Annotated in this window: 58 protein-coding genes, 1 tRNA gene and 1 pseudogene (1 of these 60 cut by a window edge); 35 read left to right on the top strand and 25 right to left on the bottom strand. The window is 59.8% G+C overall.

Annotated features, from left to right (window positions below; all coding sequences use genetic code 11):
* Positions 1-51: 51 nt before the first annotated feature.
* On the top strand, positions 52-492 hold the full coding sequence (locus tag AC5I5B_RS08990; protein ID WP_003507992.1) for a VOC family protein: 441 nt from the start codon (positions 52-54) through the stop codon (positions 490-492).
* A gap of 156 nt (positions 493-648) precedes the next feature.
* On the top strand, positions 649-1,911 hold the full coding sequence (locus AC5I5B_RS08985) for a YcbK family protein (protein WP_003507994.1): 1,263 nt from the start codon (positions 649-651) through the stop codon (positions 1,909-1,911).
* A gap of 308 nt (positions 1,912-2,219) precedes the next feature.
* Here the strand turns inward: AC5I5B_RS08985 and AC5I5B_RS08980 are convergent.
* Positions 2,220-2,295, bottom strand: a tRNA-Lys gene (locus AC5I5B_RS08980).
* Positions 2,296-2,577: 282 nt separating this feature from the next.
* Between AC5I5B_RS08980 and AC5I5B_RS08975 the strand changes: the two genes are divergently transcribed.
* Both AC5I5B_RS08975 and AC5I5B_RS08970 read left to right on the top strand, forming a co-directional pair.
* The gene (locus AC5I5B_RS08975) at positions 2,578-3,324 is read left to right on the top strand and encodes a cytochrome c biogenesis CcdA family protein (RefSeq protein WP_003507996.1); all 747 of its coding nucleotides are present in this window, start codon (positions 2,578-2,580) and stop codon (positions 3,322-3,324) included.
* A gap of 34 nt (positions 3,325-3,358) precedes the next feature.
* The gene (locus tag AC5I5B_RS08970; protein ID WP_111792495.1) at positions 3,359-4,297 is read left to right on the top strand and encodes an AEC family transporter; all 939 of its coding nucleotides are present in this window, start codon (positions 3,359-3,361) and stop codon (positions 4,295-4,297) included.
* Here the strand turns inward: AC5I5B_RS08970 and AC5I5B_RS08965 are convergent.
* Positions 4,281-5,489, bottom strand: a complete 1,209-nt coding sequence (locus AC5I5B_RS08965; protein WP_020809230.1) for a UbiH/UbiF family hydroxylase — start codon at positions 5,487-5,489, stop codon at positions 4,281-4,283. The genes AC5I5B_RS08970 and AC5I5B_RS08965 overlap by 17 nt on opposite strands.
* 209 nt (positions 5,490-5,698) lie before the next feature.
* On the opposite strand from AC5I5B_RS08965, the gene pcsA reads away from it, so the two are divergent.
* The 12 genes and pseudogenes from pcsA (at position 5,699) to AC5I5B_RS08905 (ending at position 17,600) form a co-directional block, all read left to right on the top strand.
* On the top strand, positions 5,699-6,424 hold the full coding sequence (gene pcsA / locus AC5I5B_RS08960) for a phosphatidylcholine synthase (RefSeq protein WP_003508003.1): 726 nt from the start codon (positions 5,699-5,701) through the stop codon (positions 6,422-6,424).
* Positions 6,425-6,636: 212 nt separating this feature from the next.
* Positions 6,637-8,196 carry an ABC transporter ATP-binding protein gene (locus AC5I5B_RS08955; RefSeq protein ID WP_003508005.1) on the top strand — a complete coding sequence of 520 codons (1,560 nt, stop codon included), beginning with the start codon at positions 6,637-6,639 and terminating at the stop codon, positions 8,194-8,196.
* Positions 8,186-9,277: an ABC transporter permease gene (locus AC5I5B_RS08950; protein WP_111834474.1), complete on the top strand. Its 1,092-nt coding sequence runs from the start codon at positions 8,186-8,188 to the stop codon at positions 9,275-9,277. The genes AC5I5B_RS08955 and AC5I5B_RS08950 overlap by 11 nt, the downstream gene beginning before the upstream one ends.
* Positions 9,277-10,197, top strand: coding sequence for an ABC transporter permease (locus AC5I5B_RS08945; protein WP_162695532.1), 921 nt, complete (start codon positions 9,277-9,279; stop codon positions 10,195-10,197). Before AC5I5B_RS08950 ends, AC5I5B_RS08945 begins: the two co-directional genes overlap by 1 nt.
* Positions 10,198-10,232: 35 nt before the next feature.
* Positions 10,233-11,306: a BMP family ABC transporter substrate-binding protein gene (locus tag AC5I5B_RS08940; RefSeq protein WP_003508013.1), complete on the top strand. Its 1,074-nt coding sequence runs from the start codon at positions 10,233-10,235 to the stop codon at positions 11,304-11,306.
* A 212-nt stretch (positions 11,307-11,518) separates the two neighbouring features.
* On the top strand, positions 11,519-12,256 hold the full coding sequence (locus AC5I5B_RS08935) for a FadR/GntR family transcriptional regulator (RefSeq protein WP_111834472.1): 738 nt from the start codon (positions 11,519-11,521) through the stop codon (positions 12,254-12,256).
* A gap of 222 nt (positions 12,257-12,478) precedes the next feature.
* Positions 12,479-13,840 (top strand): bifunctional UDP-N-acetylglucosamine diphosphorylase/glucosamine-1-phosphate N-acetyltransferase GlmU, encoded by a 1,362-nt coding sequence (gene glmU / locus AC5I5B_RS08930; protein WP_020809234.1) that lies wholly within the window; start codon positions 12,479-12,481, stop codon positions 13,838-13,840.
* A gap of 102 nt (positions 13,841-13,942) precedes the next feature.
* Positions 13,943-15,769, top strand: coding sequence for a glutamine--fructose-6-phosphate transaminase (isomerizing) (glmS, locus tag AC5I5B_RS08925; RefSeq protein ID WP_111834471.1), 1,827 nt, complete (start codon positions 13,943-13,945; stop codon positions 15,767-15,769).
* The gene (locus AC5I5B_RS08920) at positions 15,766-16,269 is read left to right on the top strand and encodes a GNAT family N-acetyltransferase (RefSeq protein WP_111834470.1); all 504 of its coding nucleotides are present in this window, start codon (positions 15,766-15,768) and stop codon (positions 16,267-16,269) included. Before glmS ends, AC5I5B_RS08920 begins: the two co-directional genes overlap by 4 nt.
* Positions 16,270-16,282: 13 nt before the next feature.
* A complete protein-coding gene (locus AC5I5B_RS08915) occupies positions 16,283-16,951 on the top strand; it encodes a DUF502 domain-containing protein (protein WP_003508022.1) in 669 nt (222 codons plus the stop codon).
* A gap of 115 nt (positions 16,952-17,066) precedes the next feature.
* On the top strand, positions 17,067-17,315 hold the full coding sequence (locus AC5I5B_RS08910; protein ID WP_162695542.1) for a CopG family ribbon-helix-helix protein: 249 nt from the start codon (positions 17,067-17,069) through the stop codon (positions 17,313-17,315).
* Positions 17,312-17,600: pseudogene (locus AC5I5B_RS08905) on the top strand (type II toxin-antitoxin system RelE/ParE family toxin). Before AC5I5B_RS08910 ends, AC5I5B_RS08905 begins: the two are co-directional and overlap by 4 nt.
* 25 nt (positions 17,601-17,625) lie before the next feature.
* Here AC5I5B_RS08905 and AC5I5B_RS08900 read toward each other — a convergent pair.
* Both AC5I5B_RS08900 and recG read right to left on the bottom strand, forming a co-directional pair.
* Complete coding sequence (locus AC5I5B_RS08900; protein WP_003508029.1) at positions 17,626-17,898, bottom strand: hypothetical protein; 273 nt, start codon at positions 17,896-17,898, stop codon at positions 17,626-17,628.
* A gap of 12 nt (positions 17,899-17,910) precedes the next feature.
* Positions 17,911-20,016: an ATP-dependent DNA helicase RecG gene (gene recG, locus AC5I5B_RS08895; protein WP_111834541.1), complete on the bottom strand. Its 2,106-nt coding sequence runs from the start codon at positions 20,014-20,016 to the stop codon at positions 17,911-17,913.
* Between the two features lie 188 nt (positions 20,017-20,204).
* Between recG and AC5I5B_RS08890 the strand changes: the two genes are divergently transcribed.
* From AC5I5B_RS08890 to AC5I5B_RS08880, 3 genes are all read left to right on the top strand, one after another.
* On the top strand, positions 20,205-20,516 hold the full coding sequence (locus tag AC5I5B_RS08890; protein WP_003508031.1) for an FAD assembly factor SdhE: 312 nt from the start codon (positions 20,205-20,207) through the stop codon (positions 20,514-20,516).
* 3 nt (positions 20,517-20,519) lie between these two features.
* A complete protein-coding gene (gene mfd / locus AC5I5B_RS08885) occupies positions 20,520-24,017 on the top strand; it encodes a transcription-repair coupling factor (protein ID WP_080866226.1) in 3,498 nt (1,165 codons plus the stop codon).
* A gap of 149 nt (positions 24,018-24,166) precedes the next feature.
* Positions 24,167-24,508 (top strand): hypothetical protein, encoded by a 342-nt coding sequence (locus AC5I5B_RS08880; protein WP_020809531.1) that lies wholly within the window; start codon positions 24,167-24,169, stop codon positions 24,506-24,508.
* A gap of 56 nt (positions 24,509-24,564) precedes the next feature.
* On the opposite strand, the gene AC5I5B_RS08875 is transcribed toward AC5I5B_RS08880, so the two are convergent.
* Genes AC5I5B_RS08875 through AC5I5B_RS08865 form a run of 3 tightly spaced genes read right to left on the bottom strand, consistent with a single transcriptional unit; the run spans position 24,565 to position 28,104 of the window.
* Positions 24,565-25,497 carry a DMT family transporter gene (locus tag AC5I5B_RS08875; protein WP_111792499.1) on the bottom strand — a complete coding sequence of 311 codons (933 nt, stop codon included), beginning with the start codon at positions 25,495-25,497 and terminating at the stop codon, positions 24,565-24,567.
* A gap of 51 nt (positions 25,498-25,548) precedes the next feature.
* The gene (locus tag AC5I5B_RS08870; protein ID WP_060724307.1) at positions 25,549-26,217 is read right to left on the bottom strand and encodes a DsbA family oxidoreductase; all 669 of its coding nucleotides are present in this window, start codon (positions 26,215-26,217) and stop codon (positions 25,549-25,551) included.
* Between the two features lie 39 nt (positions 26,218-26,256).
* The gene (locus tag AC5I5B_RS08865) at positions 26,257-28,104 is read right to left on the bottom strand and encodes an extracellular solute-binding protein (RefSeq protein ID WP_020809529.1); all 1,848 of its coding nucleotides are present in this window, start codon (positions 28,102-28,104) and stop codon (positions 26,257-26,259) included.
* Between the two features lie 306 nt (positions 28,105-28,410).
* On the opposite strand from AC5I5B_RS08865, the gene AC5I5B_RS08860 reads away from it, so the two are divergent.
* Complete coding sequence (locus AC5I5B_RS08860) at positions 28,411-29,067, top strand: invasion associated locus B family protein (RefSeq protein WP_003508037.1); 657 nt, start codon at positions 28,411-28,413, stop codon at positions 29,065-29,067.
* Positions 29,068-29,158: 91 nt separating this feature from the next.
* Here the strand turns inward: AC5I5B_RS08860 and hspQ are convergent, their stop codons facing one another.
* From hspQ to AC5I5B_RS08840, 4 genes are all read right to left on the bottom strand, one after another.
* The gene (hspQ, locus tag AC5I5B_RS08855) at positions 29,159-29,488 is read right to left on the bottom strand and encodes a heat shock protein HspQ (RefSeq protein ID WP_003508038.1); all 330 of its coding nucleotides are present in this window, start codon (positions 29,486-29,488) and stop codon (positions 29,159-29,161) included.
* A 91-nt stretch (positions 29,489-29,579) separates the two neighbouring features.
* Entirely contained in the window at positions 29,580-30,500 is a 921-nt protein-coding gene (locus tag AC5I5B_RS08850; RefSeq protein WP_080866223.1) for a DMT family transporter, read from the bottom strand.
* Between the two features lie 99 nt (positions 30,501-30,599).
* The gene (gene glnA, locus AC5I5B_RS08845) at positions 30,600-32,009 is read right to left on the bottom strand and encodes a type I glutamate--ammonia ligase (RefSeq protein ID WP_003508040.1); all 1,410 of its coding nucleotides are present in this window, start codon (positions 32,007-32,009) and stop codon (positions 30,600-30,602) included.
* A gap of 71 nt (positions 32,010-32,080) precedes the next feature.
* Positions 32,081-32,419 (bottom strand): P-II family nitrogen regulator, encoded by a 339-nt coding sequence (locus AC5I5B_RS08840; RefSeq protein WP_003508042.1) that lies wholly within the window; start codon positions 32,417-32,419, stop codon positions 32,081-32,083.
* Positions 32,420-32,508: 89 nt separating this feature from the next.
* Between AC5I5B_RS08840 and AC5I5B_RS08835 the strand changes: the two genes are divergently transcribed.
* Together AC5I5B_RS08835 and AC5I5B_RS08830 are read left to right on the top strand one after the other, a co-directional pair.
* On the top strand, positions 32,509-32,781 hold the full coding sequence (locus AC5I5B_RS08835) for a hypothetical protein (protein ID WP_077998371.1): 273 nt from the start codon (positions 32,509-32,511) through the stop codon (positions 32,779-32,781).
* The gene (locus tag AC5I5B_RS08830) at positions 32,778-34,253 is read left to right on the top strand and encodes an NAD(P)H-hydrate dehydratase (RefSeq protein ID WP_111834469.1); all 1,476 of its coding nucleotides are present in this window, start codon (positions 32,778-32,780) and stop codon (positions 34,251-34,253) included. The genes AC5I5B_RS08835 and AC5I5B_RS08830 overlap by 4 nt, the downstream gene beginning before the upstream one ends.
* A gap of 248 nt (positions 34,254-34,501) precedes the next feature.
* Here the strand turns inward: AC5I5B_RS08830 and AC5I5B_RS08825 are convergent, their stop codons facing one another.
* A complete protein-coding gene (locus AC5I5B_RS08825; RefSeq protein ID WP_060724311.1) occupies positions 34,502-35,539 on the bottom strand; it encodes a GlxA family transcriptional regulator in 1,038 nt (345 codons plus the stop codon).
* 271 nt (positions 35,540-35,810) lie between these two features.
* Positions 35,811-36,029: a DUF1127 domain-containing protein gene (locus AC5I5B_RS08820; RefSeq protein ID WP_003508045.1), complete on the bottom strand. Its 219-nt coding sequence runs from the start codon at positions 36,027-36,029 to the stop codon at positions 35,811-35,813.
* Positions 36,030-36,268: 239 nt separating this feature from the next.
* Here AC5I5B_RS08820 and AC5I5B_RS08815 point away from each other — a divergent pair, with 239 nt between their 5' ends.
* The gene (locus AC5I5B_RS08815) at positions 36,269-37,207 is read left to right on the top strand and encodes a LysR family transcriptional regulator (RefSeq protein ID WP_003508046.1); all 939 of its coding nucleotides are present in this window, start codon (positions 36,269-36,271) and stop codon (positions 37,205-37,207) included.
* A 53-nt stretch (positions 37,208-37,260) separates the two neighbouring features.
* Here the strand turns inward: AC5I5B_RS08815 and AC5I5B_RS08810 are convergent, their stop codons facing one another.
* Together AC5I5B_RS08810 and AC5I5B_RS08805 are read right to left on the bottom strand one after the other, a co-directional pair.
* Complete coding sequence (locus AC5I5B_RS08810; protein ID WP_111834468.1) at positions 37,261-38,181, bottom strand: methylenetetrahydrofolate reductase; 921 nt, start codon at positions 38,179-38,181, stop codon at positions 37,261-37,263.
* A 91-nt stretch (positions 38,182-38,272) separates the two neighbouring features.
* A complete protein-coding gene (locus AC5I5B_RS08805; RefSeq protein ID WP_035213178.1) occupies positions 38,273-39,049 on the bottom strand; it encodes a formyl transferase in 777 nt (258 codons plus the stop codon).
* 192 nt (positions 39,050-39,241) lie between these two features.
* On the opposite strand from AC5I5B_RS08805, the gene AC5I5B_RS08800 reads away from it, so the two are divergent.
* Both AC5I5B_RS08800 and AC5I5B_RS08795 read left to right on the top strand, forming a co-directional pair.
* Positions 39,242-39,403: an entericidin domain-containing protein gene (locus tag AC5I5B_RS08800; RefSeq protein ID WP_003495552.1), complete on the top strand. Its 162-nt coding sequence runs from the start codon at positions 39,242-39,244 to the stop codon at positions 39,401-39,403.
* Positions 39,404-39,510: 107 nt separating this feature from the next.
* Positions 39,511-40,275 carry a phosphodiester glycosidase family protein gene (locus AC5I5B_RS08795; RefSeq protein WP_087744145.1) on the top strand — a complete coding sequence of 255 codons (765 nt, stop codon included), beginning with the start codon at positions 39,511-39,513 and terminating at the stop codon, positions 40,273-40,275.
* Positions 40,276-40,284: 9 nt separating this feature from the next.
* Here AC5I5B_RS08795 and AC5I5B_RS08790 read toward each other — a convergent pair whose 3' ends face one another.
* Positions 40,285-40,635, bottom strand: a complete 351-nt coding sequence (locus tag AC5I5B_RS08790; RefSeq protein WP_026364145.1) for a hypothetical protein — start codon at positions 40,633-40,635, stop codon at positions 40,285-40,287.
* A gap of 3 nt (positions 40,636-40,638) precedes the next feature.
* On the opposite strand from AC5I5B_RS08790, the gene AC5I5B_RS08785 reads away from it, so the two are divergent.
* The gene (locus AC5I5B_RS08785) at positions 40,639-40,779 is read left to right on the top strand and encodes a hypothetical protein (protein WP_003508051.1); all 141 of its coding nucleotides are present in this window, start codon (positions 40,639-40,641) and stop codon (positions 40,777-40,779) included.
* A gap of 126 nt (positions 40,780-40,905) precedes the next feature.
* Here the strand turns inward: AC5I5B_RS08785 and AC5I5B_RS08780 are convergent, their stop codons facing one another.
* Entirely contained in the window at positions 40,906-41,295 is a 390-nt protein-coding gene (locus AC5I5B_RS08780) for a hypothetical protein (RefSeq protein WP_161974088.1), read from the bottom strand.
* Between AC5I5B_RS08780 and AC5I5B_RS08775 the strand changes: the two genes are divergently transcribed.
* Both AC5I5B_RS08775 and AC5I5B_RS08770 read left to right on the top strand, forming a co-directional pair.
* Positions 41,294-42,697 carry an L-serine ammonia-lyase gene (locus tag AC5I5B_RS08775; protein WP_003508052.1) on the top strand — a complete coding sequence of 468 codons (1,404 nt, stop codon included), beginning with the start codon at positions 41,294-41,296 and terminating at the stop codon, positions 42,695-42,697. The two genes, AC5I5B_RS08780 and AC5I5B_RS08775, sit on opposite strands and share 2 nt — an antisense overlap.
* A gap of 65 nt (positions 42,698-42,762) precedes the next feature.
* Complete coding sequence (locus AC5I5B_RS08770; RefSeq protein ID WP_020012781.1) at positions 42,763-43,197, top strand: DUF1489 family protein; 435 nt, start codon at positions 42,763-42,765, stop codon at positions 43,195-43,197.
* Between the two features lie 84 nt (positions 43,198-43,281).
* Here AC5I5B_RS08770 and AC5I5B_RS08765 read toward each other — a convergent pair whose 3' ends face one another.
* Complete coding sequence (locus tag AC5I5B_RS08765; RefSeq protein WP_003523403.1) at positions 43,282-43,890, bottom strand: transglutaminase-like cysteine peptidase; 609 nt, start codon at positions 43,888-43,890, stop codon at positions 43,282-43,284.
* Positions 43,891-44,182: 292 nt separating this feature from the next.
* Here AC5I5B_RS08765 and AC5I5B_RS08760 point away from each other — a divergent pair, with 292 nt between their 5' ends.
* Entirely contained in the window at positions 44,183-44,407 is a 225-nt protein-coding gene (locus tag AC5I5B_RS08760; RefSeq protein ID WP_495752611.1) for a hypothetical protein, read from the top strand.
* A gap of 248 nt (positions 44,408-44,655) precedes the next feature.
* Here AC5I5B_RS08760 and AC5I5B_RS08755 read toward each other — a convergent pair whose 3' ends face one another.
* Positions 44,656-45,273 (bottom strand): PilZ domain-containing protein, encoded by a 618-nt coding sequence (locus AC5I5B_RS08755; RefSeq protein WP_003508056.1) that lies wholly within the window; start codon positions 45,271-45,273, stop codon positions 44,656-44,658.
* 184 nt (positions 45,274-45,457) lie between these two features.
* Complete coding sequence (locus AC5I5B_RS08750) at positions 45,458-46,000, bottom strand: PAS domain-containing protein (RefSeq protein ID WP_003508057.1); 543 nt, start codon at positions 45,998-46,000, stop codon at positions 45,458-45,460.
* Between the two features lie 354 nt (positions 46,001-46,354).
* On the opposite strand from AC5I5B_RS08750, the gene AC5I5B_RS08745 reads away from it, so the two are divergent.
* Complete coding sequence (locus AC5I5B_RS08745; RefSeq protein ID WP_003508058.1) at positions 46,355-47,092, top strand: rhomboid family intramembrane serine protease; 738 nt, start codon at positions 46,355-46,357, stop codon at positions 47,090-47,092.
* Between the two features lie 154 nt (positions 47,093-47,246).
* On the top strand, positions 47,247-47,681 hold the full coding sequence (locus tag AC5I5B_RS08740) for a CBS domain-containing protein (RefSeq protein ID WP_003508059.1): 435 nt from the start codon (positions 47,247-47,249) through the stop codon (positions 47,679-47,681).
* A 52-nt stretch (positions 47,682-47,733) separates the two neighbouring features.
* On the opposite strand, the gene AC5I5B_RS08735 is transcribed toward AC5I5B_RS08740, so the two are convergent.
* The 4 genes from AC5I5B_RS08735 to folE all read right to left on the bottom strand — a co-directional run bounded on the left by AC5I5B_RS08735 (position 47,734) and on the right by folE (position 50,369).
* Positions 47,734-48,063, bottom strand: coding sequence for a hypothetical protein (locus tag AC5I5B_RS08735; RefSeq protein WP_003508060.1), 330 nt, complete (start codon positions 48,061-48,063; stop codon positions 47,734-47,736).
* Between the two features lie 68 nt (positions 48,064-48,131).
* Entirely contained in the window at positions 48,132-49,070 is a 939-nt protein-coding gene (locus AC5I5B_RS08730; RefSeq protein WP_003508061.1) for a patatin-like phospholipase family protein, read from the bottom strand.
* A 95-nt stretch (positions 49,071-49,165) separates the two neighbouring features.
* On the bottom strand, positions 49,166-49,618 hold the full coding sequence (gene hisI, locus AC5I5B_RS08725; protein ID WP_020811294.1) for a phosphoribosyl-AMP cyclohydrolase: 453 nt from the start codon (positions 49,616-49,618) through the stop codon (positions 49,166-49,168).
* Between the two features lie 124 nt (positions 49,619-49,742).
* On the bottom strand, positions 49,743-50,369 hold the full coding sequence (gene folE / locus AC5I5B_RS08720; protein ID WP_003508063.1) for a GTP cyclohydrolase I FolE: 627 nt from the start codon (positions 50,367-50,369) through the stop codon (positions 49,743-49,745).
* Between the two features lie 283 nt (positions 50,370-50,652).
* Between folE and AC5I5B_RS08715 the strand changes: the two genes are divergently transcribed.
* From AC5I5B_RS08715 to thrS, 4 genes are all read left to right on the top strand, one after another.
* The gene (locus tag AC5I5B_RS08715; protein WP_111834540.1) at positions 50,653-51,099 is read left to right on the top strand and encodes an iron-sulfur cluster assembly scaffold protein; all 447 of its coding nucleotides are present in this window, start codon (positions 50,653-50,655) and stop codon (positions 51,097-51,099) included.
* Between the two features lie 3 nt (positions 51,100-51,102).
* Positions 51,103-51,462 carry a membrane protein insertion efficiency factor YidD gene (yidD, locus tag AC5I5B_RS08710; RefSeq protein ID WP_003508065.1) on the top strand — a complete coding sequence of 120 codons (360 nt, stop codon included), beginning with the start codon at positions 51,103-51,105 and terminating at the stop codon, positions 51,460-51,462.
* Positions 51,459-51,983 (top strand): DUF1697 domain-containing protein, encoded by a 525-nt coding sequence (locus AC5I5B_RS08705; RefSeq protein WP_111834466.1) that lies wholly within the window; start codon positions 51,459-51,461, stop codon positions 51,981-51,983. Before yidD ends, AC5I5B_RS08705 begins: the two co-directional genes overlap by 4 nt.
* Before the next feature lie 126 nt (positions 51,984-52,109).
* Positions 52,110-54,113 carry a threonine--tRNA ligase gene (thrS, locus tag AC5I5B_RS08700; protein ID WP_111834465.1) on the top strand — a complete coding sequence of 668 codons (2,004 nt, stop codon included), beginning with the start codon at positions 52,110-52,112 and terminating at the stop codon, positions 54,111-54,113.
* Between the two features lie 259 nt (positions 54,114-54,372).
* Here thrS and AC5I5B_RS08695 read toward each other — a convergent pair whose 3' ends face one another.
* On the bottom strand, positions 54,373-54,897 hold the 3' portion of the coding sequence (locus AC5I5B_RS08695) for an RgsD C-terminal domain-containing protein (RefSeq protein ID WP_003508068.1). Its footprint extends 456 nt past the window's final position; the window shows 525 of its 981 coding nt (coding positions 457-981); its start codon lies beyond the right edge, outside the window; it ends in the stop codon at positions 54,373-54,375.

Genomic DNA, 54,897 nt, shown 5'->3' with positions numbered 1-54,897 from the left:
TTGCCATCACGCGTTTAACGGCTTCGGACCCGTGTAATGGAGAGGAATAAAATGCGGTATCTGCACACGATGGTTCGCGTCAAAGACCTTGGCGAATCACTTAAATTCTATGTCGACCTGCTCGGTCTTACGGAAATACGCCGAATCGAGAACGAAAAAGGCCGCTTCACTCTGGTGTTTCTTGCGGCGCGCGACGACATTGCTGCGGCGAAGGAAAACAAGGCGCCGTGCCTGGAGCTCACCTATAACTGGGACACCGAGGATTATACCGGCGGCCGCAATTTCGGCCATCTGGCATACGAGGTCGACAATATCTACGATTTCTGCGCCCGGCTGCAGCAGAACGGCATCGTCATCAACCGGCCGCCGCGCGACGGACATATGGCCTTCGTGCGTTCGCCTGACGGTATTTCCTTCGAAATTCTGCAGAAGGGCGAAAGCCTCGCACCAGCCGAACCGTGGATATCTATGCAGAATACCGGTTCCTGGTAGGGATTTTCCGGTGAGTAGCGGCGTTTTCGGGTGCTCTTGCCTTGTCCTGAGGGGATGAGGCATAGTCCGCGAATCGAAACGGCCAGTCCCGTTTTGGGGAAGCACACGATTCCGTTCCCGTGCTGCTGTTGGAAATGCAAGATACGGAGGCCAGCCATGAAAACTGTCGAAAGCGCGAAAAGACGCCTTGTCCGTCCGCGTCTTGTCGTCGCGGTTTCGCTGCTTGGGCTTTCCGGCTGTGTTTCAGCGGTGACCGACGACGAGATGGCCGCCGCTACCAAGAAGCCGGAAATTGCCGCACAACAGAAGCCGCAAACCGCCGCTTCCGCCGCCGCCGGCGCGCAACCGGGACACTATGTGGATCCCGCCGTGGCATCGGCGGCCGGCGCGGCTGCGCCTGCCCAGACGCCGGGCGGCCCGGCGCAGGCTTATGGCGCCGCCGCCGATATTGGCGGATTGACGACGCAGCCCACGGCGATTTCCGCCGGGACGACAAGCATTTATTCCACTGTGGCGCCCGCCGGTGCTGCAGGTGCACCCGGCACGGCCGCCGCCACGGGCGCCCCCTCTCACAAAATCATTCCCGCGGTCAGCAGCGTCTATTCGGCGCCCATGCAGGCGGCGCAACCGCAGCCTCAGCCGGTATCAGCGCCGGTTCAGGTCCCGCCAGCCGGACAGGTGCCGGCGGAACAGCATAGCGAAAACCGTCAGCCGGTTCCTGTGCCCGCGCCGCAGTCCGCCTCGGAACAGCTCGCGGCTGTCGCGGCGCAGCCGGCCGTGGACGCTGCCAAAATGGTGGGCGAGGCGCAGGGAGGTGACGGTAAGGGCGTGACGCTTGCGGCATTTTTCGCCGGCGCGGCCAAGAAGCGCCTGCCCAAGATGATTGAAAGCGGCACGGCGGACAATACGCAGGTCGCATCATTGCCCGGAGCCGCGGACGGGACGATGGGCATTGCGCTTTCCGGCCGCTCTGTCATGTCCGACGAGTTTGACGATGCCCATCTCGATGAAGAGGATGACCAGCCGACAGGCCTGATGAAACTCGCCTCGCTCTCCGGCCTGAGCCGCGTCGCCCCGAACGGGCTTTTCCTGCAGACGGATCGCGTCGAAGTTGGCTGCTTCAAGCCGGAACTGGTGCGGATGATCAAGGATGTGGAGCGCCACTATAACAGCCCGGCGATCGTCACCTCGGGCTATCGTCCTCCAAAGGGCATAAGGCAGGGCTCCAAACACTATACCTGCGATGCCGCCGACATCCAGATCAAGGGCGTCTCCAAATGGGAGCTTGCGACCTATCTGCGTTCCCTGCCGGAGCGCGGCGGTGTGGGCACCTATTGCCACACCGAATCGGTCCATATGGACACGGGTGAGCCAAGAGACTGGAACTGGCGCTGCCGCCGTACCGCTGCGCGCAAGTGATCTCTGGCCGGGTTTGTAGGAATATCAAACCCGATGCTTTCCGAGCCTGAATTTATGCCTGAAGACTGTTCCAAACGTTTTAGAGACGGTCCGGTCGTCCTGGGGAGTTGGTGTTTGAGCCGATAGCCCTGATTGTTGCTACGCGGTGTGGGGCCGGTTGCCTGATTGATGCGCGCAGTGGGTATTCTGAAACCAGGCTTGCAATGGATACAGTCTAAGACTGCAAACGCATCTTTTCCGCTCACATCACAGTCCTGTCACTCGTGGTGATAACTCTTTGCAGAATATCAGAAAATGTAGATTTGAGGTGGTGAGAGCGCAGGGATTCGAACCCTGGACCTACTGATTAAAAGTCAGTTGCTCTACCGGCTGAGCTACGCTCTCCCGTGTCGGGGCTTGGTTGCCCTTCGGAAGTGCGCGGAACATATGTAGAGCGATCCGTTCGGTCAACCCAAAAAAAGCGCTTTCTACAATCAATCCGGTTTTTTTTGTCGCACCCCCGAAAAGGTGATTGGAGAGAGGGGGCGGCTGGGGATAAAACCGGCTGCAGACATGTCGGCCAGACGGGTGAAATCCTTTTGCAGCAATGACATGCATGAAAATGAAGCGTGAGGCGGCGGCGAATCCCAGGAATCGCGGCGGCTTTGCGGGATGCGGAGTTCTTTCTTGTCGATTGCCGATATTTCCCTGTTCAGCGCGCTTCTGGCCGGCGCTCTTTCCTTTCTGTCGCCCTGCGTCCTGCCGCTGGTGCCGCCTTATCTCTGTTATATGGCGGGCGTTTCGGTCGAGCAGTTCAGGACGGAAGATACAGCACCCCGACCGGAGATTCGCAGGGCCGTGCTGTTTTCGGCCTTTTTCTTCACGCTTGGTTTCGCCACTGTTTTCGTGGCGCTTGGAGCAGGGGCCTCGACGATCGGTACGCTCCTTCGTCAGAATCTGGATATTCTCGCCAAGATCGGCGGTTTCATCATCATCCTTATGGGCCTGAATTTCCTCGGTGTCTTCCGCATCGGCCTGTTTTCGCGCGAGGCGCGGTTTCAGGGGGCGGGCAAGCCGGCCACGCTTTCAGGGGCCTATGTGATGGGCCTCGCCTTCGCTTTCGGCTGGACGCCCTGTATCGGTCCGGTGCTGGGCGCGATCCTGGGTGTCGCTGCCGCGCGTGATACGGTTGGTGATGGTGCGGCGCTGCTTGCGGTCTATTCGCTCGGCCTTGCCGTGCCGTTCTGGATCGCGGCTGCGTTCTCCGGTTCCTTCATGCGTTTCCTCGTCCGCTTTCGCCGCCATCTCGGCCTCGTGGAAAAGCTGCTGGGCGTATTGCTGGTGCTGACCGGTCTCGCTTTCATGTCCGGTTTTATCACCAATGTGGCGATCTGGTTCCAGGAGACCTTTCCGATCCTCATGAAAATCGGTTAAGCCTCCCGCCGGAGTTGCTTGCGGGGGAAACATAGTGACGGATATCGTCGGATTGCTTTTGCCGTTTTTCGGCCTGATCTTCATCGGTTATGGTGCGGCGCGCATAACGAAACAGCCGGTCGAGGCGATGGGCTGGCTGAACACCTTCATCATCTATGCGGCGCTGCCGGCGCTGTTTTTCAAGCTGGTGTCGAAAACGCCGGTTGAAGAGCTGGCGCGCATGGATTTCGTCGCTGCCAGCCTTGCCTGCACCTATGGCATTTTCTTGGCTGTGTTCCTGATCGGCCGGTTCGTGCGGAAAAACAGTCTTGCCGAAACCACTATCCAGAGTTTTGCGGCCAGCTACGGCAATATCGGCTATATGGGGCCGGGCCTTGCGCTTCTGGCGCTCGGCGAAAAGGCGGCAGTGCCGGTGGCGCTGATCGTCTGCCTTGAAAACGCCGCCCATTTCATCGTCGCCCCGGCGATGATGGCGGTGGCGGGCGGCGACAAACGCTCTCCGGCAAGGCTTGCGCTGGATGTGGCGCGCAAGGTCATCACCCATCCCTTCATCGTATCCGTCATCGCCGGTTTTCTGGCCGCATCGCTGTCATGGCAGCCGCCGGAGGCGGTGCAGCGGCTGGTGGATTATCTGGCGCAATCGGCAGCACCCTGCGCGCTGTTTGCCATGGGTGTGACGCTGGCGCTTCGGCCAATGAAACGGGTGCCGGTGGAAATCAGCTATATCGTGCCGGCAAAACTGATCCTGCATCCGCTCGCCGTCTGGCTCGTGCTCTCGTCGCTCGGGCGATTTGAGCCGGTGTGGATCTATTCGGCCGTGCTGCTGGCAGCGCTGCCGACCGCGACGAACGTCTTCGTCATCGGCCAGCAATATCACGTCTGGCAGGAGAGGGCGTCTGCGACGATCCTGATTTCGACGGTGCTGTCGGTCTTCACGCTGACCGGCGTGGTGTATTTCATCCAGCCTTTTTGAAGCTGCCGAATAAAAGCGAGGGCAGGGCCTTCAGCCCGCGTCCCGGCTCGATGCCTTCGCGCATGACCATGCTTCGGAGCGTGCCGATTCCCGAGAGGACGTGCAGGCCCGCCGCGCGCGCCATCTGCACCGGCAGCAGGTCGGAAAGCAGCGAACGGTTGAGGAGATCGACGCTGAGCGTGCGGCTATAGACATCCGCACGCCGCCTGCGGTCGAAGCTGCTGCCGGCATCGGCCGCAATCGGGCGGTCGGAGACCGCGCCCAGCAGTTCCGTCAGCGCGATGATGTCGCGCAGGCTGAGGTTCAGCCCCTGCGCGCCGATGGGTGGAAAACCATGAGCAGCCTCGCCGATCAGGGCCACGCGGCCCTTGCCGAAGCGGTGTGCCGTCATGGAAGAGAGCGGCCAGGCCTGCACGCTGTCCTCTACTGTTACCGCGCCCAGCATGGACTGCATGCGCTCCTCGATCCGGAGGCTGAGTGTTTCCAGCGGCAGCGCCGTCAATTCCTCCGCCTGTTGCGGGGTAACGACCCAGACGAGGCTGGATCGGTTCCCGGGCAGGGGAACCTGGGTGAAAGGACCGGTTGGCGTGTGGAATTCCGTCGAGACATTGCCATGCGACCGGCTATGGCCGAAGTTCAAAACAATGGCCGTCTGCGGATAGGACCAGGATTTGACGCCGATGCCGGCTGCATCCCGCACCATCGACTTCCTGCCATCAGCGCCGATGAGGAAATCGGCCGAGAGTGTTTCGCCGTCTGCAAGTGTCACCGATACGCGGTCGTTGCCGATGTCGATCGTCTCGGCCGTGGCGTCGAGGCGGGTAATATTGTGTTCCTGCTCAACCGCTTCGCTGAGAACGCCAAGCAGCGCCTCGTTGGGAATGTTCCAGCCGAAGGCATCGAGCCCGATTTCGGAGGAGCGGAACTGCACGGTTGGCGCGCGTAGAAGCCGGTCGGTGCCGTCAATGATCTGCATGGTGGAAAGGCGTGCGGCTGATGGCGCGATGCGTGACCAGAGGCCGAGACGGTCCATGAAGCGGATGGACTGGTCCATCAGCGCCGTGGTGCGCTGGTCCTTCCTTTCGCTTGAAGGTGCGATGAGCGCCACGTGGCGGCCCGCCCGCGCCAGCGCGATGGCCGCGATCTGGCCCGCAAGTCCCGCACCTGTTATGGCGATATCGAAGTGTCTCATGGTCCTGATCCGTTGTTATTTCCAAAGCATCATAATGGCTTTGCGCGGGTAAATCCACTTCGGCTCCGGAACATCCGGTTGCGAAGATTCGTTGGTTGCCCTGTTATATTAGTCTTAGGATAAGCGGATTGAGCCGGTTGCAAAGCGTGGTGAATGGCCGCATACCGGAATAAGCAGGGCGGATGAAAAACGGGGCGCAGACGCTGACCATGAAAATTTTCAACTACAAGCGTGTTCCCTACGCGGAAATCCGCGCCTTTTCCGTTCATATGCTCACGGCTTCCGGTTCGTTTCTGGCCTTTCTCGGCGTCGTTGCCGCGGCTGAACACCGTTTCGTCGACATGTTCTGGTGGCTGGGGCTTGCGCTTCTGGTCGATGGTATCGACGGACCCATCGCCCGTAAGGTGCGGGTGAAGGAAGTTCTGCCCAACTGGTCCGGCGATACGCTCGACAATATCATCGACTACGTCACCTATGTGCTCTTGCCCGCCTTTGCGCTTTACCAGAGCGGCATGATCGGCGAGCCGCTGTCCTTCGTGGCGGCCGGCATGATCGTGGTGTCCAGCGCCATCTATTATGCCGATATGGGCATGAAGACGGACGAATATTTCTTCTCCGGCTTTCCGGTGGTGTGGAACATGGTGGTGTTCACCCTGTTCGTCATGGATGCCAGCGCAACGACGGCCATGATCGTCGTTACCGTCTCGGTGTTCCTGACATTCCTGCCGATCAATTTCCTGCATCCGGTGCGGGTGAAGCGGTTGCGGCCGCTCAATCTGGCTGTCGTGTTCATCTGGTGCGCGCTTGGCGGTTATGCGCTGCTGACGCACTTTGAAACCCCGAGCTGGGCCGTGATCGGCTTCGTGGTCAGTGGCATCTATCTTTATTGCATCGGTGGAATATTGCAGTTTTTCCCCTCGCTCGGTGCGAAATAAGAAAAAGGTAAAGCCGTTTATTGCTTGTGCAAATCGCATTTAAGCAGCTTCTTTTTCAGTTGTGCGCAGCAGCAAAACCGTTATCAATAAGTCTTGATTGGATGAAATTGCATACGCATTGGCGTCCGATTGGGAACAATGACCGCGATCGTTAGAAACGCCTCGAAGAAGGCATGGATGGTCGGTGAGAGAGGGAACTCGTGACTGGAACTTTGGCGCCGGAGGCCGTGCCTCTCCTGTCCGTTCGCAAGCTGACCAAGCTGTTCGGCAATTTCGCTGCCTGCAACGGCATCGATCTCGATATTGCGCCGGGCGAAATTCATGCGCTTCTGGGTGAAAACGGTGCGGGCAAATCCACGCTCGTCAAGATGCTGTTCGGTGTTCTCGCACCAACCGAGGGTGATATTATCTGGCAGGGCCAGCCGGTTTCCGTGGGCTCGCCAAGCGAGGCCCGCCAACTCGGCATCGGCATGGTCTTCCAGCATTTTTCCCTGTTCGAGGCGCTGACGGTCGCTGAAAACATCGCCCTGTCGCTCGACCCTAAAATTTCATTGAAGGAAATCGCCAGGGAAGCGGAAACGCTGTCGCGGGCCTATGGCCTGCCGCTCGATCCCTATGCGCATGTGGCCGATCTTTCGGTTGGTGAGCGCCAGCGGATCGAGATCGTCCGCGCCTTGCTGCAGAACCCGCGCCTCATCATTCTCGACGAGCCGACCTCGGTGCTGACGCCGCAGGAGGCTGACAAGCTGTTCGAAACGCTGGAGAAGCTGAAGGCCGAAGGCCGTTCGGTGCTTTATATCAGCCACCGTCTGGAAGAGGTGCAGCGCATCTGCGACCGCGCCACTGTTCTGCGTCACGGCAAGGTGACCGGCGCCTGCGATCCGCGCAAGGAAACGCCTGCGTCGCTGGCGCGCATGATGGTCGGCAGCGATGTCGCAAGCGTTTCGCGGCCGACGGGCGAGGCGCTCGGCCAACCGCAGATCGAGGTCATGGGGCTTTCCGTTGCGCCACGCACGCCCTTTGCCGTGGCGTTGAAATCGATTTCCATGCAGGTGCGCGCCGGGGAAGTGCTGGCGATTGCCGGCGTGGCCGGCAACGGGCAGGGCGAGTTGTTCGATGCGCTTTCGGGCGAATATCCGGTCTATAACAACGATGCCATCCATCTGCGCGGCAAGCCCGTCGGTCGCATCGGTATCAATGGTCGTCGTCTGATGGGCGCGGGTTTTGTGCCGGAAGAACGCCACGGCCACGCCGCCGTTCCCGGCATGAGCCTTTCCGACAACCTGCTGCTGGCGCGGGCGCGCTCCGACCGCAAGGCGTTTCTGACCGGCGGTTTCCTGCGCATCGTCAGGGGCTCGGCGATCAAGGCTGCGGCACGGCGCATTTCGGAAACAATGGATGTGCGCAAAAGCGGGGCCGATCCGCTGGCCGGATCGCTTTCCGGCGGCAACCTGCAGAAATTCATCGTCGGGCGCGAGCTTGATCGTCAGCCGACCGTGCTTGTCGTCAACCAGCCGACCTGGGGTGTGGATGCCGGTGCCGCAAGCCGCATTCGTCAGGCGCTTGTCGATCTTGCCAAGGCGGGCTCGGCCGTCATCGTCATCAGCCAGGATCTCGATGAAATCTTCGAGGTTGCCACCAATATCGCGGTCATTTCCGACGGCAAGCTTTCCGAGGCCTATCCGGTGGAAGACATGACGCTTGAAAAGATCGGCCTTTTGATGGGCGGCATTAACGCGTCACATTCGGGAGCCGCCCAGCATGCGCATTGAGCTTGAAAAACGGGCAGGGGTCTCGAAGCTTTTCACCCTTATTTCGCCGCTTCTGGCGCTTGTGCTGACGCTGCTCGTCGGCGCCGTCATGTTCGCCATGCTCGGCAAAAATCCGGCTCATGCGCTTTACGCCTTTTTCGTTGAACCGCTGCTGGAAGTCTGGTCGCTGCACGAGCTTGCGATCAAGGCCGCACCGCTGATCCTGATCGGCGTTGGCCTGTCGATCTGTTATCGCTCCAATAACTGGAACATCGGCGCGGAGGGGCAATTCACCATCGGCGCGATCACCGGTTCCATACTGCCGGTTCTTTATCCCGACTGGCATTCGCCGCTCATCCTGCCGCTGATGATGGTGATGGGCGCCATCGGCGGCGCGCTTTATGCCGGTATTCCGGCGGTGTTGAAGACCAAGTTCAACACCAACGAAATCCTCGTCAGCCTGATGCTGGTCTATGTCGCGCAGCTTTTTCTCGACTGGCTGACGCGCGGCATCTGGCGCGATCCGGGCGGCTACAACTTCCCGCAGACCAAGCCCTTCAACGAAAGCGCCGTCTTGCCGGAAATGCTGGCCTCGGGCCGTGCGCATTGGGGTTTCGTTTTCGCCATCGTCGCGGCAATCGCGCTGTGGTTCATGATGCGCTACATGCTGAAAGGCTTCGAGGTCACCGTGCTTGGGCAATCGGCGCGGGCCGGGCGTTTTGCCGGTTTCTCGTCAAGCCGCATGGTGTGGTTTTCGCTGTTGCTGTCAGGTGCACTGGCAGGGCTTGCGGGCATATCTGAGGCCTCCGGCTCCATCGGCCATCTACAGCCCAGCATTTCGCCGGGCTATGGTTTCACCGCCATCATCGTCGCCTTTCTCGGCCGTCTCAATCCGCTTGGCATCATTCTGTCAGGGCTGGTGCTGGCGCTGACCTATCTCGGCGGCGAGGCGGCGCAGCTTTCGATTGGTGTGTCGGACAAGGTGACGCGTGTGTTTCAGGGGCTGATGCTGTTCTTCGTGCTGTCCTGCGATACGCTGATCTTCTATCGCATCAGGGTCGTCTTCACCGGCAAGGCGCATAACAGCCAAGGAGCGGCATGATGGATATGCTTCAGGCCATTCTCCTCACCGTCATTACTGCCGCCACACCGCTGGTCATCGCCGCCTCCGGCGAGCTGGTGACGGAGCGTTCCGGCGTCCTCAATCTCGGCGTAGAGGGCATGATGATCATGGGCGCGGTCTGCGCTTTTGCCACTGCACATATGACCGGTTCTCCCTATCTCGGCATTCTGGCCGGCATCGCCTCTGGCGCGGTTTTCTCGCTGCTGTTCGGCTTCCTGACACTGACGCTGGTGACCAACCAGGTAGCGACAGGCCTTGCGCTTACCATTCTCGGCCTCGGCGTTTCCGGCATGCTGGGCGAAAGTTTCGTCGGCCTGCCGGGCGTCAAGCTGCAGCCCATCGTCTTTCCGTTGCTGTCGGATATTCCCTTTATCGGCCCCTCGCTGTTCCGGCAGGATCTGATCTTCTACATGTCCATCGCGCTGGTTTTCGGCACTGGCTGGTTTCTGTTCAAAAGCCGCGCGGGCCTGAAAATCCGCGCCATCGGCGACAGTCACGCTTCCGCCCATGCGCTTGGCATCAACGTCATCCGCACGCGTTATCTGGCTGTGATGTTCGGCGGTGCCTGCGCCGGTCTTGCCGGTGCGCAGCTGTCGCTCGTCTATACGCCGCAATGGGTGGAAAACATGTCGGCCGGGCGCGGCTGGATTGCGCTGGCGCTCGTCGTTTTCGCGTCATGGCGTCCATGGCGGGTTCTGGCGGGCGGTTATCTGTTCGGCGCCGTCTCCATCGGGCAATTGCATGCGCAGGCATTCGGCATCGGGGTGCCGTCGCAACTGCTTTCGGCGCTACCTTACCTTGCAACTATTGTCGTGCTGGTCATCATCTCGCATAATCGCCGCACGACCTTGATCAATACACCGGCATCGCTGGGCAAATCCTTCGTGCCGGACAGGTGAAGCATTCTCACGTCTCCAAACCAACAGGGGTAAAAATGAAAAAACTGGTCATCGCACTTGCCGCTTCCATCGCGGCGCTTGGAGGCGTTGTTTCCTCCGCTGAAGCCGCCGACGCCAAGAAGGTCTGCTTCATCTATGTCGGCAGCCGCACCGATGGCGGCTGGACGCAGGCGCATGAAATCGGCCGCGAAGAGCTGCAGAAGCACTTCGGCGACAAGATCGAAACGCCGTTCCTCGAAAGCGTTCCGGAAGGCCCGGATGCCGAACGCGCCATCGAGCGCATGGCACGTTCCGGCTGCGAACTGGTGTTCACCACCTCCTTCGGCTTTATGGATGCGACCGTGAAGGTTGCCCAGAAGTTCCCCAAGGTGAAGTTCGAGCACGCCACCGGCTTCAAGACCGCTGAAAACGTCGCGACCTACAATTCGCGTTTTTATGAAGGCCGTTACATTCAGGGCCAGATCGCCGCGAAGATGTCGAAGAAGGGTGTTGCCGGCTACATCGCGTCCTTCCCGATCCCGGAAGTGGTGATGGGCATCGATGCCTTCGTTCTCGGCGCGCAGTCCGTCAATCCCGAGTTCAAGGTCAAGGTCGTCTGGGCCAATACCTGGTTCGACCCCGGCAAGGAAGCCGATGCCGCCAAGGCGCTGATCGACCAGGGCGTCGATATCCTGACGCAGCACACCGACACGACAGCGCCGATGCAGGTTGCAGCGGAACGCGGCATCAAGGCCTTCGGTCAGGCTTCGGACATGATCAAGGCCGGTCCGGAGACGCAGCTGACCGCGATCAAGGACACTTGGGGCGCATATTACATCAAGCGCACGCAGGCTCTTCTGGACGGCACCTGGAAGTCCGAATCCATCTGGGACGGCCTGAAGGACGGCATCCTGACCATGGCGCCCTACACCAACATGCCTGATGACGTGAAGAAGATGGCCGAGGAAACCGAAGCCAAGATCAAGTCGGGCGAGTTGCATCCTTTCACCGGTCCGGTGAAGAAGCAGGACGGTTCGGAATGGCTGAAGGCTGGCGAGAAGGCTGAAGACAAGGTTCTGCTCGGCCTCAACTTTTACGTTGCCGGCGTGGACGACAAGCTGCCGCAATAATGCGGATCATCTATCCTTATTGAGGCAAGGCCGCACATGTGTCATGTGCGGCCTTGCTTATTTTCATGCGTTTTACTGCATGGATGAAGTTTACCTTTGCTTTTCACGCGACTTGATGTTTTTCACTATAATCTGACTTGAGATACACACGTCTGGCGCGATTTTTTCGAGATCGCCAGCCGAACGGAAGGATATTGCACTTGCAGCGCGGAATGCTCGATGCGGCGATCGGTTTTCGAAAGCTGCGGACAAATCATGCACAGGTCGTTCACAAGCTCGGTCTCGATATCGTCTCCGGCACCTTCAAGACGGGTGACATCCTTCCCGGTGATGCCGAGCTGATGGAGCGTCTGAAAGTGTCGCGCACAGTGCTGCGCGAAGCGATGAAGACGCTCACCGCCAAGGGCATGATTTCACCCAAGGCGCGTATCGGCACCCGGGTGACGGAGCGCGAGAGCTGGAACATGTTCGACAGCGAAGTGCTGCTCTGGCATTTCGAGGCTGGTGTCAGCGATGAGTTTTTGCTGCATCTTTATGATATCCGCCAGGCTTTCGAACCCTATGGCGCGGGCCTTGCCGCCGTCAGGGCAAAGGACACCGATATCACCAAGCTCGCCGCCTATGCCAACGAGATGGGCAACACGGCCTATTCCAAGGAAAAGCGTGCTCTTGCGGATATGAACTTCCATGTGCTCATCACCGAAATGTCGGGCAACCCGTTCATGCGCACCGTCGGTTCGCTGATAAAGGCGGCTCTGGTGGGCATTTTCCGGATGAGCAACCCGGACACCGATCCCAATGAGATTTCCGATGTCTCCGCCTCCCACCTGAGGCTCGTCGAGGCGTTTCGCCTGCGCGATGAGGCCGCGGCGCGCCGTGAAATGGAAAGGCTGATTGAAAACGGCCGCCAGCAGGTGCTGGAATTCACTGCCCGCAATACCCCGCGATAACTCAAACTGCGGGAGCGGGATGCGACCCTCTCCCAATCACGTTTGATGAAAATCGGTGCGGAAATTTGGTGCAGATTTGCATGGTTTCTTAAGTGGGCCGCCGTTATAGCAATTCCGGAATGAAATTACCGATGCGCCCGTTCGTTTGCCGGACGGCGTGAAGTCAAACATATGCCGCCGTCCTGGCCGCCATGCGGCCGGTGACAGGGTGTTGGAGGTCTTATGGAGCGCAGCTCTCTAGCCATTATTCTCGCAGCGGGCGACAGCACGCGCATGAAATCGTCGAAGTCCAAGGTGCTGCATCCGGTCGCCGGGCGTCCGATGATCGCGCATGTGGTGGAGGCGGTGGCTGGATCTGGCGTCGGCACGGTGGCGCTGGTGGTCGGGCGCGATGCCGACAATGTCACCGCGGCCGCAAGCATGAAGGGCATTCAGGTCGAAGCTTTCCTGCAGACGGAACGCAAGGGCACCGGCCACGCGGTTCTTGCCGCACGCGCCGCCCTCGAACGCGGTTTCGATGATCTCATCATTGCCTATGGCGATGTGCCACTTATCACCTCCGCAACGCTCGACCGGGCGCGTGAGGCGATTGCCGCCGGCGCCGATGTCGCTGTCATCGGTTTCCATACCGATCGCCCGACCGGTTACGGCCGGCTTCTGGTCGAGAATGGCGAACTTGTCGCGATCCGCGAGGAAAAAGACGCCACCGATGCGGAGCGCAAGGTCACCTGGTGCAATAGCGGCCTGATGGCCATCAACGGCCGCAATGCGCTCGATCTGCTCGACCGGATCGGCAACAGCAATGTGAAGGGCGAATATTATCTGACTGACGTCGTCGAGATCGCCCGCTCTCTCGGACGCCGCGCCGTCGCCATCGACGCGCCGGAAGCCGAGCTGGTCGGCTGCAACAACCGTGCCGAACTCGCCTTTATCGAGAAGCTCTGGCAGGAGCGTCGCCGCCACGAATTGATGGTGGACGGCGTTTCGATGATTGCCCCCGAAACCGTCTTCCTCTCCTTCGACACCAAGATCGGTCAGGACGTTCTGATCGAGCCGAATGTCGTCATCGGTCCCGGCGTCACGATCGAGCCGGGCGCCGTCATCCACGCCTTCTCGCATCTGGAAGGGGCCCATGTCGCGGAAGGTGCGGCCGTTGGTCCCTATGCGCGGTTGCGTCCGGGCGCAAACCTGCACGCCAATGCCAAGGTGGGTAATTTCTGCGAGGTCAAGAAGGCCGAGATCGGTGAGGGCGCTAAGGTCAACCATCTGACCTATATCGGTGACGCCTTTATCGGTGCAGGCAGCAATATCGGCGCGGGCACCATCACCTGCAATTACGATGGCTACAACAAGGCCGAAACGCGCATTGGTGCGAACAGTTTCATTGGTTCGAACTCGTCGCTGGTCGCTCCTGTCACCATTGGAGAGGGGGCCTATATCGCCTCCGGCAGCGTGATTACCGATGACGTGCCTGATGATGCGCTGGCTTTTGGACGCGCACGTCAGGAAGTGAAACCGGGCCGGGCAACCGTCGTGCGCGAGCGGGCAAAAGCGCTGAAGGAAGCGAAGAAAAAGTCCTCTTGAAAGACGTTACCAAGCGATACCGAAAGTGACCGGCGGCGTAATTGCCGATTTCAGGGAAACGATTAGTAGTTGCGGCGAAGAGATCGCCGTCTGGAGAAATATATGTGCGGAATTGTCGGAATTGTGGGAACCCAGCCCGTTGCTGAACGGCTTGTCGATGCGCTGAAGCGTCTCGAATATCGCGGTTACGATTCGGCGGGTGTCGCCACCATCGACAATGGCGCGATGGACCGCCGCCGTGCGGAAGGCAAGCTGTTCAATCTGGAGAAAAGGCTCTCTGAAGAGCCGCTGCCTGGTGTCGTTGGCATCGCGCACACCCGCTGGGCGACCCACGGCGTTCCGAACGAAACCAACGCCCACCCGCATTTCGTCGATGGCGTTGCCGTCGTCCATAACGGCATCATTGAAAACTTCTCCGAATTGCGCGACGAACTGAGCGCCGAGGGTGCAACCTTCACCACCCAGACCGACACCGAAGTGGTGGCGCAGCTTCTGGCGAAATATACCCGGGAGGGTCTCGGCCATCGCGAGGCGATGCTGAAGATGCTGAACCGCGTGACAGGCGCCTATGCGCTGGTGGTGATGTTCAAGGATGATCCCGGCACGCTGCTTTCGGCGCGCTCCGGCCCGCCGCTTGCCGTCGGTTACGGTAGGGGCGAAATGTTCCTCGGCTCCGACGCCATCGCGCTGTCGCCCTTCACCAACGAAATCACCTATCTGGTGGATGGCGATTGTGCCATCTTGACCCGCCAGGGTGCTGAGATCATCGATTTCTCGGGCAAGCCGGTGAAGCGCGAGCGTCAGATCTCGCAGGCGACGGCCTTCGTGGTCGACAAGGGCAACCATCGCCACTTCATGGAAAAGGAAATCTACGAGCAGCCGGAAGTCATTTCCCACGCGCTCAGCCATTACGTGGATTTCGCCTCCAAGACCGTGAAGCAGGCCGACACGGCCATCGACTTCGCCAAGCTTTCCGGCCTTGCGATTTCCGCCTGCGGCACGGCCTATCTGTCCGGCCTGATCGGCAAATACTGGTTCGAACGTTACGCGCGTCTGCCGGTGGAAATCGATGTCGCCTCGGAATTCCGCTATCGCGAAATCCCGCTTGTTCCCACGCAGGCCGCGCTGTTCATTTCGCAATCGGGGGAAACTGCCGATACGCTGGCGGCCTTGCGTTATTGCCAGCAGGAGGGCCTGAAGATCGGCGCGGTGGTCAATACGCGTGAATCGACCATGGCGCGTGAATCCGATGCGATCTTCCCGATCCTCGCCGGTCCGGAAATCGGCGTGGCCTCCACCAAGGCCTTCACCTGCCAGCTTGCCGTGCTCGCTTCGCTTGCCGTTGCCGCCGGAAAAGCGCGAGGCACCATCACGCCTCAGCAGGAAACCGAGCTGGTTCGCCATCTTACCGAGATGCCGCGCATCATGAGCAAGGTTCTCAACAGCATCCAGCCGCAGATCGAATCGCTGTCACGCGATCTGTCGCGTTTCAAGGACGTGCTTTATCTCGGCCGCGGCACCAGCTTCCCGCTGGCGCTGGAAGGCGCGCTGAAGCTCAAGGAAATCTCCTATATCCACGCCGAAGGTTATGCCGCCGGCGAGCTGAAGCATGGGCCGATCGCGCTGATCGACGAAAATATGCCCGTCATCGTCATCGCGCCGCATGACCGCTTCTTCGAAAAGACCGTTTCGAACATGCAGGAAGTCGCTGCACGCGGCGGCCGCATCATTTTCATCACCGACGAGAAGGGGGCCGCCGCCTCCAAGCTCGACACGATGGCGACGATCACGTTGCCCAATGTCGACGAGCTTATTGCTCCGATGGTTTTCTCGCTGCCGATCCAGCTGCTGGCCTATCACACCGCCGTCTTCATGGGCACGGATGTGGACCAGCCGCGCAATCTGGCGAAATCGGTAACGGTGGAATGATTGTCCGACCGGAACAGCAGGGCGACGAGGAAGCGATTGCTCGCGTTACGGAAGATGCCTTCCGTAACGCCGAGCACAGCAGCGGGACAGAACAGCTGATCGTCGCGCGGCTGCGGAATGCCGGCGCACTGACGGTTTCACTGGTGGCGGAAGACAGCGAAGGCGTCATCGGCCATGTCGGCTTCTCGCCGGTGACGCTGTCGGGCGGCGAGACCGGTTGGTTCTGCCTCGCGCCGCTCTCCGTGACACCGGAAAGGCAGGGAGAAGGTGTCGGTTCGCGGCTGGCGCGTGAAGGGCTTGCCGCACTGGAGCGGCTGAGCGCTGCCGGCTGCGTCGTTGTCGGTGATCCCGCCTATTACGGCCGCTTCGGTTTTCGCCATGTTGAAGGGGTGGGTGCGGAAGGGATTCCTGACGAATATTTCACAGTTCTTCGCTTGCATGGTGGAACTCCATCCGGCATTGTCGGTTTTCATCCGGGTTTCGATGGCGACAACGCTTAATTCCGAACGGTAAATGACCGATATTCCAGTCAAAATTTCATTCGCAGCCCGCCTGCGCAACAGTTTCCTCACGGGCGTTCTGATCCTCGCGCCCGTCACCATCACCATGTGGCTGGTGTGGAGTTTCCTGCAATGGGCGGATAGCTGGGTGAAGCCCTATATTCCGGCCCGTTACGATCCCGAGCAATATTTCGATGTGGCAATCCCCGGTTTCGGCCTGCTGATCGCCGTCATCGGCATCACGCTCATCGGCTTTCTCGGTAATAACCTCATCGGCAAATGGATTTTCGGCGTCGGCGAATCCATCCTTAATCGCATGCCGCTGGTGCGGCCGATCTACAAAAGCATCAAACAGCTGTTCGAATCCGTCCTGAAAGAGCATTCGAACTCCTTCAAGAAGGTCGGCCTGATCGAGTTTCCATCATCAGGCACCTGGGCCATGGTTTTCGTCGCCTCCGAGGCCAAGGGCGAACTTGCTCACCGTTTCAACGAAATGGGCCAGCAGATGGTCGCCGTCTTCCTGCCGCCCACACCGGTGCCGACGGCAGGTTTTCTGCTCTTCGTGCCCAAAAACAAGATCGTGATGCTGGACATGACACCGGAGGATGCGGCGAAACTGCTGATTTCCGGCGGTCTGGTGGCGCCCGATTTCACGCCGCCCAAGATGATCGCGCCGGTTTGAAGGCATTCGCGAGGCGCTAGATTCCTCCCTCCATTCTCACGGAGGGAAGAAAAACCATGCGGTTGACGAACCAATGTGGTTCACCAATAATCACTGTGAACCAAGAAGGGTTGCGATCATGACTGCATTCACGGTGCGTCTGCCTGATGAGGTTGCCGACAAACTCGACCAATTGGCAGAAAAACTAGATCGGTCGCGATCCTATATGGCGGCGCGGGCGATTGAGGACTTTGTTGCACGCGAGGAGTGGCAGCTTGCCGAGATCGAGGCGGGTGTAGCGGAAGCCGATCGCGGCGAGTTCGGGACGCCTGAGGACCTCGCAAACATTGTCGGGAAATATGTGAAATCCACCCGGCCGTCATGAGTGACCGGAGAATTCTCTGGACCTTACGGGCGCTGCGACGGCTCGATGAAATTGGTGCGCATATCGAAAAGGACAACCCGGCTGCAGCAGCCCGTGTGATTTCCCGCATTGTTTCGGCGGCCGACATTGGTGCAGCAGCCGGCAATGGGACGGGTCGGGCGTATCAAGGGAACACGGGAAGCTGTGCTTTCCGACATTTCCTATATCATCGCCTATCGTGTCGGCCAGGATATCGAAATCCTGACGATCATCCATACCTCGCAGCGATGGCCTTCGGCGCTCTAAGCAAATAATCTTTCAGATCAGTCGGTCAATCCTCGTCATCCAGATCATCCACTTCCGTCCCCGCATTGGTCGCGTGGAAAACGGGAACGAAAAGCCGCATATAGACCAGGCGCACGCTCCAGCCTGCCTCCAGCGCCTCGCTCCAGGCCTTCTTGCGGCCGGGCTTCTTGAACGCCTTGCCGATCGCCTTTTTCTCACTCTTCGCAAATGTCTCGGGTTGCAGGATATTCTGCGGCGAGCACAGCGCATAACCCTTGCGGAAGGCGGGTGGTGGGCGGCGGGGGTCGATCATGTTCATGACAGGTCACTTTCAGCCGGCGTGCAGGAAGCGGATCGCTTCGTCCCGGCGGTGCAGGTAGAGCAAGGTGCGCAGCGCATTGCCGCGCGGGGCCGTCAGTTCGGGGTCGCGCTCGATGACGTAGGCCGCGTCCTTGCGGGCGATTTCCAGAAGGTCGGCGTGGGCTTCCAGGCTGGCGATGCGGAATCCCGGCGTGCCGGACTGGCGGGTGCCGAGCAACTCGCCTTCGCCGCGCAGCTTCAAATCCTCTTCCGCGATCAGGAAGCCATCCTCGCTGTCACGCAGGATGGAAAGCCGGGCGCGGCCGTTTTCGCTGAGCGGGCCTTTGTAGAGCAGGATGCAGGTGGAGGCCTCGTCACCGCGCCCCACGCGTCCGCGCAGCTGGTGAAGCTGGGCAAGGCCGAAACGTTCGGCATGTTCGATGACCATGATCGTCGCGTCAGGCACGTCGACGCCAACTTCCACCACGGTCGTCGCTACCAGAAGCCGGGTTTCGCCGCTCTTGAAGGCGAGCATGGCGGCGTCCTTCTCCGGGCCGCTCATGCGGCCATGGATGAGGCCGATATTGGCGCCCAGCATCTGCGAGAGAACTGCGTGCCGCTCCTCCGCCGACATAAGGTCGGATTCTTCCGTTTCTTCCACCAGCGGGCAGATCCAGTAGGCCTTCTTGCCATCCTTCAGCGCGGAACGCAGCCGCTCGACAATGTCGCCGATCCGTTCGGTGGGGATCGTCACCGTCTGGACAGGCTTGCGGCCGGCCGGCTTTTCGGTGAGCTTCGAAACATCCATGTCGCCGAAGGCGGCCAGAACCAGCGTGCGCGGAATGGGCGTGGCAGTCATGACCAGCATATGCGGGGTGATGCCCTTGGCGGTGAGGCGCAGGCGTTGATGAACGCCGAAACGGTGCTGTTCGTCCACCACGGCCAGCACGAGGTTCTTGTAACTCACGCTGTCCTGAAACAACGCATGGGTGCCGATGACGATCTGTGCCTCACCTGATGCGACGCGCTCCTCGATCTCGCGCCGCTCCTTGCCCTTGGTGCGGCCGGTCAGCACTTCGACGGTAATGCCCGCGGCCTGAGCGAGCTTGGAAATGGTGGCGTAGTGCTGCCGGGCGAGGATTTCGGTCGGGGCCATCAGCACCGCCTGTCCGCCGGCCTCCACGGCCGTTGCCATCGCCATCAGCGCCACCAGCGTCTTACCTGCGCCGACATCGCCCTGCAGCAGGCGAAGCATGCGGTCTTCGCCGGCCATGTCAGTCAGAATATCCTTCACCGCAGCGCTCTGGCTCGGTGTCAGCGAGAAGGGCAGTTGCGACAGGATTTTTGCGGCGACATCACCCTTGGCGCGGATCGGCTGGCCCGCCACTTTGCGCAGCCGCTGACGCACCAATGCGAGTGACAGCTGCCCGGCGAGGAATTCGTCATAGGCAAGCCGCCTGCGCGCTGGAGCCTGCGGCTCGATATCGGCGCTGTCACGCGGGTCGTGCAACTCACGGAAGCTCGAAGCGACATCGCCGAAGCCTTGCCGGGTCTTCAGCGTTTCATCGATCCACTCCGGAAAGACCGGCAGCTTCGATAGCCCGCCTTCGATCGCCCGCCGCAGCACCTTGGGGGACAGTCCGGCGGTCATGGGATAAACGGCTTCCACAAGTGGCAGGTTTTCGGCCTCGGAAAGTTTCACCATGAAATCCGGATGCACCATGGAGGCGCGGCCATTGAACCAGTCCACCTTGCCGCTGACGAGAACCTCCTCATCGACGGGCAGCGCCTTGGACAGCCAGTCGCCCTTGGCGCGGAAGAAGGTCAGCGCCAGTTCGCCGGTCTCGTCATGCAGGAAGACGCGATAGGGCGCGGAGCGGTTTCCCGGCGGTGGCGGCTGGTGGCGGTCCACTCGTCCCTGAATGGTGACAATGGCGCCGGGTGCGGCAAGCGCGATGCCGGGGCGGTTGCGGCGGTCGATGACGTTGGACGGCGCGTGGAACAGGAGATCGATCACGCGGGTGTCGTCGGCGTTTTCCCGGCTCAAGAGCTTGGCCAGAAGATCGGCAAGCTTCGGCCCCACACCGGCAAGGGTGGAGACGGAAGCAAACAGCGGATCGAGAATGGCCGGGCGCATGGTCAGCAAAATCGGGGAAGGGCACGGCTTATGCAAGACTTCGCTGGTCACAAAGGCGGGTTATCACCGGCAGTTTTTAGCGGCCGTGGCATTATTTCGATAAAAACCGGTTCCCAAGCGTTCGCCTCCTGTTCTATAGGAGGTCGCAGTCAACATCCTGTTGAATAGCCAACCGAAAGGTGAATGCGATGACTGGACTGGTGCGCACGAGTGCCGACCTCGATCCGAGACGCCGGCGGATTCTTTACCGCTGCTGGCACCGGGGCATTCGCGAGATGGATCTGGTGCTCGGGCAATTTGCGGAAGACAATATTGCCGGGCTTTCCGATGATCAGCTCGATGAGCTTGAGATCATCATGGCGGAAGAGGATAACGACCTCGTCAAGATGGTGACCGGCGCGCTTGCCATACCGGAAAAATTCCAGACACCGCTGTTTGAAAAGATCGCCTCCTACCGTCCCGATTTTGATCTCGTCACCGCCGAAACCCTGAAGGCCTGAAACATGATAGCCGGATTCGATGCAAAGCTGGTGGCGTCGGCAGATACGCCGCTGACCATCGGAAATGTGCCCTCCGGCATGGAAGCCCTGCTTCTGGCCGATATGGCGCGGGCGGGGACATCGGTCGCCTATGTCATGTCGGATGGCCAGCGGGTCGCAGATCTCGAACAGATTCTCGGTTTCGTCGCGCCTGACATTCCGGTCATGACGCTGCCGGCCTGGGACTGCCTTCCCTATGACCGCGTGTCACCGAGCGCCGACACCTCGGCGCGCCGGCTGGCGGCGCTTTCCGGTCTCATCAGCCACGCCAGGAAACCGCATCCGGCCATCGTGCTGGTCACCGTCAACGCCATGCTGCAGAAGATGGCGCCGCGCGACATTATCGAGAGCCTCGGCTTTTCGGCGAAGCCTGGCAACCAGATCCGCATGGACGACATCGCCGCACGGCTGGAGCGCAACGGTTTCGACCGTGTGGCGACGGTGCGCGAAGTCGGTGAATTCGCCGTGCGCGGCGGCATTCTCGATGTCTTCGTGCCGGGCACGGAAGAGCCGGTGCGGCTCGATTTCTTCGGCGACACGCTGGAAAGCATCCGCACCTTCGATCCGGCCAGCCAGCGCACCATCGGCCAGGCGCGCTCGCTCGATCTGAATCCGATGAGCGAAGTGACGCTGACGCCGGATACGATCAGCCGTTTCCGCAAGAATTACCTGTCGCTGTTCGGTGCCGCGACGCGCGACGACGCGCTTTATCAGGCCGTCTCCGAAGGCCGCCGTTATGCCGGCATGGAGCACTGGCTGCCGTTGTTTTACGAGAAGCTGGAAACCGCCTTCGATTATCTCGAGGGTTTCCGCATCGTCACCGATCACACGGCGCGGGAGGCGGCAAAAGAGCGCTCCAAGCTGGTGCTTGATTATTACGATGCGCGCCGCAGCTCCGGCGAAACCAAGGGATCGACGCAGGGCGCGCCCTACAAGCCGGTTTCGCCCGGCCAGCTCTATCTCGACGGCAAGAGTTTCGATGCCGCACTGGCCGCCGTCAATGCGGTGCGTCTGACACCCTTCAACGAGCAGGATAGCGAAGGCCGCCCGGTCGCCACGCTCGACGCCCATGTCGGGCCGCGCTGGGCGCGTCCGCCAACCGAAGGCGAGAGCGAAGAACGGGTCAATGTTTTCGATCTGGCGGTGAAGCATATTGCCGAGCGCCGGGCCAAGGGCTGGAAGGTGCTGATAACAGGCTGGTCGGAAGGTTCGCTCGACCGGCTGCTGCAGGTGCTGAACGAGCACGGGCTTGAGAAGATCAAGCCGGTCGCCTCGTTGAAAGAGGTGGAGAAGCTCGGCAAGGGCGAGGCGGCCTCGGCGGTGCTGAGCCTTGAGGCAGGTTTCGAAACTGGGACGCTCGCGGTAATCGGCGAGCAGGATATTCTCGGCGACCGCATGGTGCGGCGCTCGAAACGCCGCAAGCGCGGTGCGGATTTCATCTCGGAAGTGGCGGGGCTGGACGAAGGCTCGCTGGTCGTCCATGCCGAGCATGGTATCGGCCGCTTTGTCGGCCTGCGGACAATCGAGGCAGCGGGTGCGCCGCGCGCCTGCCTGGAACTGCATTATGCCGACGATGCAAAGCTGTTCTTGCCGGTTGAAAACATCGATCTTCTTTCCCGTTACGGCTCCGATGCGGCGGAAGCCACGCTTGACAAGCTGGGCGGCGGCGCATGGCAGATGCGCAAGGCCAAGCTCAAGAAGCGCCTGCTCGACATGGCCGACGAGCTTATCCGCATCGCGGCCGCGCGCCTGGTGCGGCACGCGCCGGTTCTGGCGGCACCCGATGGGCTTTACGACGAGTTTGCCGCCCGTTTCCCCTATGACGAGACGGAAGACCAGCTGAACGCCATCGAGGCGGTCCGCGAGGATCTGGGTGCAGGCCGGCCGATGGATCGCCTCATCTGCGGCGATGTCGGTTTCGGCAAGACCGAAGTGGCGCTGCGCGCCGCCTTCCTCGCCGCCATGAACGGCGTTCAGGTGGCGGTGGTGGTGCCGACCACTTTGCTCTCTCGCCAGCATTTCCGCACTTTCTCCGAACGTTTCCGCGGCCTGCCGATCCGGGTGCAGCAGGCGTCGCGCCTCGTCGGCTCCAAGGAACTGACGCTGACGAAAAAGGAAGTGGCTGATGGCAAGACCGATATCGTCGTCGGCACCCATGCGCTGCTGGGCGCAGGTATCAACTTCGCCAATCTCGGCCTGCTCATCATCGACGAAGAGCAGCATTTCGGGGTGAAGCACAAGGAGCGGCTGAAGGAACTGAAGAGCGACGTGCATGTGCTGACGCTCTCTGCGACGCCCATTCCGCGCACCCTGCAGCTGGCCATGACGGGCGTGCGCGAACTGTCGCTCATCACCACGCCGCCGGTGGACCGCATGGCGGTGCGCACCTTCATTTCGCCCTTTGATCCGCTTGTCATCCGCGAAACGCTGATGCGTGAGCATTATCGTGGCGGCCAGAGTTTCTATGTTTGCCCGCGGCTTGCCGACCTCGCCGATATCCATGCCTTCCTGCAATCGGATGTGCCGGAGCTGAAGGTGGCGGTGGCGCATGGGCAGATGCCGGCAGGCGAACTCGAAGACATCATGAACGCCTTCTACGACGGCAAGTATGACGTGTTGCTTTCGACCACCATCGTCGAATCCGGCCTCGACGTGCCGACCGCAAATACGCTGATCGTGCACCGCGCCGACATGTTCGGTCTTGCCCAGCTTTACCAGCTGCGTGGTCGTGTCGGTCGTTCAAAGGTGCGTGCCTTTGCGCTCTTCACCCTGCCGGTCAACAAGGTGCTGACGACGATGGCGGAGCGGCGGCTGAAGGTGCTGCAATCGCTCGACACGCTCGGCGCCGGTTTCCAGCTGGCGAGCCACGACCTCGATATTCGCGGCGCGGGCAATCTGCTCGGCGAAGAACAGTCCGGCCATATCAAGGAAGTCGGCTTCGAGCTTTACCAGCAGATGCTGGAAGAGGCGGTTGCCGAAGTGAAGGGCGACGAACAGGTACAGGACAGCGGCTGGTCGCCGCAAATCTCGGTCGGCACCTCCGTTATGATCCCGGAGGATTATGTTCCCGATCTGCATCTGCGCATGGGCCTTTACCGCCGTCTCGGCGAGCTTGCGGATATCAGCGAGATCGACGGTTTTGGCGCGGAAATGATCGATCGTTTCGGCCCCTTGCCGAAAGAGGTTCAGCACCTGCTCAAGATCGTCTACATCAAGTCGCTCTGCCGTATCGCCAATGTCGAAAAGTTGGACGCCGGGCCGAAGGGCGTCGTGGTGCAGTTCCGCAACAAGGAATTCCCCAATCCGGCAGCGCTTGTTGGCTATATCGGCAAGCAGGGCACGATGGCGAAGATCCGGCCGGATCACAGCCTGTTCCTCACCCGCGATCTGCCCACGCCTGAAAAGCGGTTGACGGGTGCGGCGATGGTCATGACGCAGCTTGCGGAACTGGCGCGCTCCTGACCGTGACGCAGGCAGAGTGCGGGCTGTCGTCCATATTACAGCGATGTAACTAAACGGACATGTGCCGGTAGTTTTCGCGGGCGTAATCTGCATTTCATACCCGGTGCGGCGGATCTGTAGATGCCGCCGGGTCATGAAGGAGCAGGACGATGTGGACCAACATCAACAGGTTTGCCACCGCTGGTCTGGTTGCTTTGACAATTGCGGGCACCACAATTGCCACCACCAGCCAGGCGGAAGCGCGCAATAATTTCGGCCGCGGCCTTGCCGCCGGCATTGCCGGCACGATCATTGGCGGAGCGCTGATTGCGGGTGCAAGACACCCGGGTTACGCCTACGCTCCGGCCTATGGCCCGGCTTACGGTCCTCCCGTCTACGCGGCGCCTGTTTATGGCCCGCCGGTCGCGTATGAACCCGTCTATCCGCGCTGCCACGTTGCCTGGCGACAGAACGCTTGGGGCGACATGTATCGGGTCAGGGTTTGCGACTGACAGCTGAGAGCGCCGGCGGCAGGAATATGTCGCCGGTCGTTCCGTATTCTTGTGACCTAAGTCGCGTCTTCCGGTGTGATGCCGACGGCCACGTTCTGATCGGTTGCGGCGATCGAGGCGGGCAGCGGCACTTTTCTCTGCTTCTCGCGGATCAGCGTCAATAGGCCGGAGCCGACGATGAGGGCGATGCCGAAGAGCATCCAGCCATCGATACGGTCGCCGAAAATCAGATAACCGAAAAGGATGGCCCAGAGCATCTGACTATATTGCGTCGGGCCGATCATGGCGGCGGGCGCATATTGGGCGGCATACATGACCAGCACGTTGCCAAGTGCGCCGAGCAGGCCATATCCCGCCAGCAGCAGCCATTGCTCACCGCCCGGCATGATGAAGGTGGGGACCATGGCGATGCCGCTGATGGTGAGACAGCCCAGCACGCCAGCGCCATAAAGCGAGACATTTTTTTCCGAGGGCCCCATGGCGCGGAAGATGACGATGCTGAGCGCGCCGCTGAAGCCGCCGATGATGGCGCCGAGATGGCCGATACCCAGTTCACGGAAGCCCGGCCGCAGGATGACCAGTACGCCGAGGAAACCGATGATGACTGCGGACCAGCGACGGATGCCCACCTGTTCCTTCAGAAATACCACCGACATGATGGTGACGAAGGAGGGCAGAAGGAAGATCAGCGCAAAGGCTTCGGCCATGGAAAGATGGGTAAAGGCGGTCACGCTGCCGACAGCACCGGTGCCGGCGGCAAAAAAGCGGATGATCCACAAAGGACGGTTCGTCGTCTTCACCACATCCACCCAGCGATCGTTGCGCTTGCGGATGAAGGGCAGGGCGACGAGCCCGAACAGGGCGCCGAAGAAGGCCGATTCGATCGGCGAAATCTGGCCTTCTATAAGTTTAACGCTGGCATCGCTCCAGGCGTAGGCAGCGAAGGCGGCAAAGGCGAGCAGAATGCCTTTCAGGGTCTGGTCGGACACGGAAACACCGGGGGGAAATCGAGTTGCAGAAAACCGCCGGTGGTTTGGCCGTCAGTTCATCGATCTATGCTCGTCCGCCTTGATTTTTGCAATATCCCGCAATGCAGCAATCAGGACATCTGGCGTTTGTGCACCGCTTATGGCGTATTTCTGGTCGATGATGAAGAAGGGTACGCCGGCCACGCCCATCTGCTGCGCCGCATCAATTTCAGCGATGACGGTGTCCTTGTCCGCCTCCGAGGCGAGAAGCCGTGCCACCACCTGCGCGTCCATGCCCGCCTTTTCGGCTACATCGATCAACACGGCGTGGTCGCCGATATTGCGGCCTTCTTCGAAATTGGCCTTGAACAGCCCGGTCACGACCTTCTCCTGGATGTCGCGGCCTTCGGAATGCGCCCAGAGCGACAGGCGGTGCGCGTCGAGTGTGTTCGGGCCGATCTTGATCGCATCAAAATCGTAATGGATGCCGACTTCCTTGCCGAGCTGCACCAGCGTGGCATGGGCCTGTTCCAGACGCTCCTTGCCGAGCTTTTCCTCCAGCGCTGCTTTCTGGTCGACACCCTCAGGCGGATAATCCGGGTTGAGGCGATAGGGGCGCCAGTTCACGTCGACGCTGATTTCATCCTGCACCTCGGCTATGGCAAGATCGAGCCTTGCCTTGCCGAGATAACACCAGGGGCAGACCATATCCGATACGACGTCGATAACGATGCGTTCCATGGCTTTATCTTCCCTTGTCCTGGACCGGGCAGGGGCGGGTTACTGCGCCCGCGCATCCCACCAGGTCTGTTTCTGATTGCCTGATATCGGGGTCATATCCGGGCGGTCGATATATTTCCAGCGCGCAACCCATTGCGCGCCGATATAATAGAGCGGAATGATGTAGTGGCCGGCAACCAGAAGGCGGTCATAGGCGCGCACGGCGGCCTGGAAATCTTCCGTCGAGCGCGCCTGCAGCAGCGCTTCGATCATCCGGTCAATATCGGGATTGGCGGCGCCCGCATAGTTGAAGCTGCCCTGCGCATCGCGTGAGAGCGAATTCCAGCGGTTGAGCTGCTCCATGCCCGGCGAAAGCGACGACGGCAGGGAGCGGATGATCATGTCGTAATCGAAGCTGTTCGAGCGGGCCTGATATTGCCCGTCATCGACCGAGCGGATGCCCATGGCGACGCCGATCAGATTGAGAGAACGCTGATAGGCAAGCGCGATGCGCTCCTGAGCGGGGTTCTGTGTCATGATCTCGAAGGCGAGCTGGCGGCCGTTGGCGTCGGACATCCTGCCGTTCCTGATGCTGTATCCGGCCTCTTTCAGCTTGTCGACGGCCATTTTAAGGACCTTGCGGTCCGCACCGGTGGCGTCGGTGGTCGGCAAGGCATAGGTGCCGGCCAGTAGCTGCGGAGGCATGGTCTTAGCCGCGTCGCCGAGCAGCGCCAGCTCGCGTTCGTCCGCGGCATTGCCATAGGCGCCGAGCGGCGAATTCTGCCAGTAACTCTGTGTGCGCTTGAAGGAGCCGCCGAGAATGTTTCTGTTCATCCACTCGAAATCGAACGCGTAGGTAAGGCCTTCGCGCACCTTCTCGTCGGCGAAGACGGCGCGGCGGGTGTTGAAGACGAGACCGAACATGCCTGTCGGCAGGCGCGGCTGGAAGACGTCCTTGACGATGTCGCCGCGATGGACGGCGGGGAAATTGTAAGCCTGTCCCCAATGGGAGGTGTCGGAGGTGCCGTTGATGGCGTCGCCTTCGGGATAGATGTCGATATCGCCCTTCTTGAAGGCCTCGAACATGGTGGTGACCTGCAGGAAATAGGTCACGCTGATCTCGTCGTAATTGTCGAAGCCGACCTTGCCCGGAATGTCCTTGCCCCAATAATCCGGATTGCGCTCCCAGATGATTCGTTCGCCCGGCCGCAGGGTCTTGATTCGGTATGGACCCGAGCCGACGACTGCGCCGAGGCCCGCCTGTTCGAATTTTTCCGGATCGATCGCATGTTTTGGCAGGATCGGGGTGGAGGAGGCGAGAATGAGCGGCGTTTCGCGGTTGGCCTTGTCGTTGAAGGTGAAACGCACGCTGCGATCACCGATCTTTTCCAGCTTCGCCACCCCGTCCAGACGGCTGTTGAAGGGCGGGCGGCCTTTTTCCTTCAGAAGATTGAAGGTGAAGATCACGTCATCTGCGGTCACCGGCTCGCCGTCGGACCATTTTGCCTTCGGGTTGATGTTGAACTGGACGAAGCTTCGCTCCTCATCCCACTCCACTGTTTCGGCCAAGAGGCCGTAAAGGCTGAAAGGCTCATCGCTGGAGCGCAGCATCAGGGGTTCGTAGAGAAGATTGCCGAATTCCGGGTCCCAGACGCCGCGCGCCGTGGTGCGCATTCCCTTGAGAACGAAGGGATTGAGGCTGTCGAAGGTGCCGACGACGCCATAGGAAATGCGGCCGCCTTTCTTCACGTCCGGATTGACATAAGGAAGGTGCCTGAAGTCTGCGGGGAGCTCCGGCGTGCCGTGCATGGAAATGCCGTGCAGCGGCTGCGCCAGGGCGTTCCCGGCGGGAAGCAGGGATGATCCCAAAAGGAACAATGCGGGGATGAGGGCCGCAAGGTTGCGCATGTCACTGTCCTGTCTCAACTGTCCGTCCGATGTGCGTCACGACCGTTTATCATCATGATTCTGGCAGATATGTAGCACACGGACATGGTGCGACCCATCCAAGCGCGGGAAATCTTGGGTCAGCTCAAGAAAAAGTTAAAGAAGTGCTGGATATCGCCGCGATCGGCATGTAACAGGGTGGCCGGAAGAGACGGGTCACGCATTTGCCTCATTTAAACGACAGTTGAACGGGCAGAAGGATACCGCCATCGACGAACAGGGCCTTAACGGTTCTGTTCTGGCAGACATTCAGGAGACGGAACTCTTATGATGCAAAAGGCAAACACATTCACCCGGACGGCTCTGTCCGCTCTGGTCCTCTCTCTGGGCGCGGTTTCCGCTCCGGCCATCTCGCAGGCACAGGATGCTGCTCCCGCCGCTCAGGGCGCCGGCGCTCCGCCGCTCGGCTGGTTCAAAACCTGCTCCAAGCAGGAAGACAACGATGTCTGCGTCGTGCAGAACGTGGTTCTCGCCCAGAACGGCCAGATGATCACCGCTGTCGGCCTCATCACCGTTGAAGGCAAGGTCAACCGCAAGCTGCTACAGGTTTCGGTTCCGACCGCGCGTCTCATTCCTCCTGGTGTGATGATGCAGATCGACGGCGGCAAGGGCCAGAAGCTCGACTACGCCGTTTGCCTTCCCGACAAGTGCACGGCCGAAGTTCCGCTGACGGACGCCATGATCGCTTCCCTGAAGAAGGGTAGCGAGGTGGTCTTCACCTCCATCAACTTCCGCCGCGCGCCGAACCCCATCAAGATCGCGCTCTCCGGCTTCACCGGCGCGTTTGACGGCCCGGCGATCACCCAGTCGCAGCTGGCCGAAAGCCAGCGCAGCCTGCAGGAAGGCATGCAGAAGAAGGCTGAAGAGGCTCGCAAGAAGCTGGAAGCCGCTCAGGATGCCGCCAAGGGCGCTCCGAAGCCCTGATTGCAGCGTAAGCGCTAAAAACAGAAAACCGGTCTGGTGACAGACCGGTTTTTTTATGTCCCTGGGAGGGTGGGGAGATGGTTGGCGGGCGTCAATGCGCCGTTGACATTTTCGGGCGCCATTCGCCGTTCGGCGCCTTGTCGAAGATGCGGCCGATATTGGGGTTTCGGAGCGGCGTCTCGTTTTCGTCGTGGACGAGGTTCTGCTCGGAAACATAGGCGACATATTCCGTCTCCTCGTTTTCGGCCAGAAGATGATAGAAGGGCTGGTCGCGATCCGGCCTGATTTCCGCGGGAATGGCGTTCCACCATTCCTCGGTATTGGCATATTCCGGGTCGACGTCGATGACCACGCCGCGGAACGGAAACACCTTGTGGCGGACGATCTCGCCAAGCGTGAATTTTGCGTCTCTTTGTTTCATGGCATGAACTTCCTTTCCCACTAATAGTTGGGTGCGGAACGCAAAATATCAAGGGCTAGGGGGTATCCCGGCCCTTTCTCTCTATATGGGCTCAGGCTCGGCGGCCGAGCGGCGCGGTGGCGATGATGACACCGCCGGTGACCAGCACGATGCCGATCGCGTGGTAGGTCTCGAACGTCTCCCCGAGGAACAGCGTGGCCATCAGGATCGAGACGGGCGGCATCATGTAAAGCGTGATGCCGGCCGTGGCGGGGCCGAAGACGCGCACCGTATGGGTGAAGCAGTAAAAGGCAAGCAGCGAAGCGAACAGGATGATGCCGCCGATCTTCGCCCATGCCATTGGCGTCGCGGGCAGCATGCCGCCCTGCGCCAGTTCCAGCGCCGCCGGCGGCAGAAGCACCAGCGCGCCGGAAAGCGCGATCAGACCAAAAAGGCTGAAGGACGCCATCTGCCGCGCCGCCGGCTCGCGCAGCAGCAGCGAATAGACGGCAAAGGCGATGGCCGCCGTCAGTATGGCGAAATCGCCGATGTTGAAGCTCATGTGCCGGAGAGCTGCGATATCGCCCTTGAGCACGATGGCCGCCACGCCGGCAAAGGCGATGATCATGCCCGCCACCTCAAGCTTTCTGATGGGGCGGCCCTGAAAGATGCGCTGGAACAGGATGATGAACAGCGACGATGTCGTGTAGATCAGCGTGCCGTTGGCGGCCGTGGTCATGGTGAGGCCCCAATAGACCACGCCGCCGCAGATGCCCATGCCGAGAATGCCGAGAACGAGCCAGAGAAGCGTTTTGCGCCTCAGGAAGGCAAGGCAGTTGCGCCAGTCGGCGATCATGAAGGGCGCGATGATGAGGGTCGATCCGATCCAGCGGATGAAGGCGGCGATGAAGGGCGATACCTCACCGACGACGCCGCGACCGAAAATGACGTTGCTGGAGAAAAAGAACGGCACCGCCAGAAAGATGAGCCAGTCCGTAAGGCGCGTTTGCTGAGTGGCTGGCTTGTTCGACATTCTTCGCGACATGGCTGGGCTTCAAAAGAAAACGGCGGCTTTCCGGGGAAAACCGCCGAAATGGATCGAGCGCCCCAGAGGGAGCGCTCGAAAGGCCGATCAGGCCGAGTAGTACATGTCGAATTCGACCGGATGCGGGGTCATTTCGAAACGCATGACTTCCTGCATCTTCAGCTCGATGAACGAGTCGATCTGGTCGTCGTCGAACACGCCGCCGGCGGTCAGGAACTTGCGATCCTTGTCGAGGCTTTCGAGAGCTTCGCGCAGCGAGCCGCAGACGGTCGGGATCTTCTTCAGTTCCTTTGCAGGAAGGTCGTAAAGGTCCTTGTCCATCGGCTTGCCGGGGTGGATCTTGTTCTTGATGCCGTCGAGGCCGGCCATCAGCATGGCCGCAAAACCGAGATAGGGGTTCTGGGTCGGGTCCGGGAAGCGGACTTCGACGCGCTTTGCCTTCGGGTTGGAGCCGAAGGGAATACGGCAGGATGCGGAACGGTTGCGGGCCGAATAGGCGAGCAGAACCGGCGCTTCATAACCCGGCACCAGACGCTTGTAAGAGTTGGTGGTGGGGTTGGTGAAGGCGTTGATGGCCTTGGCGTGCTTGATGATGCCGCCGATGTAATAGAGGCAGTTTTCAGAAAGGCCGGCATATTCGTCGCCTGCGAAGGTCGGCTTGCCGCCCTTCCAGATCGACTGGTGAACGTGCATGCCCGAGCCGTTGTCGCCGAAGATCGGCTTCGGCATGAAGGTTGCCGTTTTGCCATAGGCATTGGCGACCTGATGCACAACGTACTTGTAGATCTGCATCTTGTCGGCGCTGGAAACCAGCGTGTCGAACTTCACGCCCAGCTCGTGCTGTGCGGCAGCCACTTCGTGGTGGTGCTTTTCAACGACGACGCCCATTTCGGCCAGAACCGTCAGCATTTCGGAGCGCATGTCCTGCAGGCTGTCGATCGGCGGAACCGGGAAATAACCGCCCTTGACGCGCGGACGGTGGCCGAGGTTGCCGGTTTCATAATCCGTGTCGTCGTTGGACGGCAGTTCGGACGAGTCGAGCTTGAAGCCGGTGTTATAGGGGTCTGCCTTGTACTTCACGTCGTCGAAGACGAAAAATTCGGGCTCCGGGCCGACGAAGACGGTGTCGCCGATGCCCGAGGCCTTGAGGTAGGCTTCGGCCTTCTTGGCGGTGCCGCGCGGGTCGCGGTTATAGGCTTCGCCCGAGACCGGGTCGAGAATGTCGCAAAGGACGACCAGGGTGGACTGGGCGAAGAACGGGTCGATATGGGCGGTGGCCGGATCGGGCATCAGCACCATGTCGGACTCGTTGATGGCCTTCCAGCCGGCGATCGAGGAGCCGTCGAACATGACGCCGTCGGCGAACATGTCTTCGTCCACACAGACAACATCCATGGTGACGTGCTGCAGCTTGCCCTTGGGGTCGGTAAAGCGCAGGTCCACGAACTTGATGTCGTTATCCTTGATCTGCTTCAAGATATCGTTTGCGGTCGTCATTTAAACGTTTTCCTTGAGTGTGATGATGACGAGGTGAAAACCCAAGCCTCCCCGGCTCGGGACGTTCTTGATTATATGGCGTCCACGCCTGTTTCACCGGTACGGATGCGGATGACTTCCTCGATATTGGAAACGAAAATCTTTCCGTCGCCGATACGTCCGGTCTGCGCCGCATTGCGGATCGCCTCGATGACGGCTTCCGCGTTCTCGTCCGCCAATACGACTTCGACTTTCACTTTCGGCAAAAAGTCCACAACGTACTCTGCACCGCGGTAGAGTTCCGTGTGGCCCTTCTGACGACCAAAGCCTTTTGCTTCCGTGACCGTGATGCCCTGAAGTCCGACTTCCTGAAGGGCTTCCTTCACTTCATCGAGCTTGAAAGGCTTAATGATCGCTTCGATCTTTTTCATGAGAAAATATCTCTCCGCTTCTCCCGTTAAAGCAGGTTATTCCCGCTCTGCCACAAGAATGCACGTATTGTGCCAGATCGGAAGCGGGCTTGAAGAAAAAACTTCGATCCCCCGGCCTTCCGACACAAAATGCATTCGGTTTTGGCGGTTTTCCAGCCAATTTCTCTCGGGAACCCGAAAAATCCATCAGCATTTCTGCCAATTCTTATTATTTTAGATGGTTTGAATATTTGAGAATGCGCGGGTGTGATGAAGTTGGTTTGTTTATATTTTATGCATTTGATTATTATTTGGACTTGGCTATCTGCTTATTTTTGTATCGATTGCCTTTCCGGCGTTTTGAAGGGATGATCGAGGCATGACATCCCTCTCTGACCTCTCCCTTTTTGACCCGTCTGTTATGGCCCGCATCGATGCGGCGGCCGGTCAATCCGGCATTCCGCTTTATGATCTGATGGAGCGGGCGGGGCAGGCGGTTGCCGCCTCAGTGCTGCGGCACTATCCGCAGGCGCAACGTTTCGTCGTGCTCTGCGGCGGCGGCAACAATGGCGGCGACGGTTACGTGGCGGCGCGGGCGCTTGTGGAAAGCGGCGCGGTCGTTGTGGTTCATCATCTCGGTGACGCCGGTACGCTCAGGGGCGATGCGCGGATGGCTTTCGAGCGCAGCGGGATGGCGCCGCTGCCGCTTGGCGACTATGCGCCTCTTGCCGGCGACGTGGTGATTGACGCAGTCTTCGGGGCCGGGTTGTCCCGCGATATTCCTCGGGAACTTGCGCGGATAATCGAGGTGGTGACCAGCGCGAAGGTGCCGGTTCTCGCCGTCGATCTGCCCTCCGGTCTCTGCGGCCGGCGGGGCGTGCCGCTTGGTGCCTCGTTCACGGCCGAACGGACGGTGACCTTCATGGCGCGCAAGCCCGGCCATCTGCTGATGCCGGGGCGGGCGCTTTGCGGGGCGCTCGAGGTGTTCGATATCGGTATTCCCTCCCGCATCCTCACCGATCACGCAGGCCCGGTTGCGGAAAACCATCCGCTGGTCTGGCGTGATGCCTTGCCCGCCAGCGATATCGAGACGCATAAATTCCGCCGCGGCCATCTGACCGTCTTTTCCGGCCCGGCCCATGCGACGGGTGCAAGCCGCATGACGGCGCTTGCGGCGCTGAAGGCAGGGGCGGGTATCGTCGCTGTCGCCGCTCCGAGGCAGGCGCTCGACGTGCTGTCCGTGACGCTGACGGCCGTGATGAATGCGCCGATGGACGATGCCGATGATCTGCGGCTCTGGCTGGACGACCGGCGTCACGGAGCCTTCGTTCTCGGCCCCGGTTTCGGCGATCTCGACAAGGCGCGGCAATTCGTATCCCTGCTTGGAGACAAGGCGGTCGTGCTGGATGCCGATGCGATCACTGCTTTCAAGGATCACACGGAGACCCTGTTCGAGCGCATTACCTCAGGCGTGGGCAAATTCATCCTGACGCCGCATGAGGGCGAGTTTGCGCGATTGTTTCCGGATCTTGCCGCCGACAGGGTGCTGAGCAAGATCGAGAAGGCGCAGGTCGCCTCGGCGCGCAGCGGTGCGGTGCTGGTCTATAAAGGCGCGGATACCGTGATTGCTGCGCCTGATGGCCGGGCGCTGGTCAACACCAATGCGCCGGCGAGCCTTGCGACGGCCGGATCGGGTGATGTGCTGGCCGGTATCATCGGTGCGCTGCTGGCGCAGAGAGTCCCCGCCTTCGAAGCGGCTGCGGCCGGCGTCTGGCTGCATGGGCAGGCGGGCCACAGGGCAGGTGACGGCATGACGGCGGAGGACCTTGCCCATGCGGTTCGGCCGTTTGGGTGAATTGGTCTCCGATTATGTTCGCTGTTTGCTGGCCGCTGACAGATCCGGTGGTTTGGCACAGTTCCATCATTCTCACTCCGTCACCCCGGACTTGATCCGGGGTCCAGTGCGATCACGTCCTTGATCGCGAAAGGCTCGTTCACGGCGCAGACGCGCCGTGGCTGGATGCCGGATCAAGTCCGGCATGACGGGGAGAGGTTTCTACCTCCGAATCGAGGCCTTTTGCGTTTGTGGCCCTTGCCACGCACTCAATGCGCGGCTTTGCCCTGGCTTGCCATTGCCATTCGCGACGCACTGATCAAGAGCTTGCGTTCAGCGCGCTCCTGCTGCGGCGTGCGATTGTAGATTTCGCGATAACACTTGGAAAAATGCGAGGCGGAGACGAAACCGCAGGCGACGGCGACTTCGACCACCGGCATGGCCGATTGCACCAGCAGGTGGCGGGCGCGGTCGAGACGGATTTCGAGGTAATAGCGGGCGGGTGAGCGGCCCATTTCCTGGCGGAAAAGGCGCTCCACCTGCCGGCGCGACAGATCGGCGGCGTCGGCGATGTCGAGCAGCGACAGCGGCTCGGCGAGATTGCCTTCCATCAATTCGATGATCGACAGGACCTTGCTGTTCTGGACGCCGAGGCGGGCGCGCAGCGGCAGGCGCTGACGGTCGTTGGGACTGCGCACCCGGTCGGTCAATTGCTGTTCGCAGACACGGTTGACGAGGTTTTCGCCGAAATCCTGGCCAATCAGGCTCAGCATCATGTCCAGCGAGGCCGTGCCGCCGGCGCAGGTGTAGATGTTGCTGTCGACTTCAAAGAGGTCGGCATAGACTTCCACCTGCGGGAAGGCTTCGGAAAAGCCGGGCAGGTTTTCCCAGTGGATCGCGCAGCGCTTGCCGTTCAGGAGGCCAGCCTGTGCGAGGATATGGGCGGCGGTACAGAGGCTGCCGATGGCGATGCCGCGATTATAGGCTTCGCGCAGCCAGGCATTGACGGACTTGTTGATGTGTTGATCCACATCGATGCCGGAACAGATGATCGCCATTTCCGGGCGGTTTTCGCCGCTGACATAACGCCGCTCGTCGGCAAGACAGGTATCGGCCTCAAGACAGATGCCGCTTGACGACATGACCTTCTGGCCGTCTAGGGAGGCAAGGCGCCATTCATAGGCCTGATAGCCCAACATTCGGTTGGCGATGCGAAGCGTTTCAACCGCTGCGGCGAATGGCAGCATGGTAAATTGCGGAATGAGAAAAAAGACGATTGAGCGTTTCTTCTGGGAGTTTCTGCTCATTTGCCCGTGCTCCGTTGCGAATACGCAATTCCTCCCTTGGAATTGGTCTTCTGGATGTCCTGATTACGACATCTTTAACGAAAAATACGCCTCGGAATCGGAGCTGTCAAAAAATAGCTTTTGAAATATGCAAATTTCGCGACAAGCCTTTAAAAAAGGCGATGTGTCGCATGCAAAACAGGCAGGCTGTTTTGCGCCCCCGTCCTGCCGTTTGGGCGCGGGCAGGGATGGCTCGCAAGACGCGCAATGGTTGCGAGCCATCGGTTGGACATCATTTGCGGATGGTGTGTATGCGGGTGGTGTCGGTGGTCGGCCATCCGATATCCTTCAATGTTTCAGGCGGCAATGCCTCCAGTGCACGGAGCATTCTGGCGCGGCGCCATTCTGCGTAACGGGCGGAAACCTGGTCGGACAGGCGATGGAGCCAGCCAATGGGTGAAGGACGGTGCGTAGAACGGTTCGTCACCGGGAGATAATGTATCATGGTCATGTCTTGATCCTTTCGTGAACCACGATCCTGTTTGCGACTTCGATATGCGCTTGCCTGTTTCATCAGGCAAGATAATGAATCTTATGTCATTCATCAGTTTTTGGAATGAATTGCCGGCGACGCCTGCGGGGAAAATTCCAATCCGCGAGATCGTCAGCGCTTCATTCCGACGAGGCTCAATTCGCCCCGTCAATCGATGTCCCGGATGGTGCGCGCTTGTTGACATTCAATCAAACGAAATGATATCCATCTATAAATCAAAATATTTGAAGGTGCGTGCCATGACCGTGACTTTCCGCCAACCGCTGCCGTTGCTGGATAACGACATATTGAGAACCTTCGTCGCCATTGCGGAAACGGGAAATTTCTCCACCGCCGCTGAAGTGGTGTTCAGAACGCCTTCCGCCGTTTCCATGCAGATCAAGAAACTCGAGGAGCAGTTGAAGACGACGCTGTTCCTGCGCGATGCCCGCTCAGTCACATTGACGGCGCATGGGGAGACGCTGCTGACCTATGCGCGGCGCATGATTGCGCTCTCCAACGAGGCCGTATCGCGTTTCGTCATGCCGGAACTCTCAGGTGTCGTCCGGCTCGGCGCGCCGGAGGATATTGGCGAGCGTGGCCTGCTGCCGGGTATTCTCAAGCGTTTTGCCGAGGCTTTCCCCGGCATCATGATCGACGTCACCATCGATTCCAGTTCCAATCTCTACAAGCGCATGGACGAGCAGCGGCTCGATCTCGCCCTCGTCAACTGTGCCTCGCATCCGCTGCGCGACACCGGCGAGGTGCTGATGCGCGAACGTCTTGTCTGGGCAGGCGCGAAATGCGGTACGGCCTATCTGCGTGATCCGCTGCCGATCTCCATCTGGGAGGAAGGCTGCATCTGGCGTTCGGAAGCGATCAATTCGCTGGAGCGGCGCGGGCGCAATTTCCGCGTGGCCTATCTCAGCGGCCATACCATGGCGCAGCGCGCGGCGATTGCCGCCGATCTCGCGATTGCACCGCTGCCGCGATCCTATGTGCTGAACGATATGGTCATTCTGGGCGACAAGGAAGGTCTGCCGGAGCTCGGCTCTTTCGATATTCGCCTGATCATGGGCGACAAGGCGTCGCGCCCTGTTCTTGCCGTGGCTGAAAGCATTCGAAACGCTTTTGTCGAGGTCGCCAAGGCGGCCTGAGGTCCTGATAATGCGCGGCGGACGTGGCCCGTCGCGCTGTCAGGATGGCGGCTTCAGCCCGCCATCGAATCCTGTGATGCCGAACGGTCTGCGCCGCCGGTTTGCCAGCTTCCACGCTTGACCAGCCAGTCGGCCGAATTCTGCAATCCGCCAAAGGGAAAGACGTGAATCTGCCGTATAGGCCCCTGCGGATTGGCCTGCCAGTGCCGCTCGATCGGCCCGACGATGCTTTCCGGCGAATGGCCCTTCGCCAGCGTCGTCAGGGAAAGCGCGTTTTTCTTGAGATAGGCAATGGAATTGCCGACGCCGCAGAGTGCGGCATATTTCAAGAGCGTCGTGATCTTGGCCGGGCCGGAAACGCCGATATGCACCGGCAAATCGATGCCTGACGCCGTTAGTCCTTCCGCCCAGGCGATGAAACGCGCGGGATCAAAACCGAACTGCGTGACGATGCGCATTGCGGCATCGCTTCTTTCTGCAAAATCGCGTTTCAGCCTGAGTGCGGCCATCGCCGTGTCGTCGTTGAAATCCGGGCTGCCTTCCGGGTGGCCGGCGATTGCGATCTGCCTTATCCCGCAACGGTCGAAAATGCCTGACGACAGCATGTCCATGCTGGATGCGAAGGGACCGGCTGGCCGGTCGACACCGCCGCCGACAACCAGAACATCCGTGACACCCGCTTCTCCGGCAAGCCGTCTCACCTGTTCTTCAAACCCCGTGCGGGAAGGTATGCGCCGCGCTGCAAGATGCGGCACTGGCTCGTAACCGAGGTCGCGCAAATGTCCTGCGGCATCAACGAGCCTTTCCTGCGAGGCAGCTCCGGTGTCGGTGAGATAGACGCGGACACCCTGCGGAAAGAGACCGGCAAGGTCGCTCGCGCCAAGCACCTGCGCGGGCGAGGCTTCGATGGAGGCGGGAATGATGGAAGCGGCGGAAATATCGGGCAATTTGTGCATGATCCTTTTTATTATCATGCACCGATTTTTCGGCGAAGTCTGTGCCTGTTGCGGCAAGACAGGCTTGCATCTGCGACGAAGCTCAACCCCGGTTCGGAGAGTTTCGGTTTCACCAGATCCGTTTCGTCAGGCCGTTCCACAGCCAGGTCCAGATGGTCGGCGGAAAACGCAGCACCGATTTGCCGGGTGAGGGCGGCTGCGGCGCAAGGCTGCCGGAAAGGGCGTCCTCGATGGCGCTGACAGCGATATCCACCGAAGCGGCGGTCAAAAGCAGCGGATAGGTGGCGATCGTGTCGGAAGGCGATGGTTTCAGCCGCTTCTCGTAGAGTGTTGCGCCGGTATCCACGCCCTTGTCGACCAGATGCACGGTCGCGCCGAAATTGCCTCGGTCCTTTTCGACCAGCGCCCAGTAACCGCCCATCTGCCCGCGATAGGCGGGGTTGATGCCGGCGTGGAAATTGATGACCGGGCATTGCAGGGCCTGCAGCGTGGCAGGTCTCAGCAGACGGCAGGAAATGGTGAAGATTGCAGCCGGTTGCAGCAGATTGGCGGCCTTGCGGCATTCCTCATCGTTGAGCGAGGCGAATTGCGTAACGGGAAGGCTGTGGTGGAGATCGGGAGAAAGACCGTGTTCGGCGATGATCTCGTTGCTTCTGCGAACCGTGAAGCGTTTGCCGAGCCGCGAGGCGATCATCGTCGCTATCTGGCCCGCAGCGACAATCCAGCCAAGCCGTCTCGCGCGTCGCCTGAGAATGACTGACTTGCTTTCCGGCTGCTCCATGAAGACGTGGATATCGGGAAATCGGGCAGCCAGAGCATTGATCATGACATTGGGGTTCACGCCGCCCGCCGTCATCACCAGAAGCCGATTGTTGATGTCAGTCATATCACCCACGGGATTTTCCTAAGCCATGATGCAGTTGCCGAGTGTCACTCGTGAACTTCAAAACCATGTTAATTTTCATCGACAGGATTTTTTGAAATGCCGCTGGAACCGTTTTTTGGGACTCACGTTATTGTGACGCATATCACATTGGCGCTTGCCTTTGGACGGCAAGTCATAGGGGAGTAGTTTCACATGATCACACGTATTCTTTCGACCGTTTTCGTGGCTTTGCTGACTGTCGTCACCCTCAGCTCCTGCGGCAATACCATTCGCGGCATGGGCCGGGATACGGCAAACGCCGTTGACGCGACGCAGGATGCCGGCCGCAACGTGGACCGCGCAGCGCGTCGTTAATCAAGGCTCCCCTCCCGCAAAGGCGTTACCCGAAAACCCGGGTGACGCCTTTTCTTTGACCGAATTTCCCTGCGAATGTTCGCCTGACGAGAATCAAAGGGGCGGGCATGATTTCATCGATGAAGAAACTGGCAAAGGCGCTGCTGCCGTTGTTGTTGCCATTCTCCGCGCAGGCCGGTGGGCAGCCGGATTTCTGCAAGGCCATCGACCATGCGGGCGGGCGCTACACCGTCTGCAGTTTCGATCCGGCAAGGAACGCCATCCGCATTTATGACCGCGACCATGTCTCCGGGCAGGGATACCGCAGTTTCGCCGACCTGTCGTCGGCCTTGTGGCGGCAGCACATGTTCAGCATCTTCGCCATGAATGGCGGCATGTATCATTCCGACTATTCGCCCGTCGGCCTCTACATTGAAAATGGGGTGGAGCGTTCGCCGCTCAGCACCCGGGGCGGCTGGGGCAATTTTCACCTTTTGCCGAACGGCGTGTTTTATCTGAAGGGTGCAAAGGCTGGCGTGCTGGAAACCGCAGCCTATCTGGCGGCGGATCCGAAAGCCGATTTCGCCACCCAGTCCGGGCCGATGCTGGTAATCGACGGCAAGCTGCATCCGCGCTTCCTGCCCGAGAGCGACAGCCTGAAGCGGCGCAACGGCGTCGGCGTCTCCCGCGACGGTATGGTGCATTTCGCCATTTCGGAAAATACCGTGCGCTTTTATGATTTCGCCACGCTGTTCAGGGACGTGCTGGATGCGCCGAATGCGCTCTATCTCGACGGCACCATATCCAGCGTCGATATTCCTGCGATGAACCGCCGGGATTCGCTGTTTCCCATGGGGCCGATCATCGCCGTTGTCGATCGGGTGCCGGATTAGCCGAAAAGATCAGATCGGCGCCTTGGGATAGGCTTTTTCGAGACCGGCCGATGCCGTCAGCCCTTTGCGGAAGGCGATATAGGCGGGGTGCTGGCTCGCTCTTGCGGTTTCCGTGATGCGGATCTGCAACCGGGAAGGGGCATTGCCGCCAAGCCATTCGCCGGTCGTTTCCAGCTTCAGGCTGTTCAGGAAACGGGCATTGGTCTGCTGGTCGAGATAAAGATTGAGGCCAGCCAGCAGGTTTTCGTCCTGCAGGGCGTTTTCCATCAACAGCAGCACCCACGCTTTATCTTCGCTTGTCAGCGAAGTGAGCTTCGACGCGACCGTTTCACGGTCGGGAAAAGAGGATGCCTGCTGCATTGGGTGACTCGCATCGTTGCCGTTGCCATCGTCGATAAAGCAGCACTGGCGGCCTTTCAAGGCGCGACGCTTCAGTGGAAGAAATTCGACTGCAACGTGTTCGGTCGCGAGGGTTTTCAACAGGCGTTTGTAGGAAAGCTTTAAATAACGGTTACACTTTAGCCTAAATTGCGGCGAAGCCCGAAACGGCGTCTTTTTGCACGCCGCGCTAACATCTTGTTTTTTCACATACCTATGCACGGGGCGAATGGCAGCCCATCGAAAACGCCTTCATTTAGCCGCTTTTTGCATTTGCGTTCGCCGCCGGATTTTAATAAATGCTTGCCTCAACGGGCCGGGTCTTGAAGATCCCCCGGAGAGTGAATAGCTGGAGTAATCATGGAAGAAACCGCTCAGAAATCCTGCTGGGGCGTCACCTTGCGCGCACTTGCAGGCTTTGCCGCTTTTCTCGCATTGACGTACATTTTTGGCAGCCCATAAGCATCTCTCCTGAATGACGGGTTTTGAAACGGCGCGGTTTTCCTCTGGAAACCGTGCTGTTTTCGTTTCTGGGACGCTCATGTCGCAGCTGCGCAAACCGCTGACGCTCTTTTGTGGCGATCCGTTTCGGCTTTGGATATGATGATGCAGGAATCCATTCTTATTCAGGGCGAACTTCATGTTTCTTTCGGTCTTTGACGTCTTCAAGATCGGTATCGGTCCTTCGAGCTCCCACACGATGGGGCCGATGACGGCTGCAAACCGCTTCCTGGCGCTGATCCTCAGCGATGAGTGGCCGCGACCGGCGGGTGCAGCCGTTGCGCAGCTGAAGGTCAGCCTGCATGGCTCTCTCGCCTTTACCGGCATTGGCCACGGCACGGGGCGTGCCGTCATTCTGGGCCTCACCGGCGAGCGGCCGGACCTTGTCGACCCCGATGCGATGGACGCCATTATCGATGCGGTGGAGAAGGCCGGCACGGTAACGCCGCCCGGCCATCCGTCCTATGAGTTTCGGCCCGCAGAAGATCTGATCTTCGACAAGAAGAACCCGCTGCCCGGCCATGCCAACGGCATGATCTTCTCCGCCTTCGACAATCAGGGCAGGCTGCTCATCAAGCGCATCTATTATTCCGTCGGCGGCGGTTTCGTCGTGACCGATACGGAACTTGAGGCGATCAAGCAGCGCGGCAAGACCATCGATAATGGTCCGCGCGTGCCTTATCCCTTCGGGACGGCGCGGGAAATGCTTGAGATGGCGGCCCGTTCCGGCCGCACCATCGCCCAGATGAAGCGCGCCAATGAGGAGACGGTGGTTTCCCGCGAGGAACTGAACGAGCGCCTCGACCAGATCTGGGAAGCCATGAACGGCTGCATTGAGCGCGGTCTGAAAGTGGACGGCATCATGCCTGGTGGCCTGAAGGTGCGCCGCCGCGCCCGCTCCATTTACGAGAAGCTGAATGCGGAATGGCGCAGCAACCGGCTGAACCCTGTGATGGCCAATGACTGGCTGAGCGTTTACGCCATGGCCGTGAACGAGGAAAACGCCGCCGGCGGCCGCGTGGTGACCGCGCCGACCAATGGTGCGGCAGGTGTCGTTCCGGCGACCGTCAGATATTTCCGGCATTTCCACGAGGATGCGAGCGTCGACGACGTGCGCGACTTTTTGCTGACGGCGGCCGCCATCGGCGGCATCATCAAGCACAATGCCTCGATTTCAGGCGCGGAAGTGGGCTGTCAGGGCGAGGTGGGTTCGGCTTCCGCCATGGCGGCGGCGGGTCTTGCCGCGGTCATGGGTGGATCGCCGGAACAGGTGGAAAATGCCGCGGAGATCGCGCTCGAGCATCATCTCGGCATGACCTGCGATCCGATTGCCGGGCTTGTGCAGGTGCCGTGCATCGAACGTAATGCCATGGGCGCAGTGAAAGCGGTGACGGCAGCCTCGTTGGCGCTAAAGGGCGACGGCCAGCATTTCGTGCCGCTCGACGCCTGTATCGAGACGATGCGCCAGACCGGCAATGACATGAGCGAGAAATACAAGGAAACCTCCACCGGCGGCCTTGCCGTGAACGTTGTGGAGTGCTGAACGGGCAGGGCGTCCGGCATGGTTGCCATGCTTGACGCCCGCTGCAAAAAGGCATTGATAGAACCATGCCTTTACATCTCATCAAACTTTGCGTCGGCGCGGATTCAATCCAGGACTTGAGAGACTGGGTCGCGCATCGCGCGCTGACCGCAATTGCCGCAGGCCTCGAGCCGCATAGTGTTCACACCACCCGGATGATCCCGAAACGGGTCGAGGAATTGCTCGAGGGCGGTTCGCTCTACTGGGTCATCAAGGGACAGGTACAGGCGCGGCAGAAACTTCTCGATATCCGTTCCTTCAAGGGCGAAGACGGTATTTCCCGCTGCGATCTCATTCTCGGCCCAGAGGTCATCGAAACCTCACCTGCGCCAAAACGCCCGTTTCAGGGCTGGCGTTACCTGAAGGACGACGAGGCGCCCCGCGATCTCGGCGGCGGTGCAGGCGGCGAGGACATGCCTTCCGATCTCAGGCGTGAACTGGCCGAGCTTGGTCTGCTCTGACGCCTGACGGATGAAAACGAAAAAAGCCGGCCCCTTCTCGGGAGCCGGCTTTTTTCGTTTGGGGAGATGGGTTGTTTTCTGGCTTCAGTTGATGCCGCCGACCGCAGTGGTGGCGCGACCATCCTGAATTTTGACCCAGCGGCCGGGGTTGGCGGTGTCCTGGCGCTTCAGGTAGGTATATTCGGTTTCCGACCAGTTCATGACCTTGTTACGCATGTTGTCGAGAACGAAATCGCCACGATCGGTGCGGACGGTCAGAACGGCATGGCCTTCGCCATTCGGCTGCAGAACGACCGTGATCAAGAGGTTGGAGGCGGAGAAGCCCTTGTTCATCAGCATCTTGCGCTTCAGAAGCACGAAGTCTTCGCAATCGCCCACCGTGGTCGGATAGGCCCAGCGCTCTTCGACGCCATAGATTTCCATGTCGGTCATCGGCGTGATGGTGGTGTTGACGGTGTAGTTGACGTCGAGCATCGTCTTCCAGCGCTCTTCGGTCAGTTTCATCGGGCCGTTGTCCAGCGATGTCGGCTGGCATTCGCTCTGATAGGTCTGGCAGAATTCATAGTGGCCGATCGGCGGATTGGCCTTGCCGATGACGCGCATGACGGCGGCCGGCGACGCGCTTGCCTGATGCGCGAAGGCACTGACGATGAATGCGATCAGAGTGAAAACGAAACGGTTGTTCTTGTTCATTGCTTGTCTCCCCGTGTTGAGGAGACATTCGCAGGTATATTTTGACCCGGCGGAAATTTGCGAAGCGCAATTTGAGCTTAAATTTCAGCAAATTAGCCGTTGTTTTGAACTGTATTCGAATTAGTTTTTATGCGTGTTTGAAGCAAATTTTATTACAATTTTACGCATCTCACCCTTAGGCTTTTGGTAGCCATTTAGGCCCCTGTATTGAAAGCAATTTTCGGCACGGAGATATTTCCGGAGCGCTGTACAGCCAGTTGGCGAACGGTACCGAAGGCGTGGATTTCTCGTTTTGGGATGGCTGTTTCAGGCTGGGTCAGGCCGGAAAAAGCGGAAAAAAAACTTCAAAAAAACTGCATTTTTTCTGGAAAAAGTTCTGCGGGTCGATTTTCGTGCCGTGGATGATCTGATCAAGGGCGCGACATGTTCCGCCGCGTTTATCCTTTTCGCCGAATATGGTGGACCGATCTGCCGCACAGCTGTCCCTGGTAGTTACGTTTTCCGTCCGGCACGCTGAGCATGCGCAGGATGTCGTGCGCGGTCGGGGCATGAAAATGGAAAAGTTCGGCAGCGAGAAAGCAGAGAATGGAGCGCCGGAAGCTATCAGCGGCTCGTGAACCCGATACAGCCGCGAAGGACAAAGCATAGACTGCCAAACTGCGGTCCGGGAAACGTCTCAATCATGCGACTAGGTTGAGCGCAAAGCACGCCAAATGCCGTACGTATTCGTACGGGCGCAGAACCTGCCGCGTTTGGTGGAGCGTCCTAGAGAAATTCAATCAGTGCGTCGGGCGACTGGACGCGGTCGAATTCGACGGCGACGCCTTCCATGAAATGGCGCACGATCTTGCCGCTCATGTTTTTGCCGAGCTGGACCCGGCTTCCGAGCGGCGGCCGGTTTTCGATCTCGATTGCCGCACCCGACAGGGAAAGGTCAATCAGTCGGCAGGCGACAAGCACGCCGTCTTCCAGAACAAGCTGGGCTCTCGCGTTGCGCGGCGTCAGGCGGTCGTGGCGGCGGTCTTCCGGCAGGCCGAGCAATTGACGCTTGGCGATCCATGCCAGCTGGGCGGCAAGTTTTTCCCGCTTGCGCTCCGGCGCGTTGATGGCGATGAGAAAACCCGATGCGGTGAGCGATGTCACCGTGCCTTCGATCCGGCCGATATGCTGGAGATAAGCGATGACGCGGTCCCCGTGGCGGGCAATACCCGAGCAGGTGAACTGCGCTCTTTCGGCGGTCATCTCGGTCGCGGTGCAATCATATTCTTCATGGTCGGGCAACATGAGGCGGCCGGTGAAGGACACGCGGACGGCGTCGTCAAGATGAGCTTCCTCAACCGGACGCAGGATTTGGGCGGTGTTGACCGAACGGGACGAAAACATGAGCAGCGCAATTGTAATGAATGATGATGGTAAGTTTCTACCTTGCGCGAGTTAACAGACTGTATTGTTTAATCTCTACAATTTTTCTGATCGGCAATATCGTTACAGTTCTGACCTATTTTTTTGAGGTTTCGACGCCGCCGCACCTTTTCCAGACGGGTTTGGGAGCGGTGAAACAGGTCGGTCAGCAGCTTTCGGCGCGCTGCGTATCCATCGGATATTCTACGGGCGCGATGTCCAGGCGCAGCAGGCGGCTGCTTTTCATTGACAGATGCTGGATGGGCGCGGCGAATTCGTGTCGCGGCCGCTCCGCAAGCAGGGCCCCGAGCAACCTTGGAGCGGCGTCCGGATCCGTGCGCAGCGGCAGGAGCAACATTTCATATGCCAGCGGTGCGGCGCCATGGCTGTCCTCCGCCTCGAGATCGAAGACCACGGGCAACTGATGATGAAGGATGCCGCGCGCGACACGGCAGGGGAAGACGGCATTTGCCTGATGCCACAGTTCCGAAAACGGGCGATCCCGCAGCTCGCGGCCGAAGAGGTCGCAGAGACGTGTGCCGGCAAGGCGGAAGAACGGGGTGTTCTCTCCCTTGTCGGTGAGGATGAAAAGATCGCCCAGGTGATGTTTCAGCTTTGCGGGATCGATGTCCTCGCGTCGAGGGGCCGATCGCTTGCCGCGCAATTCATCCCAATAGGCATATATGTCCAGTCCGGCCATGCTCTTCATAGCATCTCTCCATGTTCGTTTTTGGGACATCATGTCCATCCGAACGTCTGTATTCTGAGGTGTAGCGATTTTCGTGCCAACTGGATTTGTTAAGGTTAACAAAGGGTTGATGTTGAATGGCGGCAATGGCCGTGGCATCGGTGCGGCCATGTCGGGGAAAGCTCCGTCAGCACAATTCGATGGCGCCGCCCGTTGTTTTACGGCGGGCCCGCAAGCCGGACCGTCCCTGGCCCGGCGTCTTGACCGATTGCGGTTTGGGCGTCGCGCGCTTCAAAGGCGGGACGGCTTTTTTTTCGTTCGGGCTTCCTATATTGCTCGGGGAACGCAAAATTCGACCAAGACAGGGATGGGATCATGTCCTACGGGGACGGCGAACAGCCGCCGGTTTCGGAAACACCGGAGCCGAAAGACGATACGAGTAATCCCGTCTTCAACCTGCCATCGCTGCTGGTCGGCATACTGGCCGCGCTGATCATCGCTTATGTGGTTCCCGCCTATCTTCTGTCGGAGGAAGGCAATGGCTGGTTCATCTTCACCTTTGGCTTCATTCCGCTGCGTTATGCGGTGCCTTTTTCGCAGCAGGGCCTGGAATGGCTCTGGACGCCGGTGACCTATTCTTTCCTGCATGGCGGCATAGAGCACATTCTCTTTAATGGCCTGTGGCTGATGGCCTTCGGCGCGCCGGTTCTGCGCCGGATCGGAACAGTGCGCTTCGTGCTGTTATGGTGCATTTCCGCCGCTGTTTCGGCCTTTGGTCATGCCGCGTTGAACTGGGGTGATGTGACGGTACTGATCGGCGCATCCGGCGTCGTTTCGGCGCTGATGGGGGCGGCCTGCCGCTTCGCTTTCCCTGCGCGTGGCGGATATAGCGCCTCCTTCGGCCATCTGATGCCGCGGCAGAGCATTCTTGCGGCGCTTTCCAACCGCACGGTGCTGATCTTCACGCTGATGTGGCTGTTCGGCAATGTGCTGATTGCGGTGGGCGTGCCGCTGTTCGGCGATGTCGGCGGTCAAATCGCCTGGGATGCCCATGTTTTCGGCTTTCTGCTAGGCTTTATGTTCTTCGGCCTTTTCGATCGACGATTGGTCTGAGCCGATCACGCTCCTTGTCGGCCATGGCGCAAATTTGCTTTCGCAAGTCCCATGCGGGATTGCATTCATGCGGGCCTCAGCGCACCATATCTCATGATTTGCAACCGCCGGGGGAGACTGCGGCACTGCGGATCGCTGAAAAGAGGAGGAAGGCATGCCAACATTCGTAAAGGATCTTCTCGACCGCAAGGGCCGGGACGTCGTGACTGTCGGTCCGGAGGTCAGCATCGGTGAAGCGGCGGCAACGCTTAATGCGCATAAGATCGGTTCCGTCGTCGTGACCGACGCCGACGGTGTCGTTCTCGGCATCTTCACGGAACGCGATCTGGTGAAGATCGTGGCGGGCCAGGGTGCCGCTTCCCTCCAGCAATCCGTTTCGGTGGCCATGACCAAGAATGTCATTCGCTGTCATCACAATTCCACCACCGATGAGCTGATGGAAATCATGACGGGTGGACGTTTCAGGCATGTTCCTGTTGAAGAAAACGGCCGCCTTGCCGGCATCATCTCCATCGGTGACGTGGTGAAGGCGCGGATCGGCGAGATCGAAGCAGAAGCGGAGCACATCAAGGCTTATATTGCCGGATGATTTTGCGTCCCGGCGTCAGATGGCTGGAAAAGGTTCAATCTCGGGCCGGGACTCACGCATCGCCCTTGGTAACAAGTCGCCATTGAAGAAAGTCGGCTATTTTCGCCGATATTTCCACGTAGAAGTTTTGCGTCTCATAATCAGAGCAGACAATTTCAACCCGATTGAACTGTGAAATGAATTTGCCGCTGCTGGACCAGTTGCCATCGGCCGCTTCTTTCACGATGACGATGTCGATCCAGGGCTGACCGTCCGCCGACGTAAAGGTGACGTCGCTTGTCCGTTTGAGCTCAGGCTGTCCCTCCAGAAACCCGATCAATCGATTCGTGTCGCACAATATGTTTTTGTCGGTCGGGGGCAGGACCGAGATATACCAATACATGGTCTCACCATCTCCGGGCGTTTCATCTATTCATTCTGGGCTTTGGAGACGTTTTTAAAAGTAGCGTATTAGCGCCGGAACGCCTGCTGCATGCGCTCAAGCTCCGGAATACGGGAGCGCGTCTCCTCATATCCGCGATCGATAGCTTCGCTGGCGCGATGGAATTCCGAGAGGCCGATATGGTTGATGCGGGGATGAAGCATCAGATCGGGCGGGTCGCCAGCCAGACGCGAGCGGGAAATCCGGTCCTGAATGATGTTGAAGGCCTGCACCATGACGCCGGGCAGGCCGGGACGCGGCGCCGTTTCCACCGGCGGTGTGCCGCCGCCATGCGGTGAGGCCGCGTGCTTGACCACGGCGGAACGGCCGAAGAGATCGTAGTTGAGGTTGACGGCGACGACCAGCGCCTGCTCATAGGCGCGGCAGACGGAAACCGGCACGGGATTGACGAGCGCGCCGTCAATCAGCGTGCGGCCGTTGCATTGCACGGGTTCGAAAATGCCGGGCAGGGCATAGGATGAACGCAGCGCGGTAACGAGGTCGCCCTGATGGATCCACACTTCGTGGCCGGTGCGCAGCTCCGTGGCGACGGCGATGAAGGGATGATCGAGGTTTTCGACGCGCAGGCCTTCGAGATGCTCCTGCATGCGCTTGGTCAGCCGCATGCCGCCAAAAAGGCCGCCGCCGCCGATCGTCAAATCGAGCAGGCCGGCAATGCGGCGCATCGTCAGCGAACGGGCGAATTCCTCCAGCTCATCGAGCTTGCCGGCGAGATAACAACCGCCCACGAGCGCTCCGATCGACGTGCCGGCGATCATGCCGATCTTCACGCCGGCCTCGTCCAGCGCCCGCAGGACGCCGATATGGGCCCAGCCGCGGGCCGCGCCGCCGCCAAGGGCGAGCGCTATGCGGTGTTTGTCGACGATCTGGGTGACGGGCGGCTCATTGCCGGTGGCTTCGGGATTTCCAGCCGCAAGATGATTGTGACGATTTCCCCATCCCAACATGACCGCACTCCCTGCCAATTCTGTGAAGCTCCGCCCTTATCCCCGGAGCCCGCTATATTGGTAGCAAATTGGTGCGGCCGATGGAAGGTGGCCGTTTATTTGTCCGAATAGGTGGTGGCCGGATCGAAATGGCGGGTGTCGTCGGTGATCTTCGTCACAGCATCGCCATTGGAGAGCTCGACGGTGCGATAAAAGCACGAGCGGCGACCGGTATGGCAGGTCGCATCATGGCCGGCGACGGAGACCTTCAGCCACACCGCGTCCTGATCGCAATCAGTGCGGAATTCCTTCACCGTCTGCAGGTTGCCCGATGTTTCGCCCTTCTTCCAGATCTTGTCGCGTGAACGGCTGTAATAGTGGGCGATGCCGGTCTCGAGCGTCAGCGACAGGGCTTGCGCATTCATATGGGCGACCATCAGCAATTCGCCGTCGCGTGCATCGGTAACCACGGCGGTGACAAGGCCGTGGGCATCGAATTTCGGCGAAAAGAGACCTGCGTTTTCGAGCACTTCCTTGTCCGCAGGCGCGGACGGAAACGAAATGGACATGGCTACCCCGGGAGAAAAGCGGAAGGTTTCAGAGCGGCGGGGAAAATGAGATCACTCCGCCACTCCAAAATTTGTCTGAGCATCGGGTTTTCAAAAACCCGCGCTACACTTTTCGGTCCGATGCCTAGCGGTTGCGCACCATGGTCATGAAGCGGACCTGCTCGGCCGGATCGTTCTTGAACGTGCCGGTGAAGCTGGTGGTCAGCGTCGTCGACCCCTGCTTGTTCACGCCGCGCATGGACATGCACATATGTTCGGCGTCGATCATGACGGCCACGCCGCGCGGTTTCAGGGTTTCTTCGATCGATCTTGCGATCTGCGCTGTCATGTTTTCCTGCGTCTGCAGGCGGCGGCCGAAGATTTCAACGACGCGGGCGATCTTCGACAGGCCGAGCACGCGGCCGGCCGGAAGATAGGCCACATGCGCCTTGCCGACGATCGGCACCATGTGGTGCTCGCAATGGGAGAAGAAGGGGATGTCGCGCACCAGCACCACATCGTCATAACCGCCGACTTCCTCGAAGGTCGTGCCGAGCACGTCCTGAACGTTCAGCTCATAACCGGCAAAAAGCTCGCGATAGGCCTTGGCGACGCGCTTCGGCGTATCCAGAAGTCCTTCGCGGGCGGGATTTTCTCCTGCCCAGCGCAAAAGAACGCGCACTGCTTCTTCCGCTTCGGCCTGGCTTGGGCGAGCTTCTGCCACGTCGGTTTTTGCGCCAGCGCCGGGGAAATTCTTCACGATCGCATCCATTCCGTCTCTCCCGATGCGGGTAAAGGCCGCACCTGAATTCGTTTTTCATCGCGAACATTTGTTCGCAGTTGCTGCTATCTGGTTGTTTTACAGCATTTTGGCAAGACCGATGCTGTTATTTCGGTATCGGAGCCGTTAATTTCATCACGGCTTGATGTCCAGAAAGCTCGTTAGCATATAATGAGAATGAAGGGCAGGAAAGCTTCACTGCGACAAACGCTGTGTTTGAAAAATTTGACCTGTCCTGTTTTTGGGCAATCTTGAGCGCGCCGGGCACCTGACGATGGACGACATCTACAATAATCGCATTCTGGACTTTGCCGGGAATATTCCGCTGACGGGTGTTCTTGAAGATGCCGACGCCAGCGCCGAAAAACACTCGCGCCTGTGCGGCTCTAAGCTCAAGGTTTATCTGAAGGTCGAAGGCGGCATCGTGACGGCGTTTTCCCACGAGGTGCGTGCCTGCGCGCTCGGCCAGGCCTCCGCCTCCATCATGGCGCATCACATCATCGGCGCTTCCAGCGGCGAAATCCGGCAGGCGCGGGAAGACATGCTCGCCATGCTGAAACAGGGCGGCGAAGGGCCGGCGGGCCGTTTCGAAGATATGCGGGTGCTTCAGCCCGTGCGCGATTTCAAGGCGCGCCATGCCTCCACCATGCTGACCTTTGAAGCGGTGGTCGATGCTCTCGACCAGATCGAAGGCCGGCCGGCTGTCAACGCTGCGGGTTAGGTGATGTGCGGCGAACCGGGCTGCCGGCATCAGCAGACGGCGGAAAAAGCGGGCCGATCCCGTAACTGGGCGGGCAGCTTTGCCAAAACGCCGGGGCGGTTGTTTGGTGTCGGCCTTATCCGGCTTTATCAATTGACGCTTTCCGGCTTCATCGGAAACTCCTGCCGTCACATCCCCACCTGTTCCGAATATGGCTATGAGGCCATCGCCCGCCACGGGCTGTGGGCCGGCGGATGGATGACCCTGTTTCGCGTTGCGCGCTGCGGCCCTGGCGGCACGAGCGGACTGGACCCGGTGCCGGAAGCGCTCGGCAGCACGAGGCGCTGGTGGGCGCCGTGGCGTTACTGGAGCCTGCATCGATGAAGGATCATGTGGCGCTGCTGCACAGCATCGTCCTTGGCGCGGGCAAGCGGCTCATCATGGCCGATCTGCGCGCAATGGCTGAAGAACTGGGATTTGCCGAGTGCCGGACGCTTGTAGCCACCGGAAACCTGGTCTTTCGTGCGGAGGATGCTCCCGTTCGCGAGATTGAGGACAGGCTTGAACGCGCCTTCGAAAAGCGTTTCGACAAACATGTCGATATCATGGTTCGCCCGGCTCGCGACTGGCTGAAACTGGCGGCTGAGAATCCGTTTCCGGATGGCAATCCATCCGATGTCTGCGTTCGGGTGATGCGCGAACCGCTTGGCAAGGACGTTCTCGGATTTCTCGAAAAATATCGCCGGCAGGAGAAGATCGCCGTGATTGGTGGCGATTTATGGATCGATTTTCTGGGAAAGCCGAGCGAGAGCCGGCTTCTCCCGGTCCTGACCACCAGGAGGCTCGGCATAGGCACGACCCGCAACGCCAATACCGTCAATGGTCTCGCGGAAATGCTTCGCTGAGAGACCCTTCACCTTTGACTGGAATGGCAAAAGCCTTTATCAGGCTGCCTGTCCGTTTTCAGCGGGCAGATCATTATTCCAACACCACCCGCATTCGTTGGCGGGACTGGACAGGAGCACTAGACGATGTCTGAAGCCATTTCCCTTACATTTCCCGATGGATCCGTCCGCAGCTACGCCCCCGGTACGACCGGCCGCGAGGTTGCCGAATCCATTTCCAAATCGCTTGCCAAGAAGGCCGTCGCCATTGCGCTTGACGGCACCGTGCGCGATTTGTCCGATACCATCACCGATGGCAAGATCGAGATCGTCACGCGTGAAGACAAGCGTGCGCTGGAACTCATCCGCCACGATGCCGCCCACGTCATGGCCGAGGCAGTGCAGGAGCTTTGGCCCGGCACGCAGGTGACGATCGGCCCTGTCATCGAGAACGGCTTCTATTACGACTTCGCCAAGAACGAGCCCTTCACGCCCGAAGATCTGCCGAAGATCGAAAAGCGCATGAAGGAAATCATTCAGCGCAACAAGGCGTTTACCCGCGAAATCTGGTCGCGCGAAAAGGCCAAGGAAGTCTTCGCCGCCAAGGGCGAGAATTACAAGGTCGAGCTGGTTGATGCGATCCCCGAAGGTCAGGACCTGAAGATCTATTACCAGGGCGACTGGTTCGATCTTTGCCGTGGCCCGCATATGGCCTCCACGGGGCAGGTCGGCACCGCCTTCAAGCTGATGAAGGTGGCGGGTGCTTACTGGCGCGGTGACAGCAACAATGCGATGCTGTCACGCATCTATGGCACCGCCTGGGCGACGCAGGAAGAGCTGGACAATTATCTGCATGTTCTGGCCGAAGCCGAAAAGCGCGACCATCGCCGTCTCGGCCGCGAAATGGACCTGTTCCATTTCCAGGAAGAAGGTCCGGGCGTCGTCTTCTGGCACGGCAAGGGCTGGCGCATGTTCCAGACGCTGACGGCCTATATGCGTCGTCGGCTCGCCAACACCTATCAGGAAGTCAACGCGCCGCAGGTGCTGGATAAGTCGCTGTGGGAAACCTCCGGTCACTGGGGCTGGTATCAGGAAAACATGTTCGCGGTGAAATCCGCCCATGCCTTCACCCATCCCGATGACGAGGAAGCCGATCAGCGCGTTTTCGCACTGAAGCCGATGAACTGCCCGGGGCACGTGCAGATCTTCAAGCATGGCTTGAAGTCTTACCGCGAAATGCCCGTCCGCCTTGCGGAATTCGGCACCGTGCATCGTTATGAGGCTTCCGGGGCCCTGCATGGCCTGATGCGCGTTCGCGGCTTCACGCAGGACGATGCGCATGTCTTCTGCACGGAAGAGCAGATGGCGGCGGAATGCCTGCGCATCAACGACCTCATCCTCTCCGTCTATGAGGATTTCGGTTTCAGCGAAGTCGTCGTCAAGCTCTCCACGCGCCCTGAAAAGCGCGTCGGTTCCGACGATCTCTGGGATCGCGCCGAAAGCGTGATGATGGATGTTCTGAAGACCATCGAGGAGCAGTCTGGCGGCCGCATCAAGACCGGCATTCTGCCGGGAGAGGGTGCGTTCTACGGGCCGAAGTTCGAATATACGCTGAAGGACGCCATCGGCCGTGAATGGCAATGCGGCACGACACAGGTGGACTTCAACCTGCCGGAACGCTTTGGCGCCTTCTATATCGACCAGAACTCCGAAAAGACGCAGCCGGTGATGATCCATCGCGCCATCTGCGGCTCGATGGAGCGCTTCCTCGGTATTCTCATCGAGAACTTCGCCGGCCACATGCCGCTGTGGTTTGCGCCGCTTCAGGTCGTCGTCGCCACGATCACCTCGGATGCGGACGATTACGGCCGCGAGGTCGCCGAAGCGCTGCGCGAGGCGGGCATGGCAGTCGAGACCGACTTCCGCAACGAGAAGATCAATTACAAGGTCCGCGAGCATTCGGTGACCAAGGTTCCGGTCATCATCGTCTGCGGCCGCAAGGAAGCGGAAGAGCGCACCGTCAATATCCGTCGTCTCGGTTCGCAGAACCAGACGTCGATGTCGCTCGAAGACGCGATTACAAGCCTCGTGGACGAGGCGACGCCGCCGGATGTGAAGCGCAAGCTTGCGGCGAAGAAGCAGGTTGCGTGATAAATGACAACGGCCCCTTCGGGGGCCGTTTTTGTTTGTGAACGATGTGCTGTAGCAGCGCTATGATTGGCAGAGGGCGGGGCATCCGCACTCCGTCACCCCGGACTAGATCCGGGGGCCAGTGCGATCAAGTCCTTGATCGCGAAAGACTCGTCCCTCACGGCGCAGACGCGCCGTGGCTGGATGCCGGATCTAGTCCGGCATGACGGAAGAGAAGTTTCGGACGTTATCGCTGGCGTCGCGGCCGGCTCAATCAGACTTACTCGAAATCCCCGGTCATATCTTCCGGCGCCTGATCTTTCATCAGCACTTCCACATCCGAATCCCGGCCCGACGTGACCTTGAAGTTACGCTGGTAGACCTTTTCCTTGTTACGGGCGATGGCGGTATATTCGCCTTCCGCCAGAACCATGGTCGAAAACGCGCTGACGCTTTCGTTCACCACATCGCCGCCGCCGTTCAGCACGGACCAGGCCGTATCGGCAATGGCTTCGCCGCCCTCTTCGGACACGAGCTTGAGGGTGATCTGCGCGGCCTGGTGCTGCAGCGTCGCTTCGGTCAGCTTGCCGGCTTCCACCTGAATGTCGGCGCGCACCACCGCATTGACGTTGCCGTATTCGGAAACCACGTGATAGGTGCCGGCATTCAGCCGCACGATGGTGTTGGGCTTGATATCGGCCATGACGAGGCCGCGTTCGCCATCCGGCCGGGCGTCCGACGAATAGACGGAAAATTTGAGCTGGGTGCCGGAAATCTGCTTGTCGGACCCTGCGACCGCGTTCAG

The sequence above is a fragment of the Agrobacterium sp. genome (assembly GCF_059499945.1).
Note: the sequence above shows the minus strand (reverse complement) of the source record. Positions and strands in the feature narration are given on the sequence as shown.

Coding starts and splice junctions, on each gene's coding strand:
- AC5I5B_RS08940 (WP_003508013.1), top strand. CDS start 10,233: ATGAAAAAACTGGTCATCGCACTTGCCGCTTCCATCGCGGCGCTTGGA.
- AC5I5B_RS08805 (WP_035213178.1), bottom strand. CDS start 39,049: ATGACTGACATCAACAATCGGCTTCTGGTGATGACGGCGGGCGGCGTG.
- AC5I5B_RS08775 (WP_003508052.1), top strand. CDS start 41,294: ATGTTTCTTTCGGTCTTTGACGTCTTCAAGATCGGTATCGGTCCTTCG.
- glmS (WP_111834471.1), top strand. CDS start 13,943: ATGTGCGGAATTGTCGGAATTGTGGGAACCCAGCCCGTTGCTGAACGG.
- AC5I5B_RS08800 (WP_003495552.1), top strand. CDS start 39,242: ATGATCACACGTATTCTTTCGACCGTTTTCGTGGCTTTGCTGACTGTC.
- glmU (WP_020809234.1), top strand. CDS start 12,479: ATGGAGCGCAGCTCTCTAGCCATTATTCTCGCAGCGGGCGACAGCACG.
- AC5I5B_RS08915 (WP_003508022.1), top strand. CDS start 16,283: ATGACCGATATTCCAGTCAAAATTTCATTCGCAGCCCGCCTGCGCAAC.
- AC5I5B_RS08965 (WP_020809230.1), bottom strand. CDS start 5,489: ATGAGACACTTCGATATCGCCATAACAGGTGCGGGACTTGCGGGCCAG.
- AC5I5B_RS08740 (WP_003508059.1), top strand. CDS start 47,247: ATGCCAACATTCGTAAAGGATCTTCTCGACCGCAAGGGCCGGGACGTC.
- thrS (WP_111834465.1), top strand. CDS start 52,110: ATGTCTGAAGCCATTTCCCTTACATTTCCCGATGGATCCGTCCGCAGC.
- AC5I5B_RS08890 (WP_003508031.1), top strand. CDS start 20,205: ATGACTGGACTGGTGCGCACGAGTGCCGACCTCGATCCGAGACGCCGG.
- AC5I5B_RS08990 (WP_003507992.1), top strand. CDS start 52: ATGCGGTATCTGCACACGATGGTTCGCGTCAAAGACCTTGGCGAATCA.
- AC5I5B_RS08815 (WP_003508046.1), top strand. CDS start 36,269: ATGATATCCATCTATAAATCAAAATATTTGAAGGTGCGTGCCATGACC.
- AC5I5B_RS08935 (WP_111834472.1), top strand. CDS start 11,519: ATGCTCGATGCGGCGATCGGTTTTCGAAAGCTGCGGACAAATCATGCA.
- AC5I5B_RS08735 (WP_003508060.1), bottom strand. CDS start 48,063: ATGTATTGGTATATCTCGGTCCTGCCCCCGACCGACAAAAACATATTG.
- AC5I5B_RS08750 (WP_003508057.1), bottom strand. CDS start 46,000: ATGAAGAGCATGGCCGGACTGGACATATATGCCTATTGGGATGAATTG.
- hspQ (WP_003508038.1), bottom strand. CDS start 29,488: ATGAAACAAAGAGACGCAAAATTCACGCTTGGCGAGATCGTCCGCCAC.
- AC5I5B_RS08870 (WP_060724307.1), bottom strand. CDS start 26,217: ATGGAACGCATCGTTATCGACGTCGTATCGGATATGGTCTGCCCCTGG.
- recG (WP_111834541.1), bottom strand. CDS start 20,016: ATGCGCCCGGCCATTCTCGATCCGCTGTTTGCTTCCGTCTCCACCCTT.
- AC5I5B_RS08820 (WP_003508045.1), bottom strand. CDS start 36,029: ATGACCATGATACATTATCTCCCGGTGACGAACCGTTCTACGCACCGT.
- AC5I5B_RS08950 (WP_111834474.1), top strand. CDS start 8,186: ATGCGCATTGAGCTTGAAAAACGGGCAGGGGTCTCGAAGCTTTTCACC.
- AC5I5B_RS08755 (WP_003508056.1), bottom strand. CDS start 45,273: ATGTTTTCGTCCCGTTCGGTCAACACCGCCCAAATCCTGCGTCCGGTT.
- mfd (WP_080866226.1), top strand. CDS start 20,520: ATGATAGCCGGATTCGATGCAAAGCTGGTGGCGTCGGCAGATACGCCG.
- AC5I5B_RS08765 (WP_003523403.1), bottom strand. CDS start 43,890: ATGAACAAGAACAACCGTTTCGTTTTCACTCTGATCGCATTCATCGTC.
- AC5I5B_RS08715 (WP_111834540.1), top strand. CDS start 50,653: ATGGACGACATCTACAATAATCGCATTCTGGACTTTGCCGGGAATATT.
- AC5I5B_RS08900 (WP_003508029.1), bottom strand. CDS start 17,898: ATGAACATGATCGACCCCCGCCGCCCACCACCCGCCTTCCGCAAGGGT.
- AC5I5B_RS08860 (WP_003508037.1), top strand. CDS start 28,411: ATGATGCAAAAGGCAAACACATTCACCCGGACGGCTCTGTCCGCTCTG.
- folE (WP_003508063.1), bottom strand. CDS start 50,369: ATGGATGCGATCGTGAAGAATTTCCCCGGCGCTGGCGCAAAAACCGAC.
- AC5I5B_RS08730 (WP_003508061.1), bottom strand. CDS start 49,070: ATGTTGGGATGGGGAAATCGTCACAATCATCTTGCGGCTGGAAATCCC.
- AC5I5B_RS08810 (WP_111834468.1), bottom strand. CDS start 38,181: ATGATAATAAAAAGGATCATGCACAAATTGCCCGATATTTCCGCCGCT.
- glnA (WP_003508040.1), bottom strand. CDS start 32,009: ATGACGACCGCAAACGATATCTTGAAGCAGATCAAGGATAACGACATC.
- AC5I5B_RS08795 (WP_087744145.1), top strand. CDS start 39,511: ATGATTTCATCGATGAAGAAACTGGCAAAGGCGCTGCTGCCGTTGTTG.
- AC5I5B_RS08880 (WP_020809531.1), top strand. CDS start 24,167: ATGTGGACCAACATCAACAGGTTTGCCACCGCTGGTCTGGTTGCTTTG.
- AC5I5B_RS08865 (WP_020809529.1), bottom strand. CDS start 28,104: ATGCGCAACCTTGCGGCCCTCATCCCCGCATTGTTCCTTTTGGGATCA.
- AC5I5B_RS08920 (WP_111834470.1), top strand. CDS start 15,766: ATGATTGTCCGACCGGAACAGCAGGGCGACGAGGAAGCGATTGCTCGC.
- hisI (WP_020811294.1), bottom strand. CDS start 49,618: ATGTCCATTTCGTTTCCGTCCGCGCCTGCGGACAAGGAAGTGCTCGAA.
- AC5I5B_RS08850 (WP_080866223.1), bottom strand. CDS start 30,500: ATGTCGAACAAGCCAGCCACTCAGCAAACGCGCCTTACGGACTGGCTC.
- AC5I5B_RS08945 (WP_162695532.1), top strand. CDS start 9,277: ATGGATATGCTTCAGGCCATTCTCCTCACCGTCATTACTGCCGCCACA.
- AC5I5B_RS08790 (WP_026364145.1), bottom strand. CDS start 40,635: ATGCAGCAGGCATCCTCTTTTCCCGACCGTGAAACGGTCGCGTCGAAG.
- AC5I5B_RS08705 (WP_111834466.1), top strand. CDS start 51,459: ATGAAGGATCATGTGGCGCTGCTGCACAGCATCGTCCTTGGCGCGGGC.
- pcsA (WP_003508003.1), top strand. CDS start 5,699: ATGAAAATTTTCAACTACAAGCGTGTTCCCTACGCGGAAATCCGCGCC.
- AC5I5B_RS08830 (WP_111834469.1), top strand. CDS start 32,778: ATGACATCCCTCTCTGACCTCTCCCTTTTTGACCCGTCTGTTATGGCC.
- AC5I5B_RS08985 (WP_003507994.1), top strand. CDS start 649: ATGAAAACTGTCGAAAGCGCGAAAAGACGCCTTGTCCGTCCGCGTCTT.
- AC5I5B_RS08745 (WP_003508058.1), top strand. CDS start 46,355: ATGTCCTACGGGGACGGCGAACAGCCGCCGGTTTCGGAAACACCGGAG.
- yidD (WP_003508065.1), top strand. CDS start 51,103: ATGTGCGGCGAACCGGGCTGCCGGCATCAGCAGACGGCGGAAAAAGCG.
- AC5I5B_RS08770 (WP_020012781.1), top strand. CDS start 42,763: ATGCCTTTACATCTCATCAAACTTTGCGTCGGCGCGGATTCAATCCAG.
- AC5I5B_RS08780 (WP_161974088.1), bottom strand. CDS start 41,295: ATGAAGTTCGCCCTGAATAAGAATGGATTCCTGCATCATCATATCCAA.
- AC5I5B_RS08825 (WP_060724311.1), bottom strand. CDS start 35,539: ATGAGCAGAAACTCCCAGAAGAAACGCTCAATCGTCTTTTTTCTCATT.
- AC5I5B_RS08840 (WP_003508042.1), bottom strand. CDS start 32,419: ATGAAAAAGATCGAAGCGATCATTAAGCCTTTCAAGCTCGATGAAGTG.